We start from the raw sequence: 56,442 nt of genomic DNA on the forward strand, positions 1-56,442 counted from the left end.
AGGTCTGGGCGCTGGACCTGGTGCTGCTGCCTTTGGTGGGCTTCGATGATGTGGGTGGGCGACTGGGCATGGGCGGCGGCTTTTATGACCGCAGCCTGGCCTACATGGCCCGCCGCAAATCCTGGCGCAAGCCGACGCTGTTGGGCCTGGCTCATGAATGCCAGAAGGTCGAACGATTGGCGCAGGCAAGCTGGGATGTACCGCTTGAGGGCACAGTCACCGATAAGGATTGGTATAGGGCAGAGACGCTACTGGAATCAGCAGCGCCTTAAAGACGGGTCAGCGCTTGAACGGTTGCGGCTGTTGCTGTGCGAGTTCAATCGGTGCGTCAGTCTTGTTCGACCACAAGCTCTGCGCATAGCCGGTGGTCACAACGCCCAGGCCGAACAAAATAACCAAAATCCATAGTAAATCCGGTTTGCGTTTCATCGATTGCCCCCCTTCAGGCATCTTGCATACGATGACAGCAACGTTCCATTAGTAGTCCGTGCCAGCTGCGTCAAGCTCAAAACCCCGGCATTCTGCGTTAACGTGAACCAACACGCAAACCTTGACGCCAACCGACTGTCGGTTTGTCATAAAATTGCAGGACAACTTTCCCAATCGCCTTTTGAGGAGCAAAAACATGGCCTATTGGCTGATGAAATCCGAGCCCGATGAACTGTCGATCACCGGCCTGGAAAAGCTCGGAGAAGCCCGGTGGGATGGGGTTCGCAACTATCAGGCACGCAACTTCCTGAGGGCGATGGCGGTGGGTGACCACTTCTTTTTCTACCATTCCAGTTGCCCGGAACCGGGGATTGCCGGCATCGGCAAAATCGTCGAGGCGGCCTACCCGGACCCCACCGCACTGGAGGCTGACAGCCATTATTTCGACGCCAGGGCGACACCCGAAAAGAACCCGTGGAGCGCAATCAATGTCGCCCACGTCGAGACGTTCCCGAAGGTCCTGGGGCTGGGTTATCTGAAACAGCAAACCGCCCTCGCCGAGTTGCCCCTGGTACAAAAAGGCAGCCGCCTTTCGGTGATGCCCGTCACCGCCGAGCAGTGGGCCGCGGTGCTCGGCCTGCGCTAAAAGGCAGAACCCTGCGGTCACGCCCATGGCGCATGCATCTGCGCGTCAACCGGGTTAGGCTGGCGCTTCATTTGACCCGCATCAAGGGCCTTCGGGCAGGATCGGTCAAACTAGGACGCTAACGCCGCAGGATGCACCCATGTCGACGAACCACCGCACCTCCCATCTTTTCGCCATTCCATTGATTGTCTTGCTGCTGGCTGCCGGCGGCTTCGGCTATTGGCAATCCACCCAGGACCGCCTGCCCGAAGGCTTGAGCATGGGCAATGGCCGGCTGGAATCGACTGAAGTGCAGATCGCCACCAAGATCCCCGGGCGCCTGGCTGAAGTGCGGGTGGATGAAGGCGACAAGGTGCTCAAGGGCCAGTTGCTGGCGCGCATGGACACCCGCACCCTGGAAGCCCAGCGCGCCCAGGCTGAAGCCGAAGTGCTGCGGGCCAGGGAGAATTTCGCGGCCGCCGAAGCCAATGTGCAACTGCGCCAGAGCGAGCAACTGCTGGCCAGCCAGGAACTCAAGCGTACCCAGGAACTGTACAAGCGCGGGTTCGCCAGCGGCCAGTTGATCGACCAGCAGCAGGCGCGGCAAAACACCGGCAACGCCGCCGTGGTCGCCGCGCAAGCGCAGGTCAATTCGGTAAAAGCCGCCATCGGCGCCGCCCAGGCCCAGGTCGCGCAACTCACCAGCGAAATCGAAGACAGCAGCCTGCGGGCGCCCATCGACGGCATCATCCAGCTGCGCCTGGCCGAACCCGGCGAAGTGCTCGGCGCCGGTGGCCGCGTGCTGCTGCTGATCGATCCCAACGACCAATACATGAACCTCTACCTGCCCGCCTCGGTGACCGGTCGCCTGACCGTCGGCAGTGAGGCGCGGATCCTCCTCGACGCCCTGCCGAAGCAGCCGCTGCCGGCGAAAATCAGCTTTGTCGCGGCCAAATCGCAGTTCACCCCCAAGGAAGTGGAAACCCGTGACGAGCGCCAGAAGCTGGTGTTCCGGGTCAAACTGCGCCTGACCCAACCGAGCGCCGTGCCACAAGCCAAACCGGGCATGCCCGGCGCCGGCTATGTGCGCACCGCTGACCTGGACTGGCCGGCCAACCTGCAATGAACGGCCTGGCGCTGCACGCCACGGGGATCAACCATCGCTACGGCAAGCAACAGGCGCTGATCGACATCGCCTTCAGCCTGCCCGCCGGCACCCGCTGCGGGCTGATCGGCCCGGACGGCGCCGGCAAGTCGAGCCTGCTGGGTTTGATCGCCGGGGTTAAAAAGCTTCAACAAGGCGAGCTGGAAGTGCTCGGTGGCTCCATCGAAGACCGCCGTCACCGCAACAGCCTGTACCCGCGAATCGCCTTCATGCCTCAGGGCCTGGGCGGCAACCTGTACCCCGAACTGTCCATCAGCGAAAACATCCGGTTCTTCGCCACGCTGTTCGGGCTGTCGAAAGCCGACTGCGACCAGCGCATGCACAACCTGCTGCTGGCCACCGACCTCGCGCGCTTCGCAGACCGCCCTGCCGGCAAACTCTCCGGCGGCATGAAACAGAAACTCGGCCTGTGCTGCGCATTGATCCACGACCCTGATTTGCTGATCCTCGACGAACCCACCACCGGCGTCGATCCGCTGTCCCGTCGACGCTTCTGGGAACTGGTAGAAACCGTACGCAGCGAACGCCCACAACTGACGCTGCTGGTGGCCACGGCCTACATGGAAGAAGCCGAGCAGTTCGAACACTGCCTGATGCTCGACCGCGGCAAGCTGATCGCCGACGGCCTGAGCAGCGAACTGGCCGCCGCGACGCCCAGCGGCAAACTGGATGAAGCTTTCACCCATTTCCAGGGCGACAGCGCCCACAACAACCAGCCACTGGTGATCCCGCCACGCCAGGGCGACAACACTGACATTGCCATTGAAGCCCACGACCTGACCCTGCGCTTCGGCGACTTCACGGCAGTCAACAAGGTCAGCTTCGCCATTGGCCGGGGCGAGATCTTTGGTTTCCTCGGCTCCAACGGCTGCGGCAAGACCACCACCATGAAAGTCCTCACCGGGCTGATGCCGGCCACCGAGGGCACGGCCACGCTACTGGGCAACCCGGTAAACGCCAAGGACCTGGCCACCCGCAAGCGCGTGGGCTTCATGTCGCAAAGCTTCTCGCTGTATGGCGAACTCAGCGTGCGCCAGAACCTGGTACTGCACGCACAGTTGTTCGACCTGCCCAAAGCCGAGAGCGGCCAGCGCATCGACGAGTTGATCGAGCGTTTTGACCTGGGCGACGTCGCCGAGCAGCCTTCCGGCGAGTTGCCCCTGGGTCTGCGCCAGCGCTTGTCCCTGGCCGTGGCCGTGCTGCACCGCCCGGAAGTGCTGATCCTCGATGAACCCACCTCGGGCGTCGACCCGGCCGCCCGGGATGACTTCTGGCGGTTGCTGATCGAGCTGTCCCGGGAACAGGGCGTGACCATCTTCCTGTCCACCCACTTCATGAACGAGGCCCAGCGCTGCGACCGCATCTCACTGATGCACGCGGGCAAGGTGCTGGCCTGCGACACGCCGGATGCGCTGCAACAGCAGTTCCACGGCGAGACCCTGGAGGCGGCGTTCGTCACCTGCCTGGAGCAAGCCCAAGGCGCACCTGAAGCCGCAGCCGCACCCACCGGAACCGTCAGCGAACCCATGGCTCCGCCCGTCAGCAAGCGCGGATTCAGCGTCGCCCGCCTGTTGGCCGTCGCCAGCCGCGAAGGCAAGGAACTGCTGCGGGACAAGGTGCGCATGGCCTTCGCCCTGCTGGGTGCGATTTTCATGATGGTGATCTTCGGCTACGGCATTTCCCTGGACGTGGAAAAGCTCGCCTTCGCCGTCTACGACCAGGACCAGACGCCGCAAAGCCGCGCCTACCTGGAGGCCTTCCGCAGCTCGCGCTACTTCGCCGAACAGCCGCCGATCACCGACGCCAGCGAACTGCACAAACGCCTGCAACGCTCGGAAATCAAACTGGCGCTGGAGATTCCGCCGGGGTTCGGCCGTGACCTCTACGCTGGCCGCCAACCCGCCGTGGCCGCCTGGCTCGACGGTGGCATGCCGTTCCGTGCGGAAACCAGCCGCAATTATGTCGAGGCCGTGCATCAGGCCAATCTCCAGCAACTGGCCGAACTGAACAGCACACCGCTGAACCCGCAAGCCGCCGCCAAACTGGAAACCCGCTTTCGCTACAACCAGGACGTGGTCAGCGTGAACGCCATCGGCCCCGGCGTGATGGCCCTGATCCTCGCGTTTATCCCGGCGATGCTCACGGCCCTGGGAATCGTGCGGGAGAAGGAGCTGGGCTCGATCACCAACTTCTACGCCACACCGCTCACCCGCCTGGAATTCCTGCTGGGCAAGCAGGCGCCGTACCTGGCCGTAAGCCTGATCAACCTGGGGCTGCTGGTGGCGATGAACCGCTGGCTATTCGGCGTGCCGTTCAAGGGCAGCGGCGTGACCCTGGCCTTTGGCGGCCTGCTGTACGTGTTGGCCACCACCAGCATGGGCCTGTTGATTTCCGCATTCACCCGCACACAGATCGCGGCGATCCTCGGCACCATGATCATCACCAGCCTGCCGACCATCCAATTCTCCGGGCTGATTGTGCCGCGCTCGTCCCTGGAAGGTGCCGCCGCGTTGATGGGCATGCTGTTCCCGGCGGGTTACTTCCTCGACATTGCGGTGGGGACCTTTACCAAGGCCCTGGACCTGCGCCAGTTATGGCCACAGTGCCTGGCGCTGTTCGGGTTTTTCCTGGGGTTCACCGGGCTTAGCCTGATCATGCTCAAGAAGCAGGAGGCCTGATGCATACGTTCGCCCATATCCTGCGCCTTGGCATCAAGGAACTGACCAGCCTGCGCCATGACAGCGTGTTGCTGCTGTTCCTGTTCTACGCGTTTACCGTCGCCATCTATATGCCCGCGGCCGGCTCGGTGATCGGCGTGCACAACGCCAGCGTGGCCTTTGTGGATGAAGACCACAGCGCGCTGTCCCGCCAACTGGCCGAAGCGCTGCAACCGCCGGAGTTCCAGCCAGCGGTACCGCTGCCCTATGACCAACTGGACAACGTGATGGACAGCGGCCAGTACACCTTTGTAATCAACGTGCCGGCGAATTTCCAGGCCGACCTGTTGGCCGGGCGCCAGCCGGGGGTGCAGGTCAACGTCGATGCCACGGCCATGAGCCAGGCGTTCATGGGCGCCGGGTACATCGGGCGGATTTTCCAGCGTGAGTTGCTGACCTATGGCAACCAGGCTGATGCCGCCCAAAAGGCCCCGGCGCTGCTGACCACCCGGGCACTGTTCAATACCAACCTGGAAGGCGGCTGGTTTTTGGCGGTGATTCAGATCGTCAACAACATCACCATCCTCGCCATCGTGCTGACCGGTACCGCGCTGCTGCGTGAACGCGAGCACGGCACCCTCGACCATTTGCTGGTGCTGCCCCTGACGGCGCTGGAAATCATGCTGGCGAAAATCTGGAGCAACATGCTGGTGGTGGTGCTGTGCACCTGGCTGTCGCTGGAAGTGGTGGTGAAAGGTTTGCTCGGCGTGCCGCTGGCCGGGTCGCTGACCTTGTTTTTGCTGGTGACCGCGCTGTACCTGTTTGCCAGTACTGCCCTGGGTATCTTCCTCGCCACCCTCGCCCGCTCGACGCCGCAGTTCGGCTTGCTGGCGATCCCGGTGATTATCCCGATGCTGTTGTTGTCTGGCGGCAGCACACCGCTGGACAGCATGCCGCAGTGGTTGCAATGGGTGATGCAGGGCTCGCCGTCGACGCACTTTGTGAGCCTGAGCGCAGCGATTCTGTTCAGGGATGCGGGGGTGAGCGTGGTGTGGCCGGACTTGCTGGCGCTGGCGGCGATTGGGTTGCTGTTTTTTGCGGTGGCGTTGGCGCGGTTCAGGAAGAGCCTTGCCTCTTGAGAGCGATGCGCTTTCGTGGCGAGGGAGCTTGCTCCCGCTGGACCGGGCTGGCGCTCCAGTGCGAAGCGCTCCCTGAATTTTGGGGCCGCTGCGCAGCCCAGCGGGAGCAAGCTCCCTCGCCACAGGGGCGCCCTTTTACCAGACGTCAATTGCGTGGGCTTACTGGATGATCAGGTTGTTGAACAACAAATCCTCAACCTGCGGTTTGCCGGTCTCGTCGTTCATCACTTGCTGGGTTTGCTTCAGGGCTTCCTGGCGCAGTTTTTCCTTGCCGTCGACGCTGCTCATGGTGTCGTTGGTTTGCTGGGTAAACAGCGCCACCAGTTGGTTGCGAATCAACGCATCGTTGGCTTTGACGGCAGCCGCCGCCTCGGGGCCGGTCACGCGCAGGGCGATATCCGCCTTGAATACCCGCAGCTTCGCGGTGCCATCCAGGCCGTAATTGCCGACGAACGGCGGGCTCAGGCTGATATAGCTGACCTTCGGCGCGTCGCCTTCTTTGGCTTCTTCGGCCAGGGCTGCCGTCGGCAGTGTCAGGGCCAGCATCAACAGGATCCACGCTTTCACAGTTCATTCCTCAATTCGGTTGCCCAGTAGCATAACGCTAGCAGCCCTGAGCACAAGCTTATGGCGACTTATCAGGCCGGGGCATGCTCGTTGACCCGTCGCCCTGCCCACCTACACTTATCGGCCAACACGCCAAAAGGAATAGTCCGATGAAAGCTGTGCTGTGCAAAGCCTTCGGCCCCGCCGAAAACCTGGTGCTGGAAGACGTCGAAAGCCCGGCGATCAAGAAGAACGAAATCCTGTTGGACGTGCATGCCGCCGGGGTCAATTTCCCGGACACCCTGATCATCGAGGGCAAGTACCAGTTCAAGCCGCCGTTCCCGTTTTCACCGGGCGGTGAGGCGGCGGGCGTAGTCAGCGAGATCGGCGAAAAGGTCAGCCACCTGAAAGTCGGCGACCGGGTGATGGCGCTGACCGGCTGGGGCAGCTTCGCCGAGCAGGTCGCCGTGCCGGGCTACAACGTGCTGCCGATCCCGCCGAGCATGGACTTCAACACCGCCGCCGCCTTCAGCATGACCTACGGCACCTCGATGCACGCCCTCAAGCAGCGCGCCAACCTGCAACCCGGGGAAACCCTGCTGGTGCTCGGTGCTTCCGGCGGCGTCGGCCTGGCCGCGGTGGAAATCGGCAAGGCCATGGGCGCCCGGGTGATCGCCGCGGCCAGCAGCGCCGACAAGCTGGCGGTAGCCAAGGCCGCCGGTGCCGACGAGTTGATCAACTACAGCGAAGCCAGCCTCAAGGACGAGATCAAACGCCTCACCGGCGGCAACGGTGTGGATGTGATCTACGACCCGGTAGGCGGCGACCTGTTTGACCAGGCCATCCGCGGCATCGCCTGGAATGGCCGGCTGCTGGTGGTGGGTTTTGCCAGCGGGCGCATTCCCGAGCTGCCGGTCAACCTGGCGCTGCTCAAAGGCGCCGCGGTGGTCGGGGTGTTCTGGGGCTCGTTCGCCCAGCGCCAGCCCCAGGACAACGCGGCCAATTTCCAGCAACTGTTCGGTTGGTTTGCCGAGGGCAAGCTCAAGCCGCTGGTATCTCAGGTGTACCCGCTGGAGCAGGCCGCGCAGGCGATCAATGACCTGGGCCAGCGCAAGGCTGTCGGCAAGGTCGTGGTGCAGCTACGCTGACGATTGTTTCATTTTGTCCACGAGGTGCCTGGGCCCATGATCGGCCGAGGCACATACTCATTGGCAGGAAGAATAATGGTCACACGGTTGCGCGCGCTGTTCCTGGGGGTGTTGATGGTGGTGTCGGCCCAAGCCCTTGCCCATAAAGAGGACAAGGATGTACGTGGGCTGAACAACGTGACGGTGCTGATCGTGCGCCATGCGGAAAAACCCGATGAGGGCCCGCTGCTGAGCCCCAAGGGCGAACAACGGGCGGCGGCCTATGCCAGCTATTTCGACCCTCTGCTGTTGAGCGGCATCTCCGTGGTGCCCCAGCGGCTGATCGCCACCAGCGACAGCAAGGAAAGCTCCCGTCCTCGCCTGACCCTGACACCCCTGGCCCAGCGCCTGCAGCTCCCACTTGAAACCCCCTACTCAGACGATCAAGTCGGCAAGCTGGTGAAGTCCCTGCGCAAGTCCAACCAGGCGCAAACCGTGCTGATCGCCTGGCATCACGGGCATATCGACAAGCTGATCGAAGCTTTCGGCGGCGACGGCCCGGCGCTGACCGGCATGAAAAAGTGGCCGGAAAGCGTGTACGACTGGTTGATCGTGCTGCGTTTTGACGAACAAGGCCAACTGGTGGAGTCCCGCAGTCAGAAGGTCCAGGAGCACCTGCTTCCGGGTGATATCGCAGCCGCCAACGGCAGCTGAGCCGGATCGCTGTCTGTGGCGAGGGAGCTTGCTCCCGCTGGGTCGCGAAGCGGCCCCAAAAGATGGGCCTGCTGCGCAGTCCAGCGGGAGCAAGCTCCCTCGCCACACGTTCGTGATACCCCGCCTGAAAACGCCCCTTACTTGCCTCTAAGCGACATGTTCGTAAAAGAACATGCAATTGCACTCAATTCCTATGCCCGCAGATAAGAGGCGGTGCTATTTTCGGTAACGAAACTGTAACATTCGCATCCGCAGTCAAAACAAGAAATCTGGAGCTCTTGAATGTTTGCTTTCTTCCGTCCTGCCGCACATCAGGCGCCCCTGCCTGAAGAAAAGATAGACAGCACGTATCGACGCCTGCGCTGGCAGATCTTCGCCGGTATTTTCTTCGGTTACGCCGGGTACTACCTGCTGCGCAAAAACTTCTCCCTGGCCATGCCCTACCTGATTGACGAGGGTTACACCCGTGGCCAGCTGGGCCTGGCGATGTCGGCGATTGCGATTGCCTACGGCCTGTCCAAGTTCCTCATGGGCCTGGTGTCCGACCGCTCCAACCCGCGCTACTTCCTGCCCTTCGGCCTGCTGGTGTCCGCCGGGGTGATGTTCATTTTCGGTTTCGCACCCTGGGCAACGTCCAGCGTGACCATGATGTTCATTTTGCTGTTCATCAACGGCTGGGCCCAGGGCATGGGCTGGCCGCCAAGCGGGCGGACCATGGTGCACTGGTGGTCGCAGAAGGAACGCGGCGGCGTGGTTTCCGTCTGGAACGTGGCGCATAACGTCGGCGGTGGCTTGATCGGCCCGCTGTTCCTGCTGGGCATGGCCTGGTTCAACGACTGGCACGCGGCGTTCTACGTCCCGGCCACCGTGGCCCTGCTGGTGGCGGCGTTTGCCTTCATCACCATGCGTGACACCCCGCAATCGGTGGGCCTGCCGCCTATCGAGCAATACAAGAACGACTATCCGGAAGGCTACGACGCCAGCCACGAAGACGAATTCAGCGCCAAGGAAATCTTCGTCAAGTACGTGCTGCGCAACAAAATGCTCTGGTACATCGCCTTCGCCAACGTCTTCGTCTACCTGCTGCGCTACGGCGTGCTGGACTGGGCACCGACGTACCTCAAGGAAGCCAAGCACTTCGACGTGGATAAAACCTCGTGGGCGTACTTCTTCTACGAGTGGGCAGGCATTCCGGGCACGCTGCTGTGCGGCTGGATGTCGGACAAGATCTTCCGTGGCAACCGTGGCCTGACCGGCATTGTGTTCATGGGCCTGGTGACCGTGGCGACCCTGGTTTACTGGCTCAACCCGCCGGGCAACCCGATGATCGACATGATCGCGCTGTTCTCCATCGGCTTCCTGATCTACGGCCCGGTGATGCTGATCGGCCTGCAGGCGCTGGAACTGGCACCGAAGAAAGCCGCCGGTACCGCAGCGGGCTTTACGGGCTTGTTCGGGTACCTGGGTGGTTCAGTGGCAGCGAGTGCGGCCATGGGCTACACCGTTGACCATTTCGGCTGGGACGGTGGCTTTGTGCTGCTGATCGGCGCGTGCCTGCTGGCGATCGCGTTCCTGATCCCCACCTTGTGGCACACCAATAGCGTCAGTACCGCACGTTAATCGTCGGAACAGCCCTTGGAACACCGCTTGAGCCGCGCCTCCAGATTCTTGTCTGGCATGGCGTGGCTACGCAGGGCGTTGACGGTCTGCTCGACATAATCGCGCGTAGTGCCGTAACGCCCGCAAGCGCTTTGCAACACGTGATTCAGCACAATGTCGGGCAAGTTACCGGCATAACTGGGCAGGTGCCGCTCCAGCACAAATCCCAATGCCTGCACCTGGCTGCCATCTTCAAGACGGCAGGTCAGCCAGTGTGGCCGGTAGGAGGGGTAAGGCATCTCGCGCTGCCACAGGGCATACAGCGAGGCCTCCAGTTGATCTTCCGGCAGGCGGTAAGCGAACCCGCTGCACGAGCCACCGCGATCCAGGCCAAACACCAACCCCGGTATTTCCGGCGTGCCCCGATGCTCGTGGGACCACAGGTACAAGCCCCGGTGATAACCGTAGACCCGTGCCCGCATCCGTTGTGTCGACGAACATTCAGGTCGCCAGATCAGCGAACCGTAAGCGAACAGCCAGACCGGTCCCCCCTTATGCCGGGCCATGGTGGCCTGCATCGAACTCATCAACTGTTCGTGAGTGAGTTGCGGCCCCAGATCGAGCCGCGGAGGGTAAGCCAATTGCAAAAGATCAGATTCAATGGCGGTCATGGCAGATCGCTTAGGTCTCCTTTGTTGTTACGAGAAGCTGTTACCAGTTGTAAGCAACTTTACCGTAATAGAACGCGCCGCTGTAACCGTACGGCGAAAAAGTGCTATAGGCCAAATTGCCACCACTGCTGGCGTAGGCATTGAGTTTTTCCGGGTACTTGTCGGTGACGTTGTCGCCGCCGACGGTGAAGGTCCAGTTTTTCAGCTTGTAGTCGGCCGACAGGTCCAATAGCCAGGCTGCCTTGAAGCTCTGGTCGTTGGTGGGGTCTGCCTGATAGCTGGTGAATGAACCATAGCGCACCAAATTACTGTGCAGCGCCCAATTGCCGAAACTCAGGTCGTTGCCCAGGCTCAGCTTGTGTTGAGGCGTGGTGTCGCCCAACAGGCCGATGCGCTCGCGACGGTCCACCCTCACCAGGCTTGCCCCCAGGCTATCCAATACCGCCGGGTTGGCTTTTACGTCGGTGACCTTGGTGTGGTTGTAGTTGTAGCCCACGGTGCTGTTCCAGCGCACACCGTTATCCAGTTGATAGCGATAGTTGGCCACCAGGTCGATGCCATTGGTGGTGGTGTCGGTGGCGTTGGTGAAGTAGCGCACGGTGGTGTAATTGATGTTGCCGACGCCGTTGGCCTGCAGATACGCGAGCGCCGCCGGGTTCTTGCTAAGGTCCAGGTTGGAGGACAGGCTGATGCGGTCGCTGATGTCGATGCGGTAGACGTCGGCGGTCACCGTCAGGTTGTCGGTCGGCTCCAGCACCAGGCCGAGGCTGTAATTGCGGGACTTCTCGGCTTTCAGGTCTTCAGCACCGAGCAGGCGCGCCACCTGGCTGTTGGCCGGGAAGGTACCGGCTTCCTGGATGGTGTTGCCGATCAGTTGCGACGAGGTGTAAGCGAAGTTTTGCTGTGCCAGGGATGGCGCACGGAAGCCGTTGGAAACACTGCCGCGCAAGGCTACTTGCGGGGTGAAGTCGTAACGGGCCGAGAGCGAGCCGCTGACGTTGGAGCCAAAGTCACTGTAATCCTCGTGACGCACGGCAGCCGAGGCGCTGAGTTTTTCGGTGAAGTTGGTTTCCAGGTCGAGGTACTGCGCCCAGTTATGCCGCGTGCTGGTGCCGGCGTCGGAATCACGGAAGCCGCCCAGGCCCGAACTGCCGGTCTGGTAGTAGGACGCCGGGTCACCCGCCTTGATTTGGTAACCCTGGTCCAGGTACTCGCCACCAAACGCGACCGACACCGGGTACGGCAACCAGCCCAGGCTGAATTCCCGCGACAGGTCCAGGCTGAGTTGCTTCTGGTCATTGACCAGGGTGCCGTTGTCGAACTTGCGCGGCGTGGCCAGGCCCAGCGAGGTGTTAATGGTTTCAGTGCCGATCTGATACTGGTTCTTGCCGTAGTTGACCGACACATCGTAGTGCCAGTCATAGGCCAACAACCCGCGCAGGCCCACCGCCAGGGACGTGTCTTCCACGTCACCGCGAATCAGCGGCAGGTAACCGTTGGGGTTGAGCGCAGGAATGTTGTTGCTCGCGTTGCTGGCCCTGTAGAACGCTGCAGTCTCGCCACGGGTCTTGCTGTAGCCGCCGAACGCGTAGAACTCAGCCGCGTCGCTGAAGGAATATTCCGAATTGAGAAACAGCTTGCCCTGATCGGTGGCCGGTTCGCCCTGGCGGAATACGCGCTGGCCATAGGTCGTCGAACCGACGCTGCCCGGCCGGAAATCCTTGCCGGCGCGGTTGGTGTAATCGTTGTCGGCACCTTCGGCGGAGACGTTGATAAAACCGTTATCCCCCAGCGCCACGCCGGTGTTGCCGCTGAGATTGCGCTGGATACCGTCGCCCTTTTTGTATTCACCGAACTTGCTGGTGATCGAGCCGCCGTGGTCGTCATGCTTGAGGATCACGTTGATCACCCCGGCAATCGCATCCGAGCCATAGCGGGCGGAGGCGCCGTCACGCAGCACTTCGATATGGTCCACCGCCGCCAGCGGGATCGCATTCAGATCCGCCGGTGCCGAGCCGCGCCCCACGGCGCCACCGAGGTTGACGAAGGCGCTGGTGTGGCGGCGCTTGCCATTGACCAGCACCAACACCTGGTCCGGTGACAAGCCGCGCAATTGCGCCGGGCGCACCAGTTCGGCGCCGTCCACCAGGCTTGGGCGTGGGAAGTTGATGGAAGGAATCAAACGGGCCAACACCGCGCCCAGTTCGTCAGAACCGGTGCTGCGCAGGGTGTCGCCGGAAATCACATCGATGGGTGACAGCGAAGCACTGGCGGTGCGCTCTTGGGCGCGGGTGCCGGTGACGATGACTGTGTCGAGTTTGGGTACATCGGCAGTGGCCGTTTCGGCGGCTGCCACTGGATTGAATCCCACAGCGGTCAGCAAATTAGCCGACAAAATCGCCGTGTACAGCAGGTGCTGCTTGTTGCTCCCCATACCGCTCCCCTTGGAATCAAAAGCCAGAACGTCAATGCTCTGAGCTCGTACGATCGATCCGTGTGGCGGACGGTGGCGGTCATTTATTGGTTATTGGCAGAAAGTCGGTAGTCCGTTGTCATATAGCTTAATGATATTTATGTAACAAATTAAATACCTTTAAAGAATAAGCGAATGCATAAGCACCGCCCGTCCGCTCATCAGGATTGAGCCGTGCACGCCCAGTACCTTCAGCACCCGTTCAGCCTTTATAGGGCCTGAGCCTTCAAAATGGCCACCTGTCACGACCCACTTAGCCGCCCAATCACCGACTATCGAGGTCGCACCATGAAATATCGACTTTCCAGCCTGCTGTTCCTGGCACAGGCCACCACCGCCCTGGCGGTCGAAGCACCCAGCCAGGACGAAAAAGGCTTCTGGTACGCCCAGACAAGCGTCTACACCCGGCACTTTGCGCCGGACAAGGACCACAACAATCATCAGGATTTGATCGGTCTGGAGCGCAATGAAGCGTCAGGCCTGGTGTATGGCGGGGCAACGTTTCGCAACTCGTTCAGCCAGCGTTCGTACTACGTCTACGCCGGCAAGCGCTACGACATGACCGATTACCCAGTGTATTTGAAGCTGACAGGCGGCCTGATCCAGGGCTATCGCGGCAAGTACCGCGACAAGATTCCACTGAATGGGCTGGGCGTAGCGCCGGTGATCATCCCGTCGGTGGGCACTCACTACGGACCGGTCGCCGCCGAGCTGGTGTTGCTCGGGTTCAATGCGGCGATGGTGACGACAGGCGTTCGGTTCTGATTGAACCGCTGAAGGGCTTCTGTGGCGAGGGAGCTTGCTCCCTCACCACATGTTACGGACGGGGCGCGTAGGCAAATACATCGGCGCGCATCTGGTGCGCATCCATGCCGGCGTCGACCAACGCATCCAGCGTGCCATAGATCATTGCCGGTGAACCGCTGGCGTAGACGTGCACGGCCGTGAGGTCGCTGATGTCTTCGCAGACCGCTTCATGCAACAACCCGCAACGCCCTTCCCAGCCGCACAGGTCGCTGACCACTTTGTGCAGGAACAGGTTGGGCAGTTGCAGCCACTGGTCCCAGTGCTCGATGTCGTAGAAGTCTTCTGGCCGGCGTACACCCCAATACAGATGCACCGGGTGCTTGAAGCCGCTGGCGCGGCAGTGTTCGATCAGGCTGTGCATTTGCGCCATGCCGGTACCGGCGGCGATCAGCACCAGCGGCCCGTCGGGCAGTTCCGCCAGGTGGGTGTCGCCAAACGGCAGCTCGATACGCGCCATCTGGTTGCGCTGCAATTGCTCCAGCAGGCTGCGGGCGCTGTCTTCCCGGGCCAGCACATGCAATTCCAGCTCGCGCCCGGCGTGGGGCGCCGAGGCCAGGGAGAATGCCGACTTCTCGCCGTTTTCCCGCTCGATCATCAAGTATTGCCCGGCGTGGTAACGCACCGGCTTGCCCGCCGGGGCCCGCAGGCGCACGCGCCATACGTCACCGCCCACTTCAACGCATTCACTCAATTGGCAAGACAATTTGCGCACCGGCAACTCTCCCGGCGCCAGCACGCCATCCCACAACACGATGCAATCTTCCAGCGGTTCGGCAATGCAGGTATAGAACTCGCCATGGTCACGCACCTCACCGGCTTGCTGCACCCGCCCTTCCACCAACAGCGCCGCACACACGTGACACACGCCATTGCGGCACGCCTGAGGGCAATCGTAGCCCAGGCGTCGCGCGCCCTCGAGGATCCGCTCGCCGGGGGTCAACTCAAGTACCGCACCGGAAGGCTGCAGGGTTACACGCATCAATCTATTCCTAATTCTTTCCAGAGCGCATCGACACGAGCAGTTACCGCTTCGTCCTTGACGATCACCCGGCCCCATTCACGGGTGGTTTCACCCGGCCATTTATGGGTGGCGTCCAGGCCCATTTTCGAGCCGAGGCCCGATACCGGCGAGGCGAAGTCGAGGTAGTCGATCGGCGTGTTATCGATCATCACGGTGTCTCGCTTGGGGTCCATGCGCGTGGTGATGGCCCAGATCACGTCGTTCCAGTCCCGGGCGTTGATGTCGTCGTCGGTGACAATAACGAACTTGGTGTACATGAACTGTCGCAAAAACGACCACACACCCAGCATTACCCGCTTGGCATGACCCGGGTACGACTTCTTCATCGTCACGATGGCCATGCGGTACGAGCAGCCTTCCGGCGGCAGGTAGAAGTCGGTGATTTCCGGAAACTGCTTTTGCAGGATCGGCACAAACACTTCGTTCAACGCCACGCCGAGGATCGCCGGCTCATCCGGCGGACGGCCGGTGTAGGTGCTGTGGTAGATCGGTTTGATGCGGTGGGTGATACGCTCGACGGTGAACACCGGAAAGCTGTCCACTTCGTTGTAGTAGCCGGTGTGGTCGCCGTACGGGCCTTCATCGGCCATCTCGCCCGGGTGAATCACCCCTTCAAGGATGATTTCTGCGGTGGCCGGCACTTGCAGGTCGTTGCCACGGCATTTCACCAGCTCGGTGCGGTTACCGCGCAACAGGCCGGCGAAGGCGTACTCGGACAGGCTGTCGGGCACCGGCGTCACAGCGCCGAGAATGGTCGCCGGGTCTGCGCCCAGGGCCACGGACACCGGGAAGGGCTGGCCGGGATGCTTTTCGCACCACTCACGGAAATCCAGCGCGCCGCCACGGTGGCTCAACCAGCGCATGATGACCTTGTTGCGGCCGATCACTTGCTGACGGTAGATGCCGAGGTTCTGGCGGTCCTTGTTCGGGCCCTTGGTGACGGTCAGGCCCCAGGTGATCAGCGGGCCGACGTCGCCGGGCCAGCAGGTTTGCACGGGCAGCATGCCGAGGTCGACGTCATCGCCTTCGATGACCACCTCCTGACATACCGCGTCTTTCACGACCTTGGGGGCCATGGCAATGATCTTGCGGAAGATCGGCAGCTTGGACCAGGCATCCTTCAGGCCCTTGGGTGGCTCGGGCTCCTTGAGGAAGGCCAGCAGCTTGCCGATCTCGCGCAGTTCGCTGACCGACTCGGCGCCCATGCCAAACGCCACGCGATCGGGGGTGCCGAACAGGTTGCCAAGTACCGGGATATCAAAGCCCACCGGGTTTTCGAACAGCAGCGCCGGGCCCTTGTTGCGCAGGGTACGGTCGCAAATCTCAGTCATTTCCAGCACCGGGGAAATCGGCACCTGGATACGTTTCAACTCTCCGCGCTGCTCAAGTTGCTGCACGAAATCCCGAAGATCCTTGAATTTCATTAACCATGCCACCCGTAAAATAGGCGTACATCCTACCTGCTCTTACGGTCGCTGGCAGCTTATTGAGCAGTATTGCCGACGACACCGACTCAACGAGCCGATGCCTGGCTTTGATTGCGCAAGGCCTTGAACAACGGCTCAAGGAACCCTTCGACATACCGCGAGCCGACCGCCGAGAGGTGATTGTCATCGGTGTACAGCGACCGACCGTCCAGTTCCACCCGGCACCAATCATTCACACTGCATAGCTTCGGCGCCGGATCCAGCACCTTTACCTCGGGATCAGCAGCAGCGATTTGCTCGAATACGTGGCTGATATAGGCCTGGCGCTGAAGATGCTCAGCCAGGGGCATTCCCTCTCTGTCGGTGGGCCGGTCGAGCATTGCCAGGCGACTGAGACGGTAAGGCGGACTGAATTCCTGCAGCGGGACTTCCTTGACCAACCACACCCGATGGCCGCCTGCGCGCAATTGCTGCACAAGGGCGCGCAGGCTTTCGGCGAAACGCTGCTCGGCGACGCCACGATCGTAGGTGCCGGTCGCCGGGTTGAGCAGTGAGGCCTCGGTGTCACCATCGAGCTGCCCATAGACATAAAGACTCCAGCGCGCCGCCAGCACCACGTCGCTAAAGGTTTCCTGGCCCAGCAGTTGGCTGACTCGCTGGTTAAAGCTCAAGCAGCCCGGAACACTCTCTTTACGATTAAACGGCAGGCAGCCGGCGTAACCTGCCTGAGTGACGCTGACACCGTACTTGCTCGCGCCGTCTTGCAACGCCGGAACCAGAGCCGTGGCATGGCTATCGCCCCAAACCAACGCACGTGTTGGCCCGGACTGAGGTCCGAAATGACAAAATCCATGGTGGCGGTTTTTCCCCCCATCCACCAGACAGGCCATGAGGTCCGGGCTCCACTCGCGCGCCTGGGCAAACTGCAAGGCCTCGGGCGAAAGGCGCCAAGGCAACCCCTTCGTCCAGACCAGGCCTTTGCCCAGCAGTCCCACCCCAAGAAGCGCGATACCCGCCGCCACCAGGATTTGCTTGCGCCCTGCCAGCAACCGACGCTCACGGAATGGCGCCTCGATGAATCGCCAGGATCCATAACCCAGCAGCAGGCTCAACACAAACAACCCGCCCAACTCCCACGGGCCCAGCCCGTCGACGCTGGCGTACTTGCCGAACACATACACCGGCCAGTGCCACAGGTACCAGGAGTACGAGATCAGGCCAATCCCTACCAGCAAACGGCTACCCAGCAGCTTGCTCGCCAGGGTAGCTTGCTGACCGTTGGCCCAAATCAGACAGACCACGCCCACTACCGGCAACAGCGCTGCGGCGCCGGGAAACGGCGTGCTCGGGTCATAGGCGAAGACCGCCAGCAGGATCAGGCCGAGGCCGGCAAGGCTGACGGCCTGCGCCAACAGCGGGCTTGCGCGGTACTCACGTACCGGCATGACGGCCAGCATGGCGCCCGCCAACAGTTCCCAGGCACGCATCTGCAGCAGGAAAAAAGCCCTTTCCGGAGAGTGGGCCACCGCCCACACACTCATCCCGAATGACACCAGCAACAACCCAAACAGCGCCGCACGCCAGTGTTTGAGCCGGCTCGACAGCAGTGTCAGCAACAGAGGGAAGAGAATGTAGAACTGTTCCTCAACCGACAATGACCAGGTATGCAACAACGGCTTGATATCGGAGGCCACATCAAAGTAGCCGTCCTGGCGCATGAAAAACAGGTTGGAGATAAACACCACCTGGTTATGCATCGACCGCCCCAACTCGCTGTAATCCTTGGGCGCCAGCAGAAACCAACCCACCACCAGCGTGCCGAGCATCATCACAAACATTGCCGGCAGGATACGCCGCGCTCGCCGAGCCCAGAAGCCGACAAAACTGAAGCGGCCAGCCTCACGCTCACGCCAGATGATCGAGGTGATCAAGTAACCGGAGATCACGAAAAAGACGTCAACACCGACAAAACCGCCGGTAAAGCCCGGTACACCAAAATGAAACAGCACAACAGCGAGAACGGCTATGGCACGCAGGCCGTCAATGTCCCTGCGATAAGCGAGAATGGTCATAAATCTTGTTGTTAGCCCGATCAGATTGACAGCGAGTGTAGTCACACACGCCGATTTGTTACGAAACAGACACACACTAATGCCAAACCTCCCTTTTCAGAAACAAAAAAAATGGCGCCCTGTAGGGCGCCATTTTTTTGGACCTGAAGCGTCGTGTTACTTGCGCTTCATCGACAAGAAGAACTCGTCGTTGGTCTTGGTGGTTTTCAGCTTGTCGATCAGGAACTCGATGGCCGCAACTTCGTCCATCGGGTGCAGCAGCTTGCGCAGGATCCACATGCGCTGCAGTTCGTCGTCGGCGGTCAGCAACTCTTCGCGGCGTGTGCCGGAGCGGTTGATGTTGATGGCCGGGAACACACGCTTCTCAGCGATACGACGATCCAAAGGCAGTTCCATGTTGCCGGTACCTTTAAACTCTTCGTAGATCACTTCATCCATCTTCGAGCCGGTTTCAACCAGCGCGGTGGCGATGATGGTCAGCGAGCCGCCTTCTTCGATGTTCCGCGCAGCGCCGAAGAAACGTTTCGGTTTCTCCAGGGCGTGGGCATCGACACCACCGGTGAGCACTTTGCCGGAGCTCGGGATCACGGTGTTGTAGGCACGGGCCAGACGGGTGATGGAGTCGAGCAGAATCACCACGTCTTTCTTGTGTTCGACCAGGCGCTTGGCCTTCTCGATCACCATTTCGGCAACCTGCACGTGGCGGGTTGGCGGCTCATCGAACGTCGAGGCAACCACTTCGCCGCGCACGGTGCGCTGCATTTCGGTAACTTCTTCCGGACGCTCATCGATCAGCAATACGATCAGGTGAACTTCAGGATTGTTACGGGCGATGTTCGCTGCGATGTTCTGCAGCATGATGGTCTTACCGGCTTTCGGCGGAGCGACGATCAGGCCGCGCTGGCCTTTGCCGATCGGGGCGCACAGGTCGATCACACGACCGGTCAAGTCTTCGGTGGAACCGTTACCGGCTTCCATCTTCATGCGCACGGTCGGGAACAGCGGGGTCAGGTTCTCGAAGAGAATCTTGTTTTTCGCGTTCTCGGGACGATCGTAGTTGATCGTGTCGACCTTGAGCAGGGCGAAATAACGCTCGCCTTCCTTTGGAGGGCGGATCTTGCCAACGATGGTGTCACCGGTGCGCAAGTTGAAGCGACGGATCTGGCTCGGCGAGACGTAGATATCGTCTGGGCCGGCAAGATAGGAGGCGTCTGCAGAGCGGAGGAAGCCGAAGCCGTCCTGGAGAATCTCCAGCACGCCATCACCGGAGATTTCCTCGCCGCTTTTCGCGTGCTTTTTCAGCAGGGAGAAAATCACGTCCTGCTTGCGCGAACGGGCCATATTTTCTATGCCCATCTGTTCGGCCAATTCGAGCAGTTCGGTAATCGGCTTTTGCTTGAGTTCAGTCAGATTCATATAGGAATGACGTAATCATTTATGGAGGGGGGGAAATTAAGCTTTTGGCTTAATGAGGCCGCGCCGCAGAGAAGGCGACAGGATCGCGTACTAATCGAAAAGGAGAGCGTCGGCGACGGCTTGCAGGGGGCAATGGAGAAACCAGTGCGGGGCCGAATGTACCACCTGAGTTTCGGAGCGTCTAGCCCTGTATCACGAAAAAGCCCCGCTATTTGCGGGGCTTTTTGAGGACGCTTAGATGTTCGCGTCGAGGAAAGCTTGCAGCTGGGACTTCGACAGCGCGCCGACCTTGGTGGCCTCGACATTGCCGTTCTTGAACAGCATCAGGGTCGGGATACCACGCACGCCGTGCTTGGCCGGGGTTTCCTGGTTGTCGTCGATGTTCAGCTTGGCAATGGTCAGTTTGCCTTCGTAAGTAGTAGCAATGTCGTCCAGGACCGGAGCGATCATTTTGCAAGGACCGCACCACTCAGCCCAGTAGTCAACCAGCACCGGGCCCTGGGCCTTCAGTACTTCGGCCTCAAAGGTCGCGTCGGTGACGTGCTTGATAAGATCGTTGCTCATGGATGTCTCCGGGTTGTAAGCAAAAAAAACGTTGCCCATCATAGCCGCCCTTCCCGCGTTCAGGAAGCCGCAGCTGATTGACTCTTGCTATGGTGGTGCATGAGTTTGGGTATAGCCCAACTCAAGGGGTCACGGGAGTGATGAACGCAATGCCCGTACGCAGCGCCGCGTTACGTACGTGTTCCTGCATGCTTTTCTGCGCCGCCCCGCTGGCGCGCCGAGCCAGTGCACGGAGGATCTTTCGGTGTTCCTGCCAGGTCTCCATGGCCCGCTCTGGCCGGATGAACGGTAGCTTCTGGCTCTCCAAAAACACCTCCGCACTGGCGCTGAGGATGCTCACCATCGCCTGATTGCCGCTGGCCAGCAGGATGCGCCGGTGGAATTCGAAGTCCAGCCGGGCTGCCGCTTCAAAGTCGCCAGTCTTTAACTCCTTGCGCATCGCCTCGACATTGTCTTCCAGAACATCCAACTCATCGGTGGTCAACGTCACTGCCGCCAGCCCCGCCGCAAAGCCTTCCAGCGCGTAGCGCAACTGAAAGATATCCAGCGGCGTTGCCTGTGCCGTAAATGGCCAGGCCAACCCCGGAGCTTCCTCGGCGGCTTGCACAAACACGCCTTTGCCCGGCTGCACACTGACCAAGCCCAGGGCACTGAGCGATGACAAGGCTTCACGCAACGAGGCCCGGCTCACGCCCAATTGCAGCGCCAAATCGCGCTGGGAGGGCAATGCATCGCCCGGCCCGAAGCCCTCATCGGCGATCAATTTGCGGATGGCCTGTAACGCCACTTCCGGTACGGCTTGGGCGATGGAATTCATAAAAACTCAAATTTCCCGTCAACTGAGCGGCTAGTTGTAAAGCTATTCGCGGCGCCCGGCAAGCCACGCCCCAAAGGGGCTCGCGCGGTTTTGGCGGCGCTCGAAAAGGGTGCAGAAAGCGCATCAACTGTTCAGACCAGTAAGACCGCCAGAACTCAACGGCTACCGGCCTTTGCGCGAATAAGAGCAGTACTGGCATGGGCTGTGCACTGACAACACTCAGAAAATCCTTTCGTCCTTTTCGGAGAGTTGCCATGACCAAGCGTTGCAGCGCCCTGCTCACTGCCCTGTTTGCCAGCCTGATGCTGAGCCAGGCGCCCGCCCAGGCCAACGGTCTGGACGATATCGTCGCCCGTGGCACCCTCAAGGTGGCCGTACCTCAGGACTTCCCGCCGTTCGGCTCGGTCGGCCCCGACATGAAGCCCCGCGGCCTGGACATCGACACCGCAAAACTGCTGGCCGACCAGCTCAAGGTCAAACTTGAACTGACCCCGGTCAACAGCACCAACCGCATTCCGTTCCTCACCACCGGCAAGGTCGACCTGGTGATTTCAAGCCTGGGCAAGAACGCCGAACGGGAGAAGGTCATCGACTTCTCCAAGGCCTACGCGCCGTTCTACCTCGCCGTGTTCGGCCCGCCGGATGCGCCGGTCAGCACCGTTGACGACCTCAAGGGCAAAACCATCAGCGTGACCCGTGGCGCCATTGAAGACATCGAGCTGACCGCCGTCGCGCCTAAAGAAGCCACGATCAAGCGCTTTGAAGACAACAACTCGACCATCGCCGCCTACCTGGCCGGCCAGGTGGACCTGATCGCCAGCGGCAACGTGGTGATGGTGGCTATCAGCGAGCGCAACCCCAAGCGCGTGCCGGCACTGAAAGTGAAGCTCAAGGACTCGCCGGTGTACGTGGGCGTGAACAAGAACGAGCCGGCGTTGCTGGACAAGGTCAACCAGATCCTGGTGGCGGCCAAGGCCGACGGCAGCCTGGAAAAGAACGCAATGCAGTGGCTTAAAGAGCCGCTGCCGGCTGATCTCTGATCGCGGTAACGAGGGTTAGCTATGGCCTATCAATTCGACTTTGTGCCGGTTCTGGCCAATACCGATCTGTTGCTGCGCGGCGCGCTGTTCACCCTTGAGCTGACCGCCATCGGCGCGGTGCTGGGCGTGGCGCTGGGAATCGTCGGCGCCGTGGTGCGGGCGTGGAAAATCCAGCCGTTCAGTTGGATCTTCGGGGTGTATGTCGAGTTGATCCGCAACACGCCGTTCCTCGTGCAGTTGTTTTTCATCTTCTTCGGCCTGCCGTCCCTGGGCCTGAAAATCACCGAATGGCAGGCGGCGGTGCTGGCAATGGTGATCAACCTCGGGGCGTACTCCACGGAGATCATCCGCGCCGGGATCCAGGCGATCCCTCGCGGGCAACTGGAAGCGGCGGCCGCACTGGCGATGACGCGCTTCGAAGCGTTCCGCCACGTGGTGCTGCTGCCGGCACTGGGCAAGGTCTGGCCGGCCCTGAGCAGCCAGATCATCATCGTGATGCTCGGTTCGGCGGTCTGCTCGCAGATCGCCACTGAAGAGCTGAGCTTTGCCGCCAACTTTATCCAGTCGCGCAACTTCCGTGCGTTTGAAACCTACGCACTGACCACCCTGGTCTACCTGTGCATGGCATTGATGATCCGCCAATTGCTCAACTGGATCGGCCGGCGCTATGTGATGAGGAACGCCCGATGAGTGATTTTTCCTTCTGGGACATCGTGCGTAACCTGGCCACCGGCTTGCAGTGGACCTTGCTGTTGTCGCTGGTGGCGTTTATCGGCGGCGGCGTGATCGGCTTGCTGGTGATGACCCTGCGCATCAGCAACAAGGCCTTCCCGCGCAACGTCGCCCGCACCTACATCGAACTGTTCCAGGGCACGCCGCTGCTGATGCAGCTGTTCCTGGTGTTCTTCGGCATCGCCTTGCTCGGCGTGGACATTTCGCCCTGGCTGGCAGCGGCGATTGCCTTGACCCTGTTCACCAGTGCCTACCTGGCCGAGATCTGGCGGGGCTGCGTCGACTCCATCGCCCACGGGCAATGGGAGGCGTCCGCGAGCCTGGCCCTGAATCCGCTTGAGCAATTGCGCTACGTGATCCTGCCCCAGGCCCTGCGCATTGCCGTGGCGCCGACCGTGGGTTTCTCGGTGCAAGTGGTCAAAGGCACCGCCGTGACCTCGATCATCGGCTTTACCGAGCTGACCAAAACCGGCGGCATGCTCGCCAACGCTACCTTCGAACCCTTCATGGTCTATGGCCTGGTGGCGCTGGGTTACTTCCTGCTCTGCTACCCCTTGTCCCTCAGTGCGCGCTACCTGGAAAGGAGACTGCATGCCTCTGCTTAGAATTTCCGCCCTGCATAAGTATTACGGCGATCACCATGTACTCAAGGGCATCGACCTGAGTGTCGAAGAAGGCCAGGTGGTGGCGATCATCGGCCGCAGCGGCTCGGGCAAATCCACCTTGCTGCGTACCCTCAATGGCCTGGAGTCGATCAACGACGGGGTGATCGAAGTGGACGGCGAATACCTCGACGCCGCACGCGCCGACCTGCGCAGCTTGCGGCAGAAAGTCGGCATGGTGTTCCAGCAGTTCAACCTGTTCCCGCACCTGACCGTGGGGGAAAACGTCATGCTCGCCCCCCAGGTGGTGCAGAAAGTACCCAAGGCCAAGGCCGCGCAGCTGGCGCGACAAATGCTCGAACGGGTTGGGCTGGGGGAGAAGTTCGACGCCTTCCCCGATCGCTTGTCCGGCGGCCAGCAACAGCGGGTAGCCATCGCCCGGGCGCTGGCAATGTCGCCCAAGGTGTTGCTGTGCGATGAAATCACCTCGGCCCTGGACCCGGAACTGGTCAACGAAGTGCTCAGCGTGGTGCGCCAACTGGCCAAGGATGGGATGACGCTGATCATGGTCACCCATGAAATGCGTTTTGCCCGGGAAGTGGGCGACAAGCTGGTGTTCATGCACCAGGGTAAGGTGCACGAAGTCGGCGATCCGAAAATCCTGTTTGCCAATCCGCAGACCGCCGAGCTGGCCAATTTCATCGGTTCGGTGGAACAGCCAGGCTGACCAGCTCAAGGTTTCCCAGCCCCTCCAGCAGCGTCTCGCTGCGTACCCCGAGGGCTGCGGAAGGCACGTGCGCCTCAACATCAACCTGGGCCGTCAATCGACGGCCCACCAACGGCAATCCTGCCGCTCGCGCAACCAGCGTCTGGCCAGGCAACAAGCGCCCGGTGGCAGGTTCGACGGGCAAGTGGGCGACTGCCCATTCAACAGCCTGGCCATCGACCTGGGCGTGCTTGAGGTTCAGGGTGAATTGCCCCTGGCGACCAAAGCGGAATCCCTGGCCATCCGCTGGCACGCCGCTAAATCGCAACGCCATCACCGACGCATCAGCACAGACAACGTTCAGGTGCAGGGTACGCGTGCCCAAGGACACCGATTGGCTATCCTGCTGCCCATGCCGAACAGGACCATAGTCAATCCGCGACTGACTCAATGACAGTCGACACGTATCAGCACGCGCTTCGTTCGACATGGCGATTACAAAGAGCAAGAAGTACAGCATAAGCCCCAATCGCAGGCTTCCAGGCTCAGCGGGCAACACACACCGCCCCAGCCGTTTCGTAGAGTTTGTCATCGTTGATCTCTTGCTCAGGGTTCAGGTGCAACAGGCAGATGCTTGAGTCTGGCAGTGAGACATGCAGGGTTTGCTGCTCACTGAGATTGTTCAGGAAGATCATTCCCTCCCCCACGACGCTGGTCAGGAAGGTATTGTCCCTGCTGAACACCGAGGCGCCTTGAGGCAGAGGACGCCCCTGTTCGTCTTGTGCTTCAAGCAGTACGCGGCGAACTTTCACCACATCGAAATCCACAGTATTGAAGGACCCGCGTCCGGCGGCGAGGACCTTGGTCCCGTTCTTCAGATCGACGCGCTTGGGCAGGGATTGGGTCTGTACCTCAATGCGGCTGCTGGTATAGGCCGGCAGGCCGGCAATCACCGCATGCCCTCGATAGTCCGTCCAGACCGGCCCCTGAGGGGTCGCTACCCTCGCGGCGCCAATATCACCCACAGAGAGGACGCCGAAGGTGTCTTGAACGCTGTAGGGCGAGAACGTCAGCCCGCGCTCATGGGCCACAACGCCACCGTGCAATTGCCCGGTATAACTGGTGCCCAACGGGTCGCGGCTCACGCCGAGCCCGACACGGGTATAGCGCGGCATCACGTCCACATGGCCGCGAACCGTTTGCTCACGGTCGGCAACATCCCGCTCCGCAGCCACCTCATAGTTCACATACTCATTGACTCGCTCACTGAGCGCGGTGCCCACATCGAACCTGTCGCCACGACGGCTGGCGTAGGATCTCAGGCGACGGTCTTCTCCCAGGGGGACGCTGACCTGAAGCCGCATCGACACGCCTCCCGGCCCCTGCTCCTCAAGGCGCCCCCTGACAAAACCGTTTTGATTGCGCGGCTGCGATCCACCGACCTGGGAATCGGCAATCAACGAAACATCGACGCCACTGAACGTTTTGTTCCACGAGGCAAACAGGTGCCCGGTTGCTTGTCCGTCAAATTGTGAGCTGCGGGTATAGCTGATTGAGAAGCCGCCCAGTGACGGCTCGGCCCAACTCAAACCCGCCGTGTACTGATTCTTGAAGCGGGCGTCCAGATCATCGACCCTTGATGACTGTCCCGCTTCCAGTACCTCGCGGTAACCCCGGGTCTGTGTGGTGGCGCTCAGGCTGATGTCGATACCGGCGACCAACGGACTGCCAAGGGACAGCGTGCTGCGTGCTCCGGATAATTCGTCCAGCCCGTCACGGGAAAGAGTGTGGCGCAGGCCCACGGAAACCCGCTGGAAAAAGACACTGCTCAGGGTGCCGCCTGCGGCTTGATAGTCATCGGTACTGAGCAATCCGAAACCCACCGATGCACCCCGCCCAACACCCCAGGTCCCGCTGCCCATGGCAACTACCGGCTGCTCGATGTCGTCGGTTGAGCGCTCGCGCACTTTGCCAAGGGAGAAGTAATAACCAGGCGTTACCGGGGCCATCCCTCGAAAGGACGCTGCCGGCACCACGAAACTGCGCTTTGCATCCCGGACGTCAATCACGGTTACGTCAAGGTCGCTGGTGCCATTAAGCAACGGCAAGCCAGTCAGCCTGAATGGCCCATCCGGCACCAGCGTGGTGTGAATCAACACACCTGCCTGGCGCACTTCGATACGCGACTGGCCTTGTGCCAGACCTTCGACTACCACGGCGTTGCCAGCAGAAGGCGTTCGAGACTGCCCGTCTGGGGAAAACTGCACGCCCGACAACTGAATCCCGCCAAATACCGGATTGTTGCTGGAAATTTGACCCACCTGGAACGTCGACCGCAACGCGGCAATATCGCGCTGGGCATAAGCATGCACATGCTCGGTGCTGGTCTTGCCATTGTCTGAAACATAGAACTGACGACTACGGACAACCCAGTTACCCAGGTTGAACCCCGCCTCGGTATAAGCAGATACATAGCGGCTGGGCGCTCCGCGCGAGCGGGTATCGAACGCCAATACGTCATAGTTGAACAAGGCCGCGGCCCCACCCTGGGAAAAACTCCCGGGCTCCCATTCTGGCTCGCGCAAGGACTGGGTCGGCACCACCAGCGAGACCTCATCGCTGCCAGGGCGCAGTCTCACCATCGTCGCGGGATATTCGCCGAGAAAGTCATGACAAGCCTGATCCGGTGCAATCCCCGGGCGAATCACTGCAGTGGGCACCCACAAACCAGCCTTTTCCAGCAGCCCGCGGGTAAAGCACAGTTGCCCCTGGTAATCGAAGCGCGCATCCACCAGCCCCAGCGGGGCTCCGTTGACTCGCAGGCCCACCACATGGACCCCCTCACGAAACCGCGCGGCACTGCGAAAGTAATCAGAGACCTTCGGGTCAATCCCATGACTGGTCAAGGCGGCAAGATCAAAGCCCTCCCCCAACTCAATCGCCGGGGCGTAGCCGGGCAGGCCCCATAGCGTTGCAAGCCCCATGAAAATCTTCGTACGGCAAACCCAGAAAACCGGGGTGCTGACAACTGGTTGGCGCGAGGGCCGCAGCCCTGCGATATTCATTGTTCTCATGGCCCGCTCAACCTGCATCAGCAACAAGAGCGGCGCGGTAGCTGTCGACCATATACCCGTAGACCGTGGCCGGATGAAACTCGACCGAAGCCACGCCCGTTAATGATCCGTCAACCTGGGCGATCAGTACTTCCCCGGGCAAAATATAGGTCCGAGGCAAGATGGCCAGGTGCTTTTGCGGGTGCAGTTGTACTTCCATTCCCAGGCGAACTACGTAGGCACTGTCGTTATGAACGGTCAGTTGCTCGCCTTCCCGCTTCCATTTGAGCAACTCCCACGGCGATTGATGCCGGGGCAACCCCTTCGGGTGCAGGATCAACGGCAGGTTCTGTCGTAGGGTGATTCCGATGGTGGTGCCCCCCGGTGCACGCGCCTGGGGAATACCCTCGAACGAAATACGCTTCAACCGCTGGGTCTTGAGGGGCTCTTTAAGAGTACCGATGAAACGCACAAGCTGCGTTTCGCCGCTTTCTACACGGGTAATGGGCGGCGTGACAATCAACAGTGGTTCCTGGTCCTCGGGGATATTCTCAATGACCGAATGAAGTAGCGCAGGGCCGGCATCCGTGTTTCTTATGTTGATCGTCGCCTCTCCATCCTCTTCATAAAGAACGACAACCGTTGTTTCGGGCTGCATACCGTCTGCTACTGCCATGCAGGAAAAAAATAAAGCACAACTTGCACACCACAGCAGCGCCATAGTGCCCCTTGAAAGACTACTCACTGAGCTCTCCCGCACATTAAAAGTAACAGCTGCCTAACAAATAAACCGATAAGCGCAGCCGATAGGAAACGGAAAACTTTTAGAAGCTCCCGTTTCAATACCGGCTGTTTCAGGCGTTTAGATGTAATTCAATACGAGAGTCGTGCGCCCATCGAGCGTAATATCCTGGGTAAGGTTTAAGTCTTGCCCCCGGTTGATAACCGCCTTTACTGCGAGTGTCCCTGTTAGTTGCGCAACACGGGCCGGTACAATAGTCACCCCGTTGCGCCACGAGTATTGACTGGGGGTTTGGGCCACTTTGCCATCACTGTTCTGCCAAGCCCCGCCGCCGACCCGCATGATCGGATTCAGAACTACACCCGCAGCCCTGAGGTCCCGGAGAGTAACCGAGTAACCACCGGTGCGCCGTGAGCCTTCGGCGCCCAAGCCATAATTTTGCGCCTCAGTGTAACCAGCACCCAGGATGCCCGGGACTTTGGTGTGGGCTTGCAGGTCGGTAAGGGTCAATCCGAACTGCGCTGGGGTGGTACCGCAATTGACGACCAGCGAGGTGATCTTTTCTTCGCGGGGGTTAAAGGCCGTCGGCGACAACTCACCAGAGAGAATCGGGCCGTAATCAATAATTCCGCCAGCGCCCAGGCTGAGATTGCAGGCGCCGGGAATAATAGTGCCCCTGACAATCAACTGTGCATTTGTCGTCGCTTGAGCACCAATACTTGCAGCCAGGCAAACAACGCCCATCGTCAAACCCAATATTTTCTTCATGTTCAACCTGTCACTAAAAGTTATCAGGCGCCTTTTATTATCGCCAGGGCCGCTCCACTGCCCTACCGCACTTCATCCTTGAAATACAAAACCATAAATAAATAGCACCACGGCCTAATTGCCGAGTGACAGTCTCGCTCTTTAATACCCAGAGAAAGAATAAGACAAACCCTTAACTACTGTCAGAGCAGTAAAAAGTGATTGTCATTGCAAACCGATCTGCCGGTAGTCCCAAGCAACATATCGACCGGACAAGTAATACGCCAACGTAGGCAAATTCAGTAAAAACATCCAAATCGAGGAAATTAATTATTTCCTATATACCCTTCGGACTTAACGTCAGACGCAAAAGTAATCGCCCTACATTTCCTACAAATCTTGCTCCAGGACAGCTATAGGAGAATTCCCATAGCACTACGCGTTGGCGTCAGCGGTTGATCGTGGCACGATGGCGAGGTTATCGACCGAGACCCCTTACCCATGCCGCAATCCCAAGCCAAGAATCTGTCCCTGATCGCCGCCATCGACCTGGGCTCCAACAGCTTTCACATGGTCGTGGCCAAGGCCCAGAACGGCGAAATCCGCATCCTTGAGCGGCTCGGCGAGAAAGTGCAACTGGCTGCCGGGATCGACGACGAGCGTCAGCTCAATGAAGAATCCATGCAGCGCGGGCTCGATTGCCTCAAGCGCTTTGCCCAACTGATCAACGGCATGCCCCCGGGTGCCGTGCGGATCGTCGGGACCAACGCCTTGCGTGAAGCCCGCAACCGTGGCGAATTTATCCGCCGTGCCGAGGAGATCCTCGGGCACCCGGTAGAGGTCATCTCCGGCCGTGAAGAAGCGCGCCTGATCTACCTCGGCGTGTCCCACACACTCGCCGATACGCCGGGCAAGCGCCTGGTGGCCGACATCGGCGGTGGCAGTACCGAGTTCATCATTGGCCAGCGTTTTGAGCCGCTGCTGCGCGAAAGCCTGCAGATGGGTTGCGTGAGCTACACCCAACGCTATTTCAAGGACGGCAAGATCACCCCGGCCCGTTACGCCCAGGCGTACACGGCGGCGCGGCTGGAGATCATGAGCATCGAGCACGCCCTGCACCGCCTGACGTGGGATGAGGCCATCGGTTCTTCCGGCACCATTCGCGCCATCGGCCTGGCGCTCAAGGCCGGCGGCCACGGCGCCGGTGAGGTCAACGCTGAAGGCCTGGCCTGGCTCAAGCGCAAGCTGTTCAAGCTGGGGGATGCCGAGAAGATCGACTTCGACGGCATCAAGCCTGACCGCCGCACGATTTTCCCGGCAGGCCTGGCGATTCTCGAAGCGATTTTCGATGCCCTCGAACTGCAACGCATGGACCACTGTGACGGCGCCCTGCGTGAAGGCGTGCTGTATGACCTGCTGGGACGCCATCACCACGAGGACGTCCGTGAACGCACCCTCAGCTCGCTGATGGAGCGTTACCACGTCGACCTGGAACAGGCGGCGCGGGTTGAGCGCAAGGCGCTGCATGCCTTCGACCAAGTGGCCGCGGATTGGGACCTGGAAGACGGCGTCTGGCGCGAACTGCTGGGCTGGGCCGCGAAGGTCCATGAAGTGGGGCTGGACATCGCCCACTACCATTACCACAAGCACGGCGCTTACCTGATTGAACACTCGGACCTGGCGGGCTTCTCCCGGGAAGACCAGCAGATGCTCGCACTGCTGGTACGCGGCCACCGTCGCAATATTCCGAAGGACAAGTTTGCCGAGTTCGGTGATGAAGGCATCAAGCTGATTCGCCTGTGCGCGCTGCTGCGCTTTGCGATCCTGTTCCACCACATCCGTGGTACCCAGGAAATGCCGCAAGTGGTGCTGCGCGCCAATGCCGACAGCCTCGACGTGGTGTTCCCGAAAAACTGGCTGGATGAAAACCAGCTGACCCAGGCGGATTTCGCCCAGGAAGCGGAGTGGCTGACGCGGGTTGGGTTTACGCTGAACGTTCGCTGATACGATCTACTGTGGCGAGGGGGCTTGTCCCCCGTTGGGCTGCGAAGCAGCCCCAAAACCTGCAAAACTAATCTGACAGACAGGGCGATGTAGCGTTATCAGGGGCTGCTGCGCAGCCCAGCGGGGGACAAGCCCCCTCACCACAAAAGCATCCCCTGCTCTGTTGATGCCTATGCGCCCCAAAAAAAACGGCCCTCGATAGGGCCGTTTTTTTATGCCGCCAACTCCAGCCTCAATTCACCGTCAGAATCGGGCTGCCCAGCTTCTCCAGCAACGTCGCCTGGGCGCTGCGCGGGTTCTGGTTGCCGGTCGGGGTGTTGCGCACGTAGCGCCCGTCCGACTGCAGGCTCCAGCTGTGGGTGTTGTCGGTGAGGTAACTCTCCAGCTCCTTCTTGACCCGCATGATCAGCTTCTTGCCTTCCACCGGGAAGCACGTCTCCACACGCTTGTCGAGGTTGCGCTCCATCCAGTCGGCGCTGGAGAGGAACATCTGCTCCTCGCCGCCGTTGAGGAAGTAGAACACCCGCGTGTGCTCCAGGAAGCGCCCGATGATCGAACGCACGTGGATGTTATGGGAAACCCCGGCGATGCCCGGACGCAGGCAGCACATGCCACGCACCACCAGGTCGATACGTACGCCCGACTGGCTGGCCTTGTACAACGCGCGGATGATCTTCGGATCGGTCAGCGAGTTGAACTTGGCGATGATGTGCGCCGGCTTGCCGTCGAGGGCGAACTGGGTCTCGCGGGCAATCATGTCGAGCATGCCCTTCTTCAGGGTGAACGGCGCGTGCAGCAGCTTCTTCATGCGCAACGTCTTGCCCATGCCGATCAACTGGCTGAACAGTTTGCCGACGTCTTCACACAAGGCGTCATCGGAAGTCAGCAGGCTGTAGTCGGTGTAGAGCTTGGCGTTGCCGGCGTGGTAGTTGCCGGTCCCCAAGTGGGCGTAACGCACGATCTCACCGGCTTCGCGGCGCAGGATCAGCATCATCTTGGCGTGGGTCTTGAAGCCGACCACGCCGTAGATCACCACCGCGCCGGCCGCTTGCAGCCGGCTGGCCAGTTGCAGGTTGGATTCCTCGTCGAACCGCGCGCGCAGTTCGATCACCGCCGTCACTTCCTTGCCGTTACGCGCGGCGTCTACCAGCGCATCGACGATTTCCGAGTTGGCGCCGGAGCGGTACAGGGTCTGGCGCACAGCCAGCACGTGCGGGTCCTTGGCGGCCTGGCGCAGCAGGTCGACCACCGGAGTGAAGGACTCGAACGGGTGCAGCAGCAGAATGTCCTGCTTGCTCACCACGCTGAAGATGTTCTCGCTGTTTTGCAGCAGTTTCGGGATCTGCGGGGTGAACGGCTTGTATTGCAGCTCCGGGTGACTGTCCAGGCCGGTGATGCTGAACAGGCGCGTGAGGTTCACCGGACCGTTGACCTGATACAGCTCGCTCTCGCTCAGGTTGAACTGCTTGAGCAAGTAGTCGGACAGGTGTTTCGGGCAGGTGTCCGCCACTTCAAGACGTACTGCGTCACCGTAGCGACGGGAGAACAGTTCGCCGCGCAGGGCACGGGCCAAGTCTTCGACGTCTTCGGAGTCCAGCGCGAGGTCGGCGTTACGGGTCAGGCGGAACTGGTAGCAGCCCTTGACCTTCATGCCCTGGAACAGGTCGTCGGCGTGAGCGTGGATCATCGACGAAAGGAATACATAGTTATCGCCAGGCCCCCCCACCTCTTCCGGTACCTTGATGATCCGTGGCAGCAACCGCGGCGCCGGGATAATCGCAAGGCCCGAGTCTCGACCGAAGGCGTCGATACCTTCCAGCTCGACGATGAAGTTCAGGCTCTTGTTCACCAGCAACGGGAACGGGTGCGTCGGGTCGAGGCCGATCGGGGTGATGATCGGCGAGATTTCGTCGCGGAAAAAGCGGCGTACCCAAGTCTTGAGCTTGGTGGTCCAGTAGCGGCGACGGATGAAGCGGACCTGATGTTTTTCCAGTTCCGGCAACAGGATGTCGTTGAGGATCGCGTATTGGCGGTCCACGTGGCCGTGCACCAGCTCGCTGATACGCGCCAGGGCCTGATGCGGTTGCAGGCCGTCGGCGCCGGCTTGTTCACGGGCGAAGGTGATCTGCTTTTTAAGGCCGGCGACGCGAATCTCGAAGAACTCGTCCAGGTTGCTGGAGAAAATCAGCAAAAACTTCAGCCGCTCCAGCAAGGGGTAGGACTCATCCAGTGCCTGTTCCAGCACGCGGATGTTGAATTGCAGTTGTGACAGCTCGCGATGGATGTACAGGCTGCTGTCATCCAGGTTGGTAATCGCAACCACCGGCGCCGGCGCGGCAGCTGGCGTCTCGGCTGCCGCAACGGGTGGAGCCGGCTCCAGCTCCGGCGGGGTCTCGGTGACTTGTTCGACCACCGGGTGAGCGTCTTTTACGGCAACTTCTGTGAGTCCTTCGGTATTCATCGAGTGTTCCTGTGAGGGCTATTGTTGCTCTCTAAGCAATTGGGCGGCGCGGGCGGCGAAGTAAGTCAGGATGCCATCAGCACCCGCGCGTTTAAAGGCAGTCAGGGATTCAAGAATCACCCCTTCACTCAACCAACCATTCTGGATCGCGGCCATGTGCATGGCGTATTCACCGCTCACCTGATAGACAAAGGTCGGCACCTTGAATTCCTCTTTGACCCGATAAAGGATGTCGAGGTACGGCATCCCGGGCTTGACCATGACCATGTCGGCGCCTTCGGCCAGGTCTGCCGCCACTTCGTGCAGGGCTTCGTGGCTGTTGGCCGGGTCCATCTGGTACGAGGCCTTGTTGGCCTTGCCCAGGTTCAGCGCCGAGCCCACCGCATCGCGGAACGGGCCGTAGTAGGCGCTGGCGTATTTGGCCGAGTAGGCCATGATTCGTACGTTGACGTGGCCGGCCAGCTCGAGCGCTTCGCGAATCGCCTGGATGCGGCCGTCCATCATGTCTGACGGCGCCACCACCTGGGCACCCGCCGCCGCATGCGACAAGGCCTGCTTGACCAGCGCATCAACGGTGATGTCGTTCTGAACATAGCCTTCTTCGTCGAGAATGCCATCCTGACCGTGGGTGGTGAACGGGTCCAGGGCCACGTCGGTGATCACCCCCAGTTCCGGAAAGCGTTCACGCAAGGCACGGGTGGCGCGCTGGGCGATACCGTCCGGGTTCCAGGCTTCGGCGGCGTCCAGGGACTTGAGCCCGGACGGCGTGACCGGAAACAGCGCCAGCGCCGGAATCCCCAGTTCGACCCAGTTCGCCGCCTCTTCAAGCAGCAAATCAATGGTCAAGCGCTCCACACCCGGCATCGACGCCACCGCTTCCCGACGATTTTCACCGTCCAGCACAAACACCGGCAGGATCAGATCATTCACCGTCAGGACGTTTTCACGCACCAGACGACGTGAAAAATCATCACGACGGTTGCGACGCAGACGGGTGGCGGGAAACAGACGGTTGGCGGGGGTAAAGCTCACGGCAGACTCCTGAGCCCGGCTTGACGGGCGAGCGTGACAGTTATAAGCGGCCATTATGACGAAGGAATTACAGTTGTGGTTAGCTCATACACCGTAAGGCAACAGTCGTGCGACCTGTAGTCGCATTCGTCGTTTATGTAGGAATTGTTCACTTCGTGACACATCTCGATACTTTCATGAATGTTCACGAAGGCGTAGGCTGCGCGTTCATTTCGCCAGCACCCAGACCATGCTTCAACAATTTCTGCATGACTTCGGCTACTTTGCGCTGTTCCTAGGCACCTTCTTCGAAGGCGAAACCATTCTGGTTCTCGCAGGCTTCCTGGCGTTCCGTGGATACATGGATATCAACCTGGTGGTGGTCGTTGCCTTTTTCGGCAGCTACGCCGGCGACCAGTTGTGGTATTTCCTGGGGCGCAAGCACGGCCGCAAGCTGTTGGCACGCAAACCGCGCTGGCAATTGCTGGGCGATCGCGCGCTGGAACATATCCGCAAGCACCCGGACATCTGGGTGCTGAGCTTCCGCTTTGTCTACGGTTTGCGCACCGTGATGCCGGTGGCCATTGGCTTGTCGGGCTACCCGCCGGGACGCTACCTGTTGCTCAACGGGATTGGCGCCGCCGTATGGGCCGCCGCGCTGGGGGCTGCGGCTTACCATTTTGGCGCGGTATTGGAAGGCATGCTGGGCAGCGTCAAGAAGTATGAGCTGTGGGTACTGGGCGCACTGCTGGTGCTGGGCCTGGGCCTGTGGCTACGCCGGCGCATCAAGAACGCCCGCCTGACCCGTGAAGCCTGCGCCGCTGAAAAGGTTCGCCTGGCGGCAGGCGAACCGGAAAAAGCCGAAAAGCCTACGACGCCAGTCGAGTAAGCCGGTCTCTGCAACAGTAGAGGCCGATGCCGCTGAGCAAGCTGTAACTGACCAGGCCCAGCCAGCCCAAAGAGCTGGCCGGCCACAGCCCCACCAGCGGTGCCAGCCACACCAATGGCACATTCAACGCCAGGCGCACCAGCTCGGCCTTCAGCGCCCACGGGCGATTCTCCAACGCCACACCCAGGGTGAACAACCCCAACGCCATCGCGCTCCAGCCCAACACCAGGGCGGCGGTCGGCAAACCCTCGCCAAAATTCATCAGATAGCTGCCAAACCCCACGTACGCGGCAAACTGCAGGGCGATGTAAATCTGTTGGCGCCCATCCAGCGGCACCTCGAATTTACGGAACTGGCTCAAGTCCGGCTTGGCCATCGGGTACTTCGCCGCCACATCCGCCGGGCGCCAGCCGGTGCGCATGAACCAGATACGCAGCTTGTCCCACCCGCTTTCAGTACGCCGCGCGTCACTCCACAGCTGTGCATAAAACTGCAGGTTGGCCCATAGCGGGTTCCAACTGGCCAACGGCGTGGTCACGCCAAAGATCACCGGCTCGTTGTCGTCTTCTTCCTGGAAGGAGCCGAACAGACGGTCCCAAATAATGAACACCCCGCCGTAGTTGCGATCCATGTAGAGAGCGTTCTGTGCATGGTGGGCCCGATGATTGGATGGCGTGACGAAGAACCACTCGTACCAGCCGAGCTTGGGCACATGGCGCGTATGCACCCAGAATTGATACAGCAGGTTGAGGGAAGCCACGCTGATAAACACCACCAGCGGCACGCCGAGTACGGCCAGCGGCAGGTAGAAGATCCAGCTCAGCAGGAAGCCGGTACTGGTCTGGCGCAAGGCGGTGCTGAGGTTGTAGTCCTCGCTCTGGTGATGCACAGAATGGGCGGCCCAGAGGATGTTGCGCTCATGGCCCATGCGATGCAGCCAGTAGTAGCAGAAGTCGTAGAACACGAAGGCGAACACCCAGGTCCAGACGCTCTGGGCCGACAGTTCGATGATCGCCAGGTGCTTGAGGGCGAAAGCGTAGGTGAGGATGCCCACCCCTTTGGTCAGCAGCCCTGTGGTGGTGGACAACACGCCGGTGCTGAGGCTGTTGATGGCGTCCGCCACCCGGTAGTTGCGCTGGCCGCGCCGGTAGTCGGCGAGCAGCTCGACCACAATCAAGGCAATGAAAAACGGTACCGCGTAAGGGACGAAGTCCATGGGCAAGTCCGGTCAATTATTGTTACATCTAGAGTAGGTGTAGCGGCTGGATATCCCATTGGCAATGAGTGACAAATGAGTAGACATTTAACGCCATGAATCAGGAGAAATGCCCATGAGCAAAAAGATTGCAGTGATCCTTTCCGGCTGTGGCGTGTACGACGGGGCCGAGGTTCATGAAAGCGTGATCACCCTGCTGCGCCTGGACCAGCGCGGCGCCGAGGTGCAGTGTTTTGCACCGAACATTGCCCAGTTGCATGTGATCAACCACCTGACGGGCGAGGAAATGCCCGAGTCGCGCAACGTGCTGGTGGAGTCGGCGCGCATTGCCCGGGGCGAGGTGAAGGACATCCGTGACGCCAACGCCGAGGATTTCGACGCGCTGATCGTGCCCGGCGGGTTTGGTGCGGCAAAAAACCTGTCGAACTTTGCCGTGGAAGGCGCCGGCTGCAGCGTCAACCCGCAGGTGCTGGAACTGGCTGAGGCGTTTGCCGAAGCGGGCAAGCCAGTCGGGCTGATCTGCATCTCGCCGGCCCTCGCAGCGAAGATCTATGGCCCGGGCGTGACCTGCACCATCGGCAACGATGCCGACACTGCGGCCGCCATGGACAAGATGGGCGCCACCCACCAGGAATGCGCCGTAGACGACATCGTCGAAGACAAGGCGCGCAAGCTGGTGAGCACCCCGGCCTACATGCTGGGCAAGCGCATCAGCGAAGTGGCGTCAGGCATCAACAAGCTGGTGGACCGCGTGCTGGAGCTGACCCACGAGAACGACTAAGCCTTCATCAACCGGGTCAGAATCCGATCCAGTGAGTTGGCAAACGCCTGCTTCTCCTTGTCCCCATGGGGCGGCGGACCACCGCCCATCTGGCCTTGCTCGCGCAGGTCGGTGAACAGGTTACGCACCGCCAGCCGCTCGCTCATGTTTTGCGGGCTGAACTCCTTGCCTCGCGGGTCCAGCGCCGTCACGCCCTTCTTCACCAGGCGGTCGGCCAGCGGCACATCGCTGCAGATCACCAACTCGCCGGGCACCGCGTGCTCAACCAGGTAGTCATCGGCGGCGTCCGGGCCGCTGGGCACCACGATCAGCTTCACACACGCGAAGCTCGGCTTGATCTGGCTCTGCCCCGCCACGAGCACCACTTCAAACTGGCGCTTGAGGGCGAACTTCACCACCTGATCCTTGGCCGCCCGCGGGCAGGCGTCGGCATCGATCCACACGCGCATGGCTAGGCCACCACGCGGCGTTTTTCAGCCAGGCGGCTGCGGCCGTACAGCACCATAATCGCCAGGATGGCCACGGCCTGGGCACCCAACGAATACGCATCGGCGTGGATACCCAGCCAGTCAAAGTCAAAGAACGCCACCGGCCGGGTACCGAAGATCCCGGCTTCCTGCAACGCCTTGACGCCATGCCCTGCAAACACCACCGACAGCGCGCACAGCAACGCCGCGTTGATGCCGAAGAACAGCGCCAGCGGCAGTTTCGCCGAGCCCCGCAGAATCACCCAGGCCAGGCCCACCAACAGCACCAGCGCCGTGGCACCACCAGCCAAAACCGCGTTGTGCCCGGCCGGGCCGGCCTGCAGCCACAGGGTTTCGTAGAACAGGATCACTTCGAACAGCTCGCGGTACACCGAGAAGAACGCCAGCATGGCAAAACCGAAGCGCCCGCCACCCCCCACCAGGCTGCTCTTGATGTAGTCCTGCCAGGCCGCTGCGTGACGGCGGTCGTGCATCCAAACCCCGAGCCACAGCACCATCACGCTGGCAAACAGCGCGGTGCAGCCTTCCAGCAACTCACGCTGGGCACCGCTGACGTCAATCACATACGCCGCCAACGCCCAGGTGGCCAGACCGGCCAACAGCGCCAGGCCCCAGCCGACGTTGACGCTGCGCACCGCCGATTGCTGGCCGGTGTTACGCAGGAACGCGAGGATCGCCGCCAGCACCAGAATCGCTTCCAGGCCTTCGCGCAGCAGGATCAGCAAACCGGAGATGTAGCTCAGGGACCAACTCAGGCCATCGCTGCCCAGCAGCCCGGCAGATTCGGTGAGCTTGCCCTTGGCCACGTCCAGGCGCTGCTGGACCTGCTCGATCGGCAAACCGTCCTGCAAGGACTGCCGGTAGGCCATCAGGGCCTTTTCGGTGTCCTTGCGCACGTTGGCGTCGACATTGTCGAGGGAGCTTTCAACCAGCTCGAAACCCTCCAGGTAAGCGGCTACCGAAAGGTCGTAGGCCTGCTCGTGCTCGCCATTACGAAAGGCCGCGAGGCTTTTGTCGAGGGTGGCCGCGGTGTAGTCGAGCAACTGCGCCGGGCCACGCTTGACCTGCGGCGGTTGGGCGCGCTGGGCACGGAAGGTGGCGACGGCGTCCGGGCCTTCGGCGGCCAGCACTTCATTGGGGGTCTGGCGCGCAAGGTCGGCGAGGTTGAAGGACTTTTCGCTTTTCGCGGCAGCCGGGTCGGCGGTGAAGCCGGCGATGTAGGTGGCCAGGTCCCAGCGCTGGCGGTCGTCCAGTTGATCGGCGAAAGACGGCATGTCGGTGCCTTCCACGCCCAGCCCAAGGGTGTTGTAGATCGCGTAGAGGCTCAAGCGGTCGAGGCGTGCCGCGTCCCGCAGGTTGGCGGGCGGCGGGGTCATGCCGACGCTTGCCGGGCCATCACCCGCGCCAGAGGCGCCGTGGCACACCGAGCAGTTCTGGGCATACAGCGGCGCGCCACGGGTCGGGTCGGGGGTAATGGCCGGGGCCTGGCTGACTTCATATGCCACCGCCAGCTTGGCGCCCAATTGCCGGGCCTGATGGGCAACCGCCGCGCCATCCTGATGGGCCGTCACGGCTGCGAGCAGTTCATCCACGCCTTTTATCAGCTCGGCGCGCTCGGGTTTTTCCGGTAGCTCAGCCACCAACCCCTGCAAAACCCCAAGAAACTCCACCTGTTCGCGGTATTCCGAATCATCGATGACCTTGCCCGCCTCCACCGTCGGCGGGTAGTCCGCGCCGATGTAGTCCAGTAAATGCAGGGCCTGGGGGGCACCCTCGGCAGTTGCGGCCAGCAGGTTGAAACTGCACGACATCAACGCCGGCAACACCAGCCAGGCAAGAAAACGGAAGGGGGCAATCATGAATGAATCTCAAAGGGAAATACGAAGTAACACATTGTCAAACCTGAAGGGCTTTGACTCAAGGCGTTAGTGATTTGGGAGTGGGAATCCCAACACAGAGGTAGTGGCATCTCATCGAAAAACGGATCCAAAAGGCCATTGTTTTGCCAGCAATGCAGCTTATAATGCCGCGCCTTCGTTATTGCGAATTGGCATTTCGGCTCCTCTTTTTATGAGGAATTGGCAGGGTCGCTACGCGCTCCTGCCATGGGTGATTCGGCCCGACCAGCACATTCGGCCGATTACGTTCAGGGAAGAAGCTCTTCGATGGCATCTCGCGCCTTTACCTCGCTCGCGCTCGCGGCGGTCACGTTGTTGTCCGGTTGTTCGATGTTTCGCAGCTACGACACCGAGCTGCAAGCCACCAACCAGCAGTTGGCCACCGGCAATGTCGACGGCGCGCTGACCCTGCTTGAGAAGAACAACACCGGCGACGACAAAGACCTTCTCTACTACTTCGAAAAGGGCGAATTGCTGCGGGCCAAGGGCGACCTGACCGGCAGCCAGACCGCCTGGCGCAGTGCCGACCTGCAAGTCTACAAGTGGGAAGAATCGGTCAAGTTCGACACCGACAAGTACCTCGCGCAGTTCGGCGCCTTTCTGGTCAATGACAAGGTCCGCCGCTACGAAGGCTACGACTACGAAAAAGTCATGCTCACCACGCAGATGGCCCTGAACCTGCTGGCACTGAATGACTTCGACGGCGCCCGAACCGAAATCAAGAAGACCCACGAACGCGAAGCGGTGATTGCAGACCTTCGGGACAAGGAATACCTCAAGAGCGAAAACGAAGCCGAGCGCCAGGGCATCGCGACCCAGTTCAAGGACCTGCGCGGATACCCGGTGGAAAGCCTCAATGCCCCGGAAGTGGTGGGCCTGAAGAACAGCTACCAGAGTGCGTTCAGCCATTACCTGGCCGGTTTCGTCTACGAAGCCCTGGGCGAAAAGGACCTGGCCGCACCGGGTTATCGCAAGGCCGCCGAACTGCGCCCCAACACACCGCTGCTGGAGCAGGCCCTGCTCGACCTGGATAAATCCAAAGTCGGCGCCGATGAGACCGACGTGCTGATCGTGGTGCAAAGCGGCCTGGCACCGGCCCGCGACTCGATTCGCCTGCCCCTGCCGATCCCCATCGACGGCCACCTGGTGATCACCCCGCTGTCGTTCCCGGTGATCAAGCCCGACACCACCACCGCGACCTTCGCCCAGATCGGTGTCGACGGCCAGCAGCAGAACCTCACCGCCCTCAACAGCACCACCGCCATGTCCCGCCGCGCCCTGCGGGATGACATGCCGGGCATCATCCTGCGCACCACCGTGCGCGCCGTCACTCGCGGAATCACCCAGAACAACCTGAACAAGACCAACCCGATGGCCGGCCTGGTACTCGGTATCGCCTCGGCCGTCACCGAAGGCGCCGACACCCGCACCTGGCGCACTTTGCCGGACATGACCCAGGTGACACGCCTGCGCCTCAAGCACGGCGAGCATCAGGTCAGCCTGCCCAACGCCCTGGGCGGCACGCTGGTGACGGTCAAGGCGGACCAGCGCTATCAGGTGATCACCCTGCGCGTGGTCGGCAACCAGGTATTCGCCGGCGGTCTTGCGGCCCACGTGGTGCAGAGTCATCCGTCCCAGGCAGTCGCCACTCTCAAACAACCTTAAGGAGCACGCTATGCGTCATTTCATCCTCGGCGCCCTGGCGCTGATCCTGCTGGCCGGCTGCGCCACCCCGCCACCGCCGGAACCCGGCAGCGCCGCGAGCAAAATCGTGGTGATGGGCAAGTTCAAGGGCATCGCCGTGGGCGCTATCCGCGTCGCCCGGGAAAACGGTTTCCTGACCGCCAAGGTGCAGCTGAGCAACATCACCAGCAGCAACCAGATGATGTATTACCGCTTCGCCTGGCTGGGCGCCGATGGTTTTCCGGTGGGCGACGAAGAGACCTGGAAGGTGCTGAACCTCTACGCAAACCAGGCGACCTTCCTGCCGGCCATCGCCAACCTGCCCCAGGCGGCGGACTTCCGTCTTGAAGTCAAAACCCCTTGAGCCGTCCACCCTTTTTGAGAGATTTATCCATGTTTGCACGCTTCTCGTTCCTCGCCGTGGTGGCCGTTCTGGCCAGCGGCTGCGCCAACACCTCGCCGGTACTGGGCGGTAAAAACATCAGCTACGGTGACACCAAGGCCGTGGAACTGGTGACCAACGAGTTCGGCTCCACCGACCTGCAGATGATCGCCGAAAGCATGACCCGCTCCCTGGCACAGTCCGGCATTCTCCAGGGCCGCCCGGTGGTGCAGGTGTATGACGTGAAGAACAAAACCAGCGAGTACATCGACACCCGCGAGATCACCACGTCGATCAAGACCCAGCTGATGAAGACCGGCACCGCCCGCTTCGCCAGCGACAACACCGACATGCAGAGCCAGGTCGACCAGTTGAAGCTGCAGAACCAGAGCGGCCTGTACAAGAAGTCCACCGTCAGCAAGACCGGCAACATGGTCGCCGCCAAGTACCGCCTGGAAGGCTCCATCAGTTCCATCGTCAAGCGCAGCTCGGACTACAAGGACGTGTTCTACAAGTTCAGCCTGCAACTGGTTGACGTGGAAAGCGGCCTGGCCGAATGGATGGACGAAAAAGAAATCCGCAAGACCACGGAGCGCTAAGCAATGCGTGCATGGATCGGCATGATCGGCCTGCTGTGCGCCTTTGGCGCCTCGGCCGCACCGAAGATCGCGGTAACCGACCTGGCCTACGAGGCCCGGGTGGAGGAGTACATCCACCAGGTCGCGGCCAGCAACAACTTCCAGACCAGCGCCTACAACGCCAGCGGCGGGTCGAGCTACAGCGAGTACGAAAGCCGCACCAGCTACATCGAGCAAACCGAACTGCGCAAGTTCAGCGGCGACATCAAGGGTGAAATCCTCAAGTCCCGACAGTTCCAGCTGGTGCAGGGCACGCCTTACACGGCTGACGCCAAGGGCGATGTGTACGACGTAATCAAGCGGATCAAGGCCGGCAACTTCAAGGGCGCGGACTACGTGCTGTTCGGCACCTTGTCGGACATCGACTTCACCCAGGATGTGAATGCGCTGGACCACACCAACAGCTATTCGGCGGTGCTGGGCCTGACGCTGGTGGCAGATTTCAGCCTGATCAACACCCGCACCTTTGAAATCACCTCGGCGTTTACCGCCATGGGCGAAGGCCAGGACACCAAGCTGGTGAACAACCGTGACGTGCGTGTGAGCCTGAACCGGCCGCGTGTGGTGCGAGAAGTGTCGAAGGCGTTGGGAGAGGATGTGGCACGGCAGTTGGCCGAACAACTCGGCGGTGGTTATCAGGAAGCACCTGGGCAGCCTGCATTGCGCAATAACCTGCCACGGGATGAAGCGCCGAAGATCTTGCGCTGATTACCAAACGCACGGGCAACGCAAAACCAATGTGGGAGCTGGCTTGCCTGCGATGCAGACGCCTCGGTGTATCAGTTACACCAGGGTGACGCTATCGCAGGCAAGCCAGCTCCCACATGTTTGATCCGGTTTGGTCAGTTACGCCGTTGCGCGATGCAAGCTGGCCAGGAACCCCGCCGCGCCGACGAACAACCCGGCAAACGTACGGTTCATGCGCTTCTGCTGCTTCGGTGTGCGCAACAACCGCAACACTTTCGAGGCCAGCCCGGTGTAGCCAGCCATCACGATCATGTCCACGCAGATCATTGTCGCGCCCAGGATCAGGTATTGGTTCAACAACGGCGCCTGCGGGTTCACGAACTGCGGCAACACCGCCAGCATGAACACCAGGGCCTTGGGGTTGCTGGCGTTGACCAGGAACCCACGGAACATCATCGCCATCGGCTTGCCGATCGGGCGAATCGCCGCGTCATCGCTAAGGTCGGTGGGCAGCGCGCGCCATTGCTTGATGGCGAGATACACCAGGTAAGCCACGCCAAACCACTTGATCGCATAGAACGCCGTGGAGGATGCCGCGAGAATCGCGCCGAGGCCGCCGGCCACCACGGCGATTTGCATCGCCAGGCCCAGTTGCAGGCCCAGGGCATTCCAGTAGCCGCGCAGGAAACCGTATTGCAGGCCGCTGGACATCGACGCAATGGCGCCAGCGCCAGGAGAGAGACTGATGATCCAACTGGCCAGGAAAAAGGCCAGCCACGTGTCGAGTGCCATTACCCACCTCAGAGCTTAGTTTGCTGAATGTTTCTAAACTAACGCTGCCGGCCGAGAAATGGCTACAAAAATTTTGGGTTGCGCCTTTGTGGCGAGGGAGCTTGCTCCCGCTGGGCTGCGCAGCGGCCCCAAAAAAAGCCGGGAGCAAGCTCCTTCGCCACAGGTTAAGGCAGCACGTCACTGCCGCGCCAACGGCGCACCGAGCGCTGGAAGAACAGGCTGTTGGGCACCTGCACCATGACGCTGCCCGTTCCGGCCTCTTCGACTTCGATCAGCGTGGTGTAGAGCAGGTTGATCGCCACCACCCGGCCTTTGACGCCGGGCTTGTCGACCGTGTCCACCAATTCGACCACATCACCGAGGCGAAACGGCCCGACGGTAAAAATGAGGATGGCGCACAGCAGGTTGGACAGCACCGACCACATGGCGAAGAACGCCACCGCCGCCACTGCCACAAAGCCCGACAACGCCGTCCACAACACCGTGGCGGACACGCCCAGGCGCTCCAGCACGAATATCAGCGCACTGCCCATGATCAGCCAGCGCAGACCGCCGCGCAGGGGCATCAGCAACTGCGGCGGGAACGGATAACGTTCCCCCAGGCGATTCAGGCATTTGGCGACGAAACGCTGGGCGAAGTAGCCGGCCAGCAGGATCAGCAGAATTTGCACGGCCACCCAGATCGGCGCGACCCATTGTGCCGGCAGCGGCAGTTGCAGCGCTTCCATCAGGACAGCGCCTCCAGCTCCGCCTGCAAGGATTCCAGCAGTTCGAGGGCTTCCATCCAGGTCTCCTCCAACTGCGCTTCACGCACCTTGAGCTTGGCCTGTTCGGCCAGCAAATCGCGCAATTCATCCTTGCGGGCCGGCTCGTACACGGCGCTGTCACCAAGGCTGGTTTCGATCTTCGCCAGCTTCTCGTGGATCTTGCCCAACTCGGCTTCCAGCTTGTCGGCTTCACGCTTGTGCGGGGCCAGTTGCTGGCGCAATGCAGCAGCGGCCTGGCGCTGGGCTTTCTTGTCGGTCTTGTCCGGGTTGACCGGCGTGTTGCTGACCGGCGCGTTGCGCAGGCGGTAGTCCGACAGCCAACGGGCGTAGTCTTCCAGGTCGCCGTCGAATTCCTCGACCTTGCCGTCAGCCACCAGCAGGAAGTTATCGGTCGTGCTCTTGAGCAGGTGCCGATCGTGAGACACCACCAACACCGCGCCGCTGAACTCTTGCAGGGCCATGGTCAGCGCGAGGCGCATTTCCAGGTCCAGGTGGTTGGTCGGTTCATCGAGCAGCAACAGGTTTGGCCGGTCCCAGGCGATCAACGCCAGGGCCAGGCGGGCCTTTTCGCCACCGGAGAAATTCAGCACCGGCTCGTCGATGCGCGCACCACGGAAGTCGAAACCACCGAGGAAGTCCCGCAGGGTCTGTTCGCGCTCGGTCGGCGCCAGGCGTTGCAGGTGCAGCAGCGGGCTGGCCTTGGCATCGAGGGAGTCCAGTTGGTGCTGGGCGAAGTAGCCCACCACCAGGTTCTCACCGCGCACCAGGCGACCGGCCAGGGGCTGCAATTCGCCCGAGAGGTTTTTGATCAGGGTCGACTTGCCCGCCCCGTTGGGGCCGAGCAGGCCGATCCGCGCGCCGGGTGTGAGCTGCAACTTGACCTTCTCAAGGATGGTCTTGTCGCCATAGCCCAGGCGGGCGTCGGACAGGTCCAGCAGCGGGCTGGAAATTTTCACCGACTCGCGGAACACAAAGTCGAACGGTGAATCGACGTGGGCCGCCGACAGTTCTTCCATGCGCTCCAGCGCCTTGATGCGGCTCTGGGCCTGACGGGCCTTGGTGGCCTGGGCCTTGAACCGGGCGATGTAGCTTTCCATGTGCGCGCGTTGCGCCTGCTGCTTCTCGTAGGCCTGCTGTTGCTGGGCCAGACGCTCTGCACGGGCGCGCTCGAAGGCGCTGTAGCCGCCGCGGTACAGGGTGATTTTCTTCTGGTCGACGTGGGCAATGTTGTCCACCACGGCGTCGAGGAAATCCCGGTCGTGGGAAATCAGCAGCAAGGTGCCCGGGTAGCTTTTCAGGAAGTCTTCCAGCCACAGGATCGCATCGAGGTCCAGGTGGTTGGTCGGCTCATCGAGCAGCAACAGGTCTGACGGGCACATCAGCGCCTGGGCCAGGTTCAGGCGCATGCGCCAGCCGCCGGAGAAGTCGGCGACGGGGCGATCCATCTGTTCGTTGGTAAAGCCCAGGCCGGCAAGCATCTTGCGGGCGCGGGCGTCGGCGGTGTAGCCGTCGGCGCTGTCCAGTTCCGAGTGCAGGCGGGCCTGTGCGGCGCCGTCCTGGGCTTTCTCGGCCTCGGCGAGGTCGTGTTGCACCTGGCGCAGGCGCAGGTCGCCATCGAGCACGTAGTCGATCGCAATGCGGTCGAGGGTGTCGATCTCCTGGCGCATATGGGCGATGCGCCAGTCGGCGGGCAGCAGACAATCCCCGGAGTCGGGCGTCAGCTCACCCAGCAGCAAGGCGAACAGCGTGGATTTGCCGGCGCCGTTGGCACCGATCAGGCCGGCTTTGTGACCGGCGTGCAGGGTCAGCTCGGCGTCTTCAAGAAGACGTTGCGGGCCACGCTGTAATGTTAGGCTTTGAAGTCGGATCATAATGGCGGCGGAGTCTACCAGCTTCGTTGGCCGCTGGCTTGGGTGTGAATATGTGCGCTGACCTGTGGAGCTTTGCCCTCTCGACTTACGCCCGCCCGGGCGTCGAGGACGCGTGCCTGCGCTTGCAGGCGCAAGGGGCTGATGTGTGCCTGGTGCTGTGCGGGCTATGGCTGGAGCAACGTGGTGTGGCGCCGCAGCCGTCGCGTTTGCAGGCACTGCGGCAAATAGCCGGGCCGTGGCAGGCCGAGGTGGTTGAACCGCTGCGGCAGGTACGCACGCAATGGCGTTCCATGGCGCAGCACGACGCTGAGCTGGGAGCGTTGCGGGAACAGGTCAAGGCTTTGGAACTGGAAGCAGAGCGGCTGCTCTTATCGCGCCTGGAAGGCGTGGCGCAGGGTTGGCCGTTGGCCGAGGGGGGAACTCAAGCGTGGCTTGAAGGACTGGCGGCCGAGGCCGCCAACCTTGACCACGACGCGCTGCATCAGCTGCGCGCCGCGGTCACCGGCACTTAGGAAGCGCTGGTTGGGGTGACGCTTGGCGCTGCCGGTGCAGGCGTGCTGCTGGCCGGAGCGGTTGGCGCTGCGGTGCTGGCAGCAGGTGCGGCCGGGGTCGCAGGCTTTGCAGCTGGCGTCGCTGGCGTCGCTGGCTTGGCCGGTGCAGGCTTGGCGGCGGCTGGCTTGACCGCTGGTTTTGCAGCAGCTGGCTTGGCGGCTGGCTTGGCAGCAGGTTTTGCGGCGGCTGGTTTAGCCGCTGGCTTGGCAGCTGGTTTCGCAGCAGCAGTTTTAGCAGCCGGCTTGGCGGCTGGTTTTGCAGCAGCTGGTTTAGCCGCTGGCTTGGCTGCCGGTTTCGCAGCAGCAGGTTTAGCAGCCGGCTTGGCAGCTGGTTTCGCAGCAGCAGGTTTAGCTGCTGGCTTGGCAGCTGGTTTCGCAGCAGCAGTTTTAGCAGCCGGTTTGGCAGCTGGTTTCGCAGCAGCAGTTTTAGCAGCCGGTTTGGCAGCTGGTTTCGCAGCAGCAGGCTTAGCCGCTGGCTTGGCTGCCGGTTTCGCAGCAGCAGTTTTAGCAGCTGGCTTGGCTGCCGGTTTGGCAGCAGTAGTTTTAGCGGCTGGCTTCGCAGCCGGTTTCGCGGCAGCAGTTTTAGCAGCTGGCTTGGCCGCCGGTTTTGCAGCAGCAGTTTTAGCGGCTGGCTTGGCAGCTGGTTTTGCAGCAGCAGTTTTAGCAGCTGGCTTGGCCGCCGGTTTTGCAGCAGCAGTTTTAGCGGCTGGCTTGGCAGCAGCCGTTTTGGCAGCCGGTTTGGACGGTGCTTTTACCGCAGGCTTGGTCGCAGCTTTTGCAGGTGCCTTGGCGGCGACTGCCTTGCTGGCTGGCTTTTTCGCCGCGCTGGCTGCCACGGCTTTAGCCGGAGCACGGGTGCTCAGCACTTTGCCGACAGCTTCCTTCACACGACCAACGCCCTGAGCCAGTTTCAGGCTCTCGGAAGCATCACGCTTGAGTTGGGAAATGTAGGTGCGGGTGTCGGATTGACGATCCTTGAGGGCGTCGAGCAAGTCCTCAAGTTCTTTGACGGCGTCCTTGGCTTTGGCTTGTGCCTTGGCTTTGCCAGCGGTCGCTGCGCCTTGCAGTTTGGTACGGGATTTGTGCAGTTTTTCCTGAGCTTTGCCGCGTTGCTTTTCCAGCTTGGCGAGCAACTTCTCAGCATCAGCCAAGGCTTGTGAACAAGCGCTTTCCAAATGTTCGAGCAGGCTGCCCGAAAGTTGTTGGAGCAAATGCAACGGGGTATTTACAGGCTTCTGTTTGGCCGACATGGTTTACCTCCTGGCTGACGTGGGTGCGGCTCATACTAGCCCTCTGCTCTTACCGCCGCTAGGGCATGTTGACAGTATCGATTGGCTTGCGTTGCACCGCACGAAAATTCTTATCGATATAACGAAAAACCACGCCACTTTTTAAGCATTCACACTGGCATAATCCATCGCACTTTCGGCTGGAGAATGCCCATGTCGCGTTACCTTTTTTTAGTGTTGAGCGTGGCGCTTTCAGTGGCCAACGCGAGCGAGAAATCCCCGTCCAAAGATGACCACGACCTGGCCTACAGCCTGGGCGCGAGCCTGGGTGAACGCCTGCGCCAGGAGATGCCGGGCCTGCAAATGGAGGCGTTGATCGACGGCCTCAAACAGGCCTACCAAGGCAAGCCGCTGGCCCTGGACGACACACGCATCGAACAGATTCTTGCCCAGCACGAAGCGCAAAACGCACCAGACAATCGCGCCCCCCAAAGTGAAAAGGCACTCGCGGCCGAGCAACAATTTTTGGCCAGCGAGAAATCCAAAAGTGGTGTGCGCGAATTGGCAGACGGCATCCTGCTGACCGAACTGGCCCCTGGCACCGGGAAAAAGCCGGCGGCCGATGATCGCGTGCAAGTGAATTATGTGGGGCGGTTACCCGACGGGACCGTCTTCGACAAGAGCACACAGCCGCAGTGGTTTCGTCTGGACAGTGTGATCAGCGGCTGGCGCAGCGCGTTGCAACAGATGCCGGTGGGCGCGAAATGGCGCCTGGTGATTCCATCCAGCCAGGCCTATGGCGCTGACGGCGCTGGCGAGTTGATCCCGCCTTATACGCCGCTGGTATTCGAGATCGAATTGCTCGGCGCGGGTGCCTGAACCCCAACGAAAAACGGTGCGCAATGCGCACCGTTTTTTTGTGTTGCGGCGAGTCAGGCCTTGGCCGTCAACTCTTCCTTGTGAGCGTTGTGCAGCACTTCGATCAGGCAATCTTCCAGCTCGAAACGCTCATGAAGCAAACCGCCCAACTCTTTGAATTTTTCTGCAACACACTTGCCGGCATCACACAGGTCATTGAAGGCCAGCAGCTTCTCGGTAATGACGTCGATGCGCGGGTAAATCGTCTCGGCCAGGTCCAGGCCACGTTGATCGTCGAAGGCCTCGGCCTCTTTGGTCAACTGCTCGTAGACACCGAAGTGCCCCGCAGAGACGTAGTCCACCAGTACGCCGCAGAATTCCTGCAATGGCTTGCGGTTCTCGCTTAGCGCTTCGGGCTTGGCACCGAGAGCATCAAAGGCCCGAACCAGTTCGTGACGCGCTTTCAACCAACCATCGATCAGTTTGTGCACCCCACCCCAGCGTTCCTGAGCATTCTGACAACTTTCCAGCATGATGATCTCTCTTCCCTATAGGGGCGCCACCCACTGCCCGCGCAACACTTCAAGGTTAAAGCGGCCACCGGGCAAAGGTGCATCGAACAGTCTGTTTCAATAACGCGTGCGGGCCAGATTATGCCCGCATGACTATGGCATCAAGGTACGCAGGAGAGAAAGTTCATACAAGTGTTTAATCCCTTCCTACAACCAGCGGACACCTGTCAGTGCCGAGCAAGGCCAAAACGCTGGCTTAGCAGCAACCGTGAGAACTGCGCCACGCCAAGGATCAACATGGCGACGAAGAACAGCAGGCTCCACTCGGGAATACTCAAGTCGAACAGCGTCCAGTTGATTTCCACGCAGTCGACGGTGCCCTTGAAGATCAGCGCTACCGTCTCCCGAAGCGACAGGTTCTCGATCATGTATTGGAGGCCGGGCCAACAGGCCGGCAGCTGTTCCGGCGGCGTATTCTGCAGCAGCACCTGCCGTACAGCGGTGATAGCCCCCAGTACGGCGCAACCCATGCTCGCTAGCCAATACAGGTAGATCCCGGACCGCCTGGGCCCGTGAATCGCCGCCACCAGATTGATCAGCGTGAAGGCAGCCACAAGAATGCGTTGCACCTGGCACAGGAAACAAGGACGCAGAAGCGCGGCGTATTCCAGGTAAAAGGACGCGCCCAGCGTCAGCGCACCGGCCAAAAAAGCCAGGAGGAACAGGGAGCGTGAGGGGGCCAAAGACATTGTTTATCCGCAACGCAAGAGATAGGTAGTTACGGTAGAGGAAAGGCCTTACCCCTTTCAATACGCGCCGGAGCAGACGATTCCGCGAGAGCGTAGGGATATCCCGTCAGAAGTGGAGCGATTAAACGCTCGTCTGCGTAGGAGTTTACTACAAGCCGTATTGACTACAGCTATTCGGCGATATTGAAGGGTTGGCAGCAGGACAGTTCTGAGCCAACCCTTACGCTGATTCCTACGTCAAACCCGCGCCGGCACCGGCAGCGGTGCCGCCAGCAAACGCTTGTCCAGCAAGCCCAGGCCTTCCTGGAACAACTGGTTGCTGCGCTCGGTGTCGCCCAACTGTGCCAGCAAGCGTGCCAGTTCGGCGCAGGCTTCGGGGTTGCGTTGTACCTGCAGGCTGCTTTCCAGATAGTCCCGCGCCTTACCCCACAAGCTGTTTTGCAGGCACAGGCGGCCAAGGGTCAGCAGCAGGCTGGCATCGCCCGGATGGTCCTTGAGCCAGCCTTCGGCAAACTTCAACTGCTTCGCCGGGTCGCTGCCACGCAGCAATCCGTAGAGCCTGATCAGGTGGCTGTCGTACTCGCGTTTGAGCGCACCGCGCAGCACTTCTTCGGCCTTGGCGTCCGCGCTCAATTGACGCAGCTGTTCGGCGTAAGCCAGCACCAGTTGCGGCTCCTGGCGCTGGGCCGAAGTCAGTTGCTGCCACGCCCGTTCAAGGGATTGCTGGCCCGCCTCACCCTGCTCTTCGCGCTGGGCCGCCAACGTCAGGTTCTCGCCCCAGGCGCGACGCTCCAGGTCGGCCAACTCGGCAGGTGGCAGTACCTTGTCCTTGCGCAGTTCCGGCAGCAGCCGAATCACCGAAGACCAGTCACCGCGCTGTTGATACAGGCGCTGCAACTGGCGCAGTACCTGGACGTTATGCGGATGACGCTCATGCATGGCTTGCAAGGTGACCAGCGCACCCTCGGTGTCGCCACGGTCCACCTGCAACTGCGCATGACTCAACGCCACCGCCAGTTCGGCCTGGGGCTGGCGCTCAAGCGCGCGCTCCAGCAGGCCGTCTGCCTCTTCATAACGCCCCTGTTCGTTGGCCGCGCGGGCAGCGCCGAGGTAATACAGCAAGGGCTGGCGTTCGGCTTCGGCGGCACGGTGCAAGTGACGCTCGGCACTGGCCCAGCGCCCTTCGGCGAGGTCCATCTGGCCTTGCTCGATGGCGACCTGGACCCGACGGCTGCGATTGCGCCGCGACCACGGATTGACCACACCACCCGAGGTCAGCACCAGGCCCAACAGCGCCCTGACCAGGTAGATCACCAGGCCGATGGCAAACAACGCCACCAGCGTCGACCACAGCCCGGACTCGTAATGCAGCACATGGGGATAGGTAATCAGCACGTAGCCGGTGTGTTTCGAAATGCCCACAGCCAGCGCCAGGGCGATCGCAATCGCCAGCACCAGGATCACGTAGAAACGCTTCATCGGCCTTACTCCTGGGTCGCCGGCTTGCCAGCGGAAGCCTTGGCTTCTTCGGCAGACAGGTGGCGACGGTCAAGGTAAGCCTGCACGGCAGCCAGGCTCGCGGCCAGGTCTGGCGTCACCACCGAGACGGCCTTGGGCTCGAGCTCGGCAATACGCGCCAGCATGGCTTTGCTTTGCGGGTTGTCTTGATTGAAGTTGTCCTGCAACACGCTGCGGGCCTCGCCCAGGGATCGGCTATACACCGCCGGCTCGCCATTGAGCGCTGCCCATTGGGCCTGCTCCAGCGCCAGGCTCAGGGCCAGGCGGACCTGGTTCAGGCCCTGCCCCGCCAAGAGCGGGCGAATGTTGTCATCGGGGTTGAAGTCGATGCGGAAATACCGCGAGATCTGCTCCCACCACTGGCTCCAGCGGCTGTCCGTATCGGTGGTCGGACGGCCCTCATTGGCGGCTTCCGGGAGCTGGTATTCCGGGGCGATAGCCGCCAGTTGCACGACCTGGTCGCGCAAGGCAGCCAGTTGCAGGTACAGCCCGGTGCGGTCCGGCTGTTCGATATTGCGCAGGGCGGCGAGGCTCTTGGCCAACTGCTCACGCGCGGCATAGGAGCCCGGGTCGCTCTGCTCGCGGAGGATTTCGTCAGCGCCCTGGACCAGCGCCTGAGCGCTGTTGATGTCCTGCAAGGCGGAAAGCCGCAGGCTGGCCAGGCGAATCAGGTGCTCGGCTTCGGCCAGGCGCCAGTCCTGCCGGCTGGCCCCCAACACGGTTTCCAGGCGCTGGCTCAAGCGCTGTTGATCACCCTGCAATTGCGCCACCAACCGACGGCGCTCTTCCAGTTCATCAGCGCCCGGCAGTTGCCCCAGGCGTGCCGACAGCTGCTGCTGGCTTTGCTTGAGGCTCTGGGATTGATCGTCCAGGGTTTGCACTTGGCCCAGCTGTTGCTGGCTGCTCGCCTGCAGTGCGCGGACCTGCCAGATCCCCCATCCACCGGCGGCAACGCCAGCAGCACCGAGCAACAGGGCCACGATAGCCAGGCCGTTGCCACGGCGCGGGGCTGTGACCGGGGTCTCAACAGACGCTTCAAGCGCGGGCTGAGCTTCATCTTTAGGCAAGGCTGTTTCGCTCACGTATCCATCCTTTGCGTATTAGAGAGTGGGAACGGAATGACTCCGTAACGCCACTAACAAAGCCGCGGCACTGGCGCCACGACAATCCACAACTTCTTGCGCGCCAGCGGCACGCGCCATCTCGGCGACTCGCGGGCTGGGCACGAACAACGGCAGCCGGGCCACCAGGGGCCAATCTGCGCCGGCCAGGGCTTGCAGGTGTAAAAAACCCTGCCCACTGCTGACCACCACGCCGTTCAAGCGTTCCACGTTTATGCGCCGGGTCAGGGTTGCACTGTCGTAATCCGGCAGGAAACGGCGATACAACTCCAGATAGTCGACACTAGCACCTTGCTCGCGTAAACGCTCAGCCAGCAGCTCTCTGCCGCCCTCGCCCCGCAGGATCAGCACCCGCGCCCCGGGCAGTGCGACAGCCTCGCGCAAGGCGGCCAGCTCAAGCAAGGCCTCACTGTCATCGCCCTGCTCGGGATAGCTGACATCGAGACCGCGGTCGGCCAGCACCTGGGCCGTAGCAGCGCCGACGGTAAACCACGGCAACGCGGGTGGTTGTGGCCAGTGTTGAGCCAACAACTGCAAGCCCAGACGCGCCGCCGGCTTGCTCACCACGATCACTGCGCTATAGCGGTCCAGCGCGCGAAAAGCCGCCTGCTGTTCAGCCGTGACAGGCAGTGCCTCAATCTCCAGCAACGGCAGGCAGCTGCTGAAAATACCCTCCTCGGATAACGTCGCCGCCAGGGCTGCCGACTCCTCGGCAGGCCGCGTCAGCAGCACACGCCATTGCGTCACTGCGGACCGGCCTCGCCGTACACCGCTTGCAGAATGGCACCGGCGCCTTTTTCGAGCAGTTCTTCGGCGACTTTGATGCCAAGGCTGGTCGCCTCGCTTTGCGGCCCGCGAATTTCGGCAGTGAGCAGCAACCCGCCACTCGGGTCGCCCACCAGGCCACGCAGCCAGAGGTTCTCGCCCTCAAGCACGGCGTAGCAGGCGATGGGCACCTGGCAACCACCGTTGAGGTGCTTGTTCAGGGCCCGTTCGGCGGTGACGCGAATTTCGGTGTCGTGGTGGTCCAGAGGCTTGAGCAGCGCATGAATTTCGCTGTCGGCGGTGCGGCATTCGATACCCACGGCGCCCTGCCCGCCAGCCGGCAAGCTGTCTTCGACACTGATGGCCGAGGTGATGCGGTCTTCAAAGCCCAGGCGAATCAAGCCGGCCGCCGCGAGGATGATCGCGTCATATTCACCGGCGTCCAGCTTGGCCAGGCGCGTATTGACGTTGCCCCGCAGGAAGCGGATTTGCAGGTCCGGACGACGGGTCAGCAACTGTGCCTGGCGACGCAGGCTGGAGGTGCCGACGATGCTGCCCAGCGGCAGTTCGTCCAGAGAGGCGTAGGTGTTGGAAACGAAGGCATCGCGCGGGTCTTCTCGCTCGCAGATGCAAAACAGGCCCAGGCCTTCAGGGAAGTCCATGGGCACGTCTTTCATCGAATGCACGGCGATGTCGGCTTCGTTCTCCAGCAGCGCGGTTTCCAGTTCCTTGACGAACAGGCCCTTGCCGCCGATTTTCGACAGTGGCGAATCAAGCAGCTTGTCGCCGCGACTGACCATGGGCACCAGGGACACCTTGAGGCCGGGATGGGCTTGCTCAAGGCGTGCTTTGACGTACTCGGCCTGCCATAAGGCCAGGGCGCTTTTACGGGTGGCGATGCGGATTTCGCGAGAGGACATGGATCAATCCGTACTGAATAGATACGGCAGATAATAACAGCTCAGGCTAATGCGCTTTGATTTGAATCAGCAAGTGCGGGGCCTCCCTGGCCGCGTCGCACCGGGATATGGGGGTGAAGCTCGCGTCAGCCCTCGGGCTAAAGCTGCTGCATCATCTTGCGCACACCGGCGACATGGCGCCGGCTGACGATCAAGGCGTCGCCATTGAGGCCTTTCAGGAACAGCTGAAAATGCCCAAGCGGCGTGCGCTGCAGGCGCTCGATACGCTCGCGGGCCACCAGCGCGTTGCGGTGGATGCGCACAAAGCGGTCGCCAAATTCATCTTCCAGGGCCTTGAGCGGCTCATCGAGCAGCACTTCACCGGCCTCGTGACGCAAGGTCACGTACTTGTGATCGGCGATGAAATAGACCACCTGGTCCAGGGGAATCAGCTCGATGCCCTTGCGGGTACGGGCGCTGATATGGCTGCGCGGCCCGTTGCCGCTTTGCGCTGCGGGCTGGGTCAGGGCGGCGAGCTGGACACGATTGGGGCGTTCGGCCTTCTTCAAGGCGCGAAGCAATGCATCGGCATTGATCGGCTTGACCAGGAAGCTGACACCGCTGGCGTCCAGAGTCTCGGCAGAGAACTCATCCTGGGAAGCGCACAGCACCACCGAAGGCGGCGATTCTCGCTCGCTCAGGCGGGCAGCCACCTGCAAGCCATCAAGGCCCGGCATGCGAATGTCGAGCAAAACGACATCTGGCTTGAGGCTGTCAATAAGGGCCAAGGCTTCCTCGCCACTGGTGGCGTTCGGCTCAAGGACACTGTAACCCTCGAGTTCACTGACCAAACGGCTCAGTCGCTCGCGGGCTTGGGGTTCGTCATCAACGATCAGGACATTCATATTGCGCTGGATTCCTGCGTGAGTCTCGCACAAGGATAGCGTAGACAGGTGCGGTGACTTCCGTCACGGCGATCCACGCTAAGACTAGCGCGAGCGGCAAAAAGTGCCCCGAGAGTGGCACCAATATTTACCCGGACCTGTTCAATCGCGCCCAAAGCCTGCTGCCTTCGGGCATCGTCGTAGGGTTTGCTGATACACAATACGAACACCCCCTCTCTAATGGATAGCCTGGAGTTCGACCTCATCGCCTGGCATTGGTGCAGTGCACCTTCTGTCAGCGCGACGCTCTATCAGTGCAACTGTAGACGCTCGCGAAGACGATATTGCTCAATCGTCAAATATCGTTTCAATAAACACGCTTTGTCAGGCTCAGGACCGCACGTTTTAAACCCCCGTTCGGTCCTGGCTCCAGTCTCGTCCTGCGCGAGGCCGGCGGCAAGGCACTTAGCCATCTTGGAAACAAATAAAAATGCCGCGCCCCGGCATCATCGCCTCCGGGGGCAACCCTGTTATTATCGGCGCCACACTTTCATGCCCTCTTTCCAGCAGATCACGAGCGAATCCATGAGCACCGACAAGACCAACCAGTCCTGGGGCGGCCGCTTCAGTGAACCCGTCGACGCCTTCGTCGCGCGCTTCACCGCCTCCGTCACCTTCGACCAGCGCCTCTACCGCCACGACATCATGGGCTCGATCGCCCACGCCACGATGCTCGCCAAGGTCGGCGTGCTGACCGACGCCGAGCGCGACAGCATCATCGACGGCCTGACCACCATCCGTGGCGAGATCGAAGCCGGCACCTTCGACTGGCGCGTCGACCTGGAAGACGTGCACATGAACATCGAGGCCCGCCTCACCGACCGCATCGGTGTGACC

Annotated in this window: 52 protein-coding genes and 1 pseudogene (1 of these 53 only partly in view); 23 read left to right on the forward strand and 30 right to left on the reverse strand. The window is 61.2% G+C overall.

Annotation, left to right across the window (positions count from 1 at the left end; translation table 11 throughout):
* Positions 1-272: 5-formyltetrahydrofolate cyclo-ligase (locus MUM_RS0105705; RefSeq protein WP_010167923.1), on the forward strand; the 272-nt coding region annotated here is incomplete at its 5' end.
* Positions 273-279: 7 nt separating this feature from the next.
* On the opposite strand, the gene MUM_RS1000000134570 is transcribed toward MUM_RS0105705, so the two are convergent.
* The gene (locus tag MUM_RS1000000134570) at positions 280-429 is read right to left on the reverse strand and encodes a hypothetical protein (RefSeq protein WP_003213959.1); all 150 of its coding nucleotides are present in this window, start codon (positions 427-429) and stop codon (positions 280-282) included.
* A gap of 196 nt (positions 430-625) precedes the next feature.
* Between MUM_RS1000000134570 and MUM_RS0105715 the strand changes: the two genes are divergently transcribed.
* From MUM_RS0105715 to MUM_RS0105730, 4 genes are all read left to right on the forward strand, one after another.
* Positions 626-1,075: an EVE domain-containing protein gene (locus tag MUM_RS0105715; RefSeq protein ID WP_010167925.1), complete on the forward strand. Its 450-nt coding sequence runs from the start codon at positions 626-628 to the stop codon at positions 1,073-1,075.
* 139 nt (positions 1,076-1,214) lie between these two features.
* Positions 1,215-2,180 carry an HlyD family secretion protein gene (locus MUM_RS0105720; protein ID WP_010167926.1) on the forward strand — a complete coding sequence of 322 codons (966 nt, stop codon included), beginning with the start codon at positions 1,215-1,217 and terminating at the stop codon, positions 2,178-2,180.
* Positions 2,177-4,897 carry a ribosome-associated ATPase/putative transporter RbbA gene (rbbA, locus tag MUM_RS0105725; protein WP_010167927.1) on the forward strand — a complete coding sequence of 907 codons (2,721 nt, stop codon included), beginning with the start codon at positions 2,177-2,179 and terminating at the stop codon, positions 4,895-4,897. Before MUM_RS0105720 ends, rbbA begins: the two co-directional genes overlap by 4 nt.
* Entirely contained in the window at positions 4,897-6,015 is a 1,119-nt protein-coding gene (locus tag MUM_RS0105730; protein ID WP_010167928.1) for an ABC transporter permease, read from the forward strand. Before rbbA ends, MUM_RS0105730 begins: the two co-directional genes overlap by 1 nt.
* A gap of 159 nt (positions 6,016-6,174) precedes the next feature.
* On the opposite strand, the gene MUM_RS0105735 is transcribed toward MUM_RS0105730, so the two are convergent.
* Positions 6,175-6,582, reverse strand: coding sequence for a flagellar basal body-associated protein FliL (locus MUM_RS0105735; protein WP_010167929.1), 408 nt, complete (start codon positions 6,580-6,582; stop codon positions 6,175-6,177).
* Positions 6,583-6,731: 149 nt separating this feature from the next.
* Here MUM_RS0105735 and MUM_RS0105740 point away from each other — a divergent pair, with 149 nt between their 5' ends.
* The 3 genes from MUM_RS0105740 to glpT all read left to right on the forward strand — a co-directional run bounded on the left by MUM_RS0105740 (position 6,732) and on the right by glpT (position 10,022).
* Positions 6,732-7,709 (forward strand): NADPH:quinone oxidoreductase family protein, encoded by a 978-nt coding sequence (locus tag MUM_RS0105740; RefSeq protein WP_010167930.1) that lies wholly within the window; start codon positions 6,732-6,734, stop codon positions 7,707-7,709.
* 75 nt (positions 7,710-7,784) lie between these two features.
* Positions 7,785-8,402, forward strand: a complete 618-nt coding sequence (locus MUM_RS0105745) for a flagellar basal body-associated protein FliL (RefSeq protein WP_010167931.1) — start codon at positions 7,785-7,787, stop codon at positions 8,400-8,402.
* A 282-nt stretch (positions 8,403-8,684) separates the two neighbouring features.
* Positions 8,685-10,022, forward strand: a complete 1,338-nt coding sequence (gene glpT, locus MUM_RS0105750; protein ID WP_010167932.1) for a glycerol-3-phosphate transporter — start codon at positions 8,685-8,687, stop codon at positions 10,020-10,022.
* Here the strand turns inward: glpT and MUM_RS0105755 are convergent.
* Positions 10,019-10,672, reverse strand: coding sequence for a gamma-glutamylcyclotransferase (locus MUM_RS0105755; RefSeq protein WP_010167933.1), 654 nt, complete (start codon positions 10,670-10,672; stop codon positions 10,019-10,021). The genes glpT and MUM_RS0105755 overlap by 4 nt on opposite strands.
* A gap of 40 nt (positions 10,673-10,712) precedes the next feature.
* Positions 10,713-13,106, reverse strand: a complete 2,394-nt coding sequence (locus tag MUM_RS0105760) for a TonB-dependent receptor plug domain-containing protein (protein ID WP_010167935.1) — start codon at positions 13,104-13,106, stop codon at positions 10,713-10,715.
* Positions 13,107-13,433: 327 nt separating this feature from the next.
* Between MUM_RS0105760 and MUM_RS0105765 the strand changes: the two genes are divergently transcribed.
* Entirely contained in the window at positions 13,434-13,910 is a 477-nt protein-coding gene (locus MUM_RS0105765; protein ID WP_010167937.1) for a hypothetical protein, read from the forward strand.
* 52 nt (positions 13,911-13,962) lie between these two features.
* Here the strand turns inward: MUM_RS0105765 and MUM_RS0105770 are convergent, their stop codons facing one another.
* The 6 genes from MUM_RS0105770 to MUM_RS0105795 form a co-directional block, all read right to left on the reverse strand.
* Positions 13,963-14,931 (reverse strand): CDP-6-deoxy-delta-3,4-glucoseen reductase, encoded by a 969-nt coding sequence (locus MUM_RS0105770; protein WP_010167939.1) that lies wholly within the window; start codon positions 14,929-14,931, stop codon positions 13,963-13,965.
* The gene (gene ubiD / locus MUM_RS0105775) at positions 14,931-16,397 is read right to left on the reverse strand and encodes a 4-hydroxy-3-polyprenylbenzoate decarboxylase (RefSeq protein WP_003213983.1); all 1,467 of its coding nucleotides are present in this window, start codon (positions 16,395-16,397) and stop codon (positions 14,931-14,933) included. The genes MUM_RS0105770 and ubiD overlap by 1 nt, the downstream gene beginning before the upstream one ends.
* An 89-nt stretch (positions 16,398-16,486) precedes the next feature.
* Positions 16,487-18,472: an acyltransferase family protein gene (locus MUM_RS0105780; RefSeq protein ID WP_010167942.1), complete on the reverse strand. Its 1,986-nt coding sequence runs from the start codon at positions 18,470-18,472 to the stop codon at positions 16,487-16,489.
* A 156-nt stretch (positions 18,473-18,628) separates the two neighbouring features.
* Complete coding sequence (gene rho / locus MUM_RS0105785; protein ID WP_008438874.1) at positions 18,629-19,888, reverse strand: transcription termination factor Rho; 1,260 nt, start codon at positions 19,886-19,888, stop codon at positions 18,629-18,631.
* A 234-nt stretch (positions 19,889-20,122) separates the two neighbouring features.
* On the reverse strand, positions 20,123-20,452 hold the full coding sequence (trxA, locus tag MUM_RS0105790) for a thioredoxin TrxA (RefSeq protein ID WP_003213989.1): 330 nt from the start codon (positions 20,450-20,452) through the stop codon (positions 20,123-20,125).
* 121 nt (positions 20,453-20,573) lie between these two features.
* Positions 20,574-21,269 carry a FadR/GntR family transcriptional regulator gene (locus tag MUM_RS0105795; protein WP_010167945.1) on the reverse strand — a complete coding sequence of 232 codons (696 nt, stop codon included), beginning with the start codon at positions 21,267-21,269 and terminating at the stop codon, positions 20,574-20,576.
* Positions 21,270-21,523: 254 nt separating this feature from the next.
* On the opposite strand from MUM_RS0105795, the gene MUM_RS0105800 reads away from it, so the two are divergent.
* Genes MUM_RS0105800 through MUM_RS0105815 form a run of 4 tightly spaced genes read left to right on the forward strand, consistent with a single transcriptional unit; the run spans position 21,524 to position 24,370 of the window.
* Positions 21,524-22,309 (forward strand): transporter substrate-binding domain-containing protein, encoded by a 786-nt coding sequence (locus tag MUM_RS0105800; RefSeq protein ID WP_010167947.1) that lies wholly within the window; start codon positions 21,524-21,526, stop codon positions 22,307-22,309.
* A gap of 21 nt (positions 22,310-22,330) precedes the next feature.
* Positions 22,331-22,999 (forward strand): amino acid ABC transporter permease, encoded by a 669-nt coding sequence (locus MUM_RS0105805; RefSeq protein WP_003213995.1) that lies wholly within the window; start codon positions 22,331-22,333, stop codon positions 22,997-22,999.
* Complete coding sequence (locus MUM_RS0105810) at positions 22,996-23,646, forward strand: amino acid ABC transporter permease (RefSeq protein ID WP_010167949.1); 651 nt, start codon at positions 22,996-22,998, stop codon at positions 23,644-23,646. Before MUM_RS0105805 ends, MUM_RS0105810 begins: the two co-directional genes overlap by 4 nt.
* A complete protein-coding gene (locus tag MUM_RS0105815) occupies positions 23,633-24,370 on the forward strand; it encodes an amino acid ABC transporter ATP-binding protein (RefSeq protein WP_010167951.1) in 738 nt (245 codons plus the stop codon). Before MUM_RS0105810 ends, MUM_RS0105815 begins: the two co-directional genes overlap by 14 nt.
* Here the strand turns inward: MUM_RS0105815 and MUM_RS1000000133035 are convergent.
* The 4 genes from MUM_RS1000000133035 to MUM_RS0105835 all read right to left on the reverse strand — a co-directional run bounded on the left by MUM_RS1000000133035 (position 24,342) and on the right by MUM_RS0105835 (position 28,912).
* Positions 24,342-24,740, reverse strand: coding sequence for a hypothetical protein (locus MUM_RS1000000133035; RefSeq protein WP_337999221.1), 399 nt, complete (start codon positions 24,738-24,740; stop codon positions 24,342-24,344). The genes MUM_RS0105815 and MUM_RS1000000133035 overlap by 29 nt on opposite strands.
* A gap of 154 nt (positions 24,741-24,894) precedes the next feature.
* Entirely contained in the window at positions 24,895-27,333 is a 2,439-nt protein-coding gene (locus MUM_RS0105825; RefSeq protein ID WP_010167955.1) for a fimbria/pilus outer membrane usher protein, read from the reverse strand.
* A 97-nt stretch (positions 27,334-27,430) separates the two neighbouring features.
* Complete coding sequence (locus MUM_RS0105830) at positions 27,431-28,123, reverse strand: fimbria/pilus chaperone family protein (protein WP_081480053.1); 693 nt, start codon at positions 28,121-28,123, stop codon at positions 27,431-27,433.
* A gap of 141 nt (positions 28,124-28,264) precedes the next feature.
* On the reverse strand, positions 28,265-28,912 hold the full coding sequence (locus MUM_RS0105835; protein WP_010167959.1) for a DUF1120 domain-containing protein: 648 nt from the start codon (positions 28,910-28,912) through the stop codon (positions 28,265-28,267).
* Positions 28,913-29,392: 480 nt separating this feature from the next.
* On the opposite strand from MUM_RS0105835, the gene ppx reads away from it, so the two are divergent.
* On the forward strand, positions 29,393-30,895 hold the full coding sequence (gene ppx, locus MUM_RS0105840) for an exopolyphosphatase (protein ID WP_010167962.1): 1,503 nt from the start codon (positions 29,393-29,395) through the stop codon (positions 30,893-30,895).
* Between the two features lie 232 nt (positions 30,896-31,127).
* On the opposite strand, the gene ppk1 is transcribed toward ppx, so the two are convergent.
* Complete coding sequence (gene ppk1, locus MUM_RS0105845) at positions 31,128-33,356, reverse strand: polyphosphate kinase 1 (protein ID WP_010167964.1); 2,229 nt, start codon at positions 33,354-33,356, stop codon at positions 31,128-31,130.
* A gap of 18 nt (positions 33,357-33,374) precedes the next feature.
* The gene (gene hemB, locus MUM_RS0105850; protein ID WP_010167966.1) at positions 33,375-34,388 is read right to left on the reverse strand and encodes a porphobilinogen synthase; all 1,014 of its coding nucleotides are present in this window, start codon (positions 34,386-34,388) and stop codon (positions 33,375-33,377) included.
* Between the two features lie 229 nt (positions 34,389-34,617).
* On the opposite strand from hemB, the gene MUM_RS0105855 reads away from it, so the two are divergent.
* Positions 34,618-35,256, forward strand: coding sequence for a DedA family protein (locus tag MUM_RS0105855; protein ID WP_010167968.1), 639 nt, complete (start codon positions 34,618-34,620; stop codon positions 35,254-35,256).
* Here MUM_RS0105855 and MUM_RS0105860 read toward each other — a convergent pair.
* On the reverse strand, positions 35,237-36,472 hold the full coding sequence (locus MUM_RS0105860; protein WP_010167970.1) for a sterol desaturase family protein: 1,236 nt from the start codon (positions 36,470-36,472) through the stop codon (positions 35,237-35,239). The genes MUM_RS0105855 and MUM_RS0105860 overlap by 20 nt on opposite strands.
* 115 nt (positions 36,473-36,587) lie before the next feature.
* On the opposite strand from MUM_RS0105860, the gene elbB reads away from it, so the two are divergent.
* On the forward strand, positions 36,588-37,253 hold the full coding sequence (gene elbB / locus MUM_RS0105865; RefSeq protein ID WP_010167972.1) for an isoprenoid biosynthesis glyoxalase ElbB: 666 nt from the start codon (positions 36,588-36,590) through the stop codon (positions 37,251-37,253).
* Here the strand turns inward: elbB and MUM_RS0105870 are convergent.
* Both MUM_RS0105870 and MUM_RS0105875 read right to left on the reverse strand, forming a co-directional pair.
* Positions 37,250-37,702 (reverse strand): YaiI/YqxD family protein, encoded by a 453-nt coding sequence (locus tag MUM_RS0105870; RefSeq protein ID WP_010167973.1) that lies wholly within the window; start codon positions 37,700-37,702, stop codon positions 37,250-37,252. The genes elbB and MUM_RS0105870 overlap by 4 nt on opposite strands.
* Before the next feature lie 2 nt (positions 37,703-37,704).
* A complete protein-coding gene (locus tag MUM_RS0105875) occupies positions 37,705-39,600 on the reverse strand; it encodes an FTR1 family protein (protein ID WP_010167976.1) in 1,896 nt (631 codons plus the stop codon).
* Positions 39,601-39,906: 306 nt separating this feature from the next.
* Between MUM_RS0105875 and MUM_RS0105880 the strand changes: the two genes are divergently transcribed.
* From MUM_RS0105880 to MUM_RS0105895, 4 genes are read left to right on the forward strand one after another with little or no spacing between them, the layout of a single operon-like run.
* Positions 39,907-41,304 carry a COG3014 family protein gene (locus tag MUM_RS0105880; protein WP_010167977.1) on the forward strand — a complete coding sequence of 466 codons (1,398 nt, stop codon included), beginning with the start codon at positions 39,907-39,909 and terminating at the stop codon, positions 41,302-41,304.
* Between the two features lie 10 nt (positions 41,305-41,314).
* Entirely contained in the window at positions 41,315-41,686 is a 372-nt protein-coding gene (locus MUM_RS0105885) for a YcfL family protein (RefSeq protein ID WP_003214024.1), read from the forward strand.
* Between the two features lie 29 nt (positions 41,687-41,715).
* Positions 41,716-42,303, forward strand: coding sequence for a penicillin-binding protein activator LpoB (gene lpoB, locus MUM_RS0105890; protein ID WP_010167979.1), 588 nt, complete (start codon positions 41,716-41,718; stop codon positions 42,301-42,303).
* 3 nt (positions 42,304-42,306) lie between these two features.
* Entirely contained in the window at positions 42,307-43,050 is a 744-nt protein-coding gene (locus MUM_RS0105895) for a hypothetical protein (RefSeq protein ID WP_010167980.1), read from the forward strand.
* 138 nt (positions 43,051-43,188) lie between these two features.
* Here MUM_RS0105895 and MUM_RS0105900 read toward each other — a convergent pair whose 3' ends face one another.
* From MUM_RS0105900 to MUM_RS0105910, 3 genes are all read right to left on the reverse strand, one after another.
* Positions 43,189-43,821: a LysE family transporter gene (locus MUM_RS0105900; RefSeq protein ID WP_003208844.1), complete on the reverse strand. Its 633-nt coding sequence runs from the start codon at positions 43,819-43,821 to the stop codon at positions 43,189-43,191.
* A gap of 164 nt (positions 43,822-43,985) precedes the next feature.
* Positions 43,986-44,549: a mechanosensitive ion channel family protein gene (locus MUM_RS0105905; protein WP_010167981.1), complete on the reverse strand. Its 564-nt coding sequence runs from the start codon at positions 44,547-44,549 to the stop codon at positions 43,986-43,988.
* Entirely contained in the window at positions 44,549-46,459 is a 1,911-nt protein-coding gene (locus tag MUM_RS0105910) for an ATP-binding cassette domain-containing protein (RefSeq protein WP_003208841.1), read from the reverse strand. The genes MUM_RS0105905 and MUM_RS0105910 overlap by 1 nt, the downstream gene beginning before the upstream one ends.
* A 50-nt stretch (positions 46,460-46,509) precedes the next feature.
* Here MUM_RS0105910 and MUM_RS0105915 point away from each other — a divergent pair, with 50 nt between their 5' ends.
* Positions 46,510-46,971, forward strand: coding sequence for a TIGR02444 family protein (locus MUM_RS0105915; RefSeq protein WP_010167982.1), 462 nt, complete (start codon positions 46,510-46,512; stop codon positions 46,969-46,971).
* Positions 46,972-47,216: 245 nt separating this feature from the next.
* Here MUM_RS0105915 and MUM_RS1000000133040 read toward each other — a convergent pair.
* A pseudogene (locus MUM_RS1000000133040) lies at positions 47,217-48,260 on the reverse strand (AlgP family protein); the annotation flags it as partial.
* A gap of 192 nt (positions 48,261-48,452) precedes the next feature.
* On the opposite strand from MUM_RS1000000133040, the gene MUM_RS0105930 reads away from it, so the two are divergent.
* Positions 48,453-49,118: an FKBP-type peptidyl-prolyl cis-trans isomerase gene (locus MUM_RS0105930; RefSeq protein ID WP_010167988.1), complete on the forward strand. Its 666-nt coding sequence runs from the start codon at positions 48,453-48,455 to the stop codon at positions 49,116-49,118.
* A gap of 53 nt (positions 49,119-49,171) precedes the next feature.
* Here MUM_RS0105930 and MUM_RS0105935 read toward each other — a convergent pair whose 3' ends face one another.
* From MUM_RS0105935 to MUM_RS0105965, 7 genes are all read right to left on the reverse strand, one after another.
* Positions 49,172-49,630, reverse strand: a complete 459-nt coding sequence (locus MUM_RS0105935) for an Rsd/AlgQ family anti-sigma factor (protein WP_008439329.1) — start codon at positions 49,628-49,630, stop codon at positions 49,172-49,174.
* A 206-nt stretch (positions 49,631-49,836) separates the two neighbouring features.
* Positions 49,837-50,358 (reverse strand): disulfide bond formation protein B, encoded by a 522-nt coding sequence (locus MUM_RS0105940; protein ID WP_010167993.1) that lies wholly within the window; start codon positions 50,356-50,358, stop codon positions 49,837-49,839.
* 237 nt (positions 50,359-50,595) lie between these two features.
* The gene (locus tag MUM_RS0105945) at positions 50,596-51,837 is read right to left on the reverse strand and encodes a heme biosynthesis protein HemY (protein ID WP_010167995.1); all 1,242 of its coding nucleotides are present in this window, start codon (positions 51,835-51,837) and stop codon (positions 50,596-50,598) included.
* A gap of 5 nt (positions 51,838-51,842) precedes the next feature.
* Positions 51,843-52,958, reverse strand: a complete 1,116-nt coding sequence (locus MUM_RS1000000134690; protein ID WP_010167997.1) for a uroporphyrinogen-III C-methyltransferase — start codon at positions 52,956-52,958, stop codon at positions 51,843-51,845.
* Positions 52,959-52,976: 18 nt separating this feature from the next.
* Positions 52,977-53,744, reverse strand: a complete 768-nt coding sequence (locus MUM_RS1000000134695; protein WP_010167999.1) for a uroporphyrinogen-III synthase — start codon at positions 53,742-53,744, stop codon at positions 52,977-52,979.
* Positions 53,741-54,682, reverse strand: coding sequence for a hydroxymethylbilane synthase (gene hemC, locus MUM_RS0105960; protein ID WP_010168001.1), 942 nt, complete (start codon positions 54,680-54,682; stop codon positions 53,741-53,743). Before hemC ends, MUM_RS1000000134695 begins: the two co-directional genes overlap by 4 nt.
* Before the next feature lie 137 nt (positions 54,683-54,819).
* Complete coding sequence (locus MUM_RS0105965; RefSeq protein WP_010168003.1) at positions 54,820-55,566, reverse strand: LytR/AlgR family response regulator transcription factor; 747 nt, start codon at positions 55,564-55,566, stop codon at positions 54,820-54,822.
* Positions 55,567-56,130: 564 nt separating this feature from the next.
* On the opposite strand from MUM_RS0105965, the gene argH reads away from it, so the two are divergent.
* Positions 56,131-56,442: the start of an argininosuccinate lyase gene (gene argH / locus MUM_RS0105970; RefSeq protein ID WP_010168005.1), read on the forward strand. The gene runs 1,083 nt beyond the window's last position; 312 of the gene's 1,395 nt are visible here — the first part of the coding sequence; its start codon is at positions 56,131-56,133; the stop codon falls past the right edge of the window.

Source organism: Pseudomonas sp. PAMC 25886, from assembly GCF_000242655.1.
In the GTDB taxonomy this organism is placed as follows: Bacteria; Pseudomonadota; Gammaproteobacteria; order Pseudomonadales; family Pseudomonadaceae; genus Aquipseudomonas.

Excerpts from the sequence above, each read along its gene's own strand:
- MUM_RS0105880 (WP_010167977.1), top strand. The coding sequence starts at position 39,907 with ATGGCATCTCGCGCCTTTACCTCGCTCGCGCTCGCGGCGGTCACGTTG.
- MUM_RS0105825 (WP_010167955.1), bottom strand. The coding sequence starts at position 27,333 with ATGGGGCTTGCAACGCTATGGGGCCTGCCCGGCTACGCCCCGGCGATT.
- MUM_RS0105740 (WP_010167930.1), top strand. The coding sequence starts at position 6,732 with ATGAAAGCTGTGCTGTGCAAAGCCTTCGGCCCCGCCGAAAACCTGGTG.
- MUM_RS0105720 (WP_010167926.1), top strand. The coding sequence starts at position 1,215 with ATGTCGACGAACCACCGCACCTCCCATCTTTTCGCCATTCCATTGATT.
- MUM_RS0105945 (WP_010167995.1), bottom strand. The coding sequence starts at position 51,837 with ATGAAGCGTTTCTACGTGATCCTGGTGCTGGCGATTGCGATCGCCCTG.
- rbbA (WP_010167927.1), top strand. The coding sequence starts at position 2,177 with ATGAACGGCCTGGCGCTGCACGCCACGGGGATCAACCATCGCTACGGC.
- glpT (WP_010167932.1), top strand. The coding sequence starts at position 8,685 with ATGTTTGCTTTCTTCCGTCCTGCCGCACATCAGGCGCCCCTGCCTGAA.
- MUM_RS0105745 (WP_010167931.1), top strand. The coding sequence starts at position 7,785 with ATGGTCACACGGTTGCGCGCGCTGTTCCTGGGGGTGTTGATGGTGGTG.
- MUM_RS0105900 (WP_003208844.1), bottom strand. The coding sequence starts at position 43,821 with ATGGCACTCGACACGTGGCTGGCCTTTTTCCTGGCCAGTTGGATCATC.
- MUM_RS0105780 (WP_010167942.1), bottom strand. The coding sequence starts at position 18,472 with ATGACCATTCTCGCTTATCGCAGGGACATTGACGGCCTGCGTGCCATA.
- MUM_RS0105895 (WP_010167980.1), top strand. The coding sequence starts at position 42,307 with ATGCGTGCATGGATCGGCATGATCGGCCTGCTGTGCGCCTTTGGCGCC.
- ubiD (WP_003213983.1), bottom strand. The coding sequence starts at position 16,397 with ATGAAATTCAAGGATCTTCGGGATTTCGTGCAGCAACTTGAGCAGCGC.
- MUM_RS0105830 (WP_081480053.1), bottom strand. The coding sequence starts at position 28,123 with ATGGCGCTGCTGTGGTGTGCAAGTTGTGCTTTATTTTTTTCCTGCATG.
- ppx (WP_010167962.1), top strand. The coding sequence starts at position 29,393 with ATGCCGCAATCCCAAGCCAAGAATCTGTCCCTGATCGCCGCCATCGAC.
- MUM_RS0105760 (WP_010167935.1), bottom strand. The coding sequence starts at position 13,106 with ATGGGGAGCAACAAGCAGCACCTGCTGTACACGGCGATTTTGTCGGCT.
- MUM_RS0105860 (WP_010167970.1), bottom strand. The coding sequence starts at position 36,472 with ATGGACTTCGTCCCTTACGCGGTACCGTTTTTCATTGCCTTGATTGTG.
- MUM_RS0105915 (WP_010167982.1), top strand. The coding sequence starts at position 46,510 with ATGTGCGCTGACCTGTGGAGCTTTGCCCTCTCGACTTACGCCCGCCCG.
- rho (WP_008438874.1), bottom strand. The coding sequence starts at position 19,888 with ATGAATCTGACTGAACTCAAGCAAAAGCCGATTACCGAACTGCTCGAA.
- MUM_RS0105930 (WP_010167988.1), top strand. The coding sequence starts at position 48,453 with ATGTCGCGTTACCTTTTTTTAGTGTTGAGCGTGGCGCTTTCAGTGGCC.
- MUM_RS0105855 (WP_010167968.1), top strand. The coding sequence starts at position 34,618 with ATGCTTCAACAATTTCTGCATGACTTCGGCTACTTTGCGCTGTTCCTA.
- MUM_RS0105835 (WP_010167959.1), bottom strand. The coding sequence starts at position 28,912 with ATGAAGAAAATATTGGGTTTGACGATGGGCGTTGTTTGCCTGGCTGCA.
- MUM_RS0105940 (WP_010167993.1), bottom strand. The coding sequence starts at position 50,358 with ATGTCTTTGGCCCCCTCACGCTCCCTGTTCCTCCTGGCTTTTTTGGCC.
- MUM_RS0105765 (WP_010167937.1), top strand. The coding sequence starts at position 13,434 with ATGAAATATCGACTTTCCAGCCTGCTGTTCCTGGCACAGGCCACCACC.
- MUM_RS0105810 (WP_010167949.1), top strand. The coding sequence starts at position 22,996 with ATGAGTGATTTTTCCTTCTGGGACATCGTGCGTAACCTGGCCACCGGC.
- hemC (WP_010168001.1), bottom strand. The coding sequence starts at position 54,682 with ATGTCCTCTCGCGAAATCCGCATCGCCACCCGTAAAAGCGCCCTGGCC.
- MUM_RS0105910 (WP_003208841.1), bottom strand. The coding sequence starts at position 46,459 with ATGATCCGACTTCAAAGCCTAACATTACAGCGTGGCCCGCAACGTCTT.
- elbB (WP_010167972.1), top strand. The coding sequence starts at position 36,588 with ATGAGCAAAAAGATTGCAGTGATCCTTTCCGGCTGTGGCGTGTACGAC.
- trxA (WP_003213989.1), bottom strand. The coding sequence starts at position 20,452 with ATGAGCAACGATCTTATCAAGCACGTCACCGACGCGACCTTTGAGGCC.
- MUM_RS1000000134570 (WP_003213959.1), bottom strand. The coding sequence starts at position 429 with ATGAAACGCAAACCGGATTTACTATGGATTTTGGTTATTTTGTTCGGC.
- MUM_RS0105800 (WP_010167947.1), top strand. The coding sequence starts at position 21,524 with ATGACCAAGCGTTGCAGCGCCCTGCTCACTGCCCTGTTTGCCAGCCTG.
- MUM_RS0105875 (WP_010167976.1), bottom strand. The coding sequence starts at position 39,600 with ATGATTGCCCCCTTCCGTTTTCTTGCCTGGCTGGTGTTGCCGGCGTTG.
- MUM_RS0105885 (WP_003214024.1), top strand. The coding sequence starts at position 41,315 with ATGCGTCATTTCATCCTCGGCGCCCTGGCGCTGATCCTGCTGGCCGGC.
- ppk1 (WP_010167964.1), bottom strand. The coding sequence starts at position 33,356 with ATGAATACCGAAGGACTCACAGAAGTTGCCGTAAAAGACGCTCACCCG.
- MUM_RS0105770 (WP_010167939.1), bottom strand. The coding sequence starts at position 14,931 with ATGCGTGTAACCCTGCAGCCTTCCGGTGCGGTACTTGAGTTGACCCCC.
- MUM_RS0105815 (WP_010167951.1), top strand. The coding sequence starts at position 23,633 with ATGCCTCTGCTTAGAATTTCCGCCCTGCATAAGTATTACGGCGATCAC.
- MUM_RS0105805 (WP_003213995.1), top strand. The coding sequence starts at position 22,331 with ATGGCCTATCAATTCGACTTTGTGCCGGTTCTGGCCAATACCGATCTG.
- MUM_RS0105965 (WP_010168003.1), bottom strand. The coding sequence starts at position 55,566 with ATGAATGTCCTGATCGTTGATGACGAACCCCAAGCCCGCGAGCGACTG.
- MUM_RS0105870 (WP_010167973.1), bottom strand. The coding sequence starts at position 37,702 with ATGCGCGTGTGGATCGATGCCGACGCCTGCCCGCGGGCGGCCAAGGAT.
- MUM_RS0105795 (WP_010167945.1), bottom strand. The coding sequence starts at position 21,269 with ATGAATTCCATCGCCCAAGCCGTACCGGAAGTGGCGTTACAGGCCATC.
- MUM_RS0105905 (WP_010167981.1), bottom strand. The coding sequence starts at position 44,549 with ATGGAAGCGCTGCAACTGCCGCTGCCGGCACAATGGGTCGCGCCGATC.
- MUM_RS0105715 (WP_010167925.1), top strand. The coding sequence starts at position 626 with ATGGCCTATTGGCTGATGAAATCCGAGCCCGATGAACTGTCGATCACC.
- MUM_RS0105935 (WP_008439329.1), bottom strand. The coding sequence starts at position 49,630 with ATGCTGGAAAGTTGTCAGAATGCTCAGGAACGCTGGGGTGGGGTGCAC.
- lpoB (WP_010167979.1), top strand. The coding sequence starts at position 41,716 with ATGTTTGCACGCTTCTCGTTCCTCGCCGTGGTGGCCGTTCTGGCCAGC.
- MUM_RS0105755 (WP_010167933.1), bottom strand. The coding sequence starts at position 10,672 with ATGACCGCCATTGAATCTGATCTTTTGCAATTGGCTTACCCTCCGCGG.
- MUM_RS0105730 (WP_010167928.1), top strand. The coding sequence starts at position 4,897 with ATGCATACGTTCGCCCATATCCTGCGCCTTGGCATCAAGGAACTGACC.